The 57,671-nt window shown below is 46.7% G+C and carries 40 protein-coding genes (1 of these 40 running past the window's edge); 18 read left to right on the forward strand and 22 right to left on the reverse strand.

What is annotated here, in order from left to right:
• The first annotated feature begins 871 nt into the window (after window positions 1-871).
• From PHF32_01950 to PHF32_02005, 12 genes are read left to right on the forward strand one after another with little or no spacing between them, the layout of a single operon-like run.
• Complete coding sequence (locus PHF32_01950) at window positions 872-1,351, forward strand: ribosome maturation factor RimP (GenBank protein MDD4559492.1); 480 nt, start codon at window positions 872-874, stop codon at window positions 1,349-1,351.
• On the forward strand, window positions 1,341-2,579 hold the full coding sequence (nusA, locus tag PHF32_01955) for a transcription termination factor NusA (protein ID MDD4559493.1): 1,239 nt from the start codon (window positions 1,341-1,343) through the stop codon (window positions 2,577-2,579). Before PHF32_01950 ends, nusA begins: the two co-directional genes overlap by 11 nt.
• Window positions 2,579-2,812, forward strand: a complete 234-nt coding sequence (locus PHF32_01960; protein ID MDD4559494.1) for a DUF448 domain-containing protein — start codon at window positions 2,579-2,581, stop codon at window positions 2,810-2,812. Before nusA ends, PHF32_01960 begins: the two co-directional genes overlap by 1 nt.
• A complete protein-coding gene (locus PHF32_01965; GenBank protein MDD4559495.1) occupies window positions 2,809-3,126 on the forward strand; it encodes a ribosomal L7Ae/L30e/S12e/Gadd45 family protein in 318 nt (105 codons plus the stop codon). Before PHF32_01960 ends, PHF32_01965 begins: the two co-directional genes overlap by 4 nt.
• Window positions 3,127-3,137: 11 nt before the next feature.
• Window positions 3,138-5,768: a translation initiation factor IF-2 gene (gene infB, locus PHF32_01970; GenBank protein ID MDD4559496.1), complete on the forward strand. Its 2,631-nt coding sequence runs from the start codon at window positions 3,138-3,140 to the stop codon at window positions 5,766-5,768.
• Window positions 5,768-6,259, forward strand: coding sequence for a 30S ribosome-binding factor RbfA (gene rbfA, locus PHF32_01975; GenBank protein MDD4559497.1), 492 nt, complete (start codon window positions 5,768-5,770; stop codon window positions 6,257-6,259). The genes infB and rbfA overlap by 1 nt, the downstream gene beginning before the upstream one ends.
• A 39-nt stretch (window positions 6,260-6,298) precedes the next feature.
• Window positions 6,299-7,285 carry a bifunctional oligoribonuclease/PAP phosphatase NrnA gene (locus tag PHF32_01980; GenBank protein ID MDD4559498.1) on the forward strand — a complete coding sequence of 329 codons (987 nt, stop codon included), beginning with the start codon at window positions 6,299-6,301 and terminating at the stop codon, window positions 7,283-7,285.
• On the forward strand, window positions 7,282-8,154 hold the full coding sequence (gene truB / locus PHF32_01985) for a tRNA pseudouridine(55) synthase TruB (protein ID MDD4559499.1): 873 nt from the start codon (window positions 7,282-7,284) through the stop codon (window positions 8,152-8,154). Before PHF32_01980 ends, truB begins: the two co-directional genes overlap by 4 nt.
• Window positions 8,145-9,041, forward strand: a complete 897-nt coding sequence (locus PHF32_01990; protein ID MDD4559500.1) for a bifunctional riboflavin kinase/FAD synthetase — start codon at window positions 8,145-8,147, stop codon at window positions 9,039-9,041. The genes truB and PHF32_01990 overlap by 10 nt, the downstream gene beginning before the upstream one ends.
• Complete coding sequence (locus tag PHF32_01995; GenBank protein MDD4559501.1) at window positions 9,038-10,906, forward strand: T9SS type A sorting domain-containing protein; 1,869 nt, start codon at window positions 9,038-9,040, stop codon at window positions 10,904-10,906. Before PHF32_01990 ends, PHF32_01995 begins: the two co-directional genes overlap by 4 nt.
• 6 nt (window positions 10,907-10,912) lie before the next feature.
• Entirely contained in the window at window positions 10,913-11,863 is a 951-nt protein-coding gene (locus PHF32_02000) for an HD domain-containing protein (GenBank protein ID MDD4559502.1), read from the forward strand.
• 4 nt (window positions 11,864-11,867) lie between these two features.
• Window positions 11,868-12,644 (forward strand): MBL fold metallo-hydrolase, encoded by a 777-nt coding sequence (locus PHF32_02005; GenBank protein MDD4559503.1) that lies wholly within the window; start codon window positions 11,868-11,870, stop codon window positions 12,642-12,644.
• Between the two features lie 200 nt (window positions 12,645-12,844).
• Here PHF32_02005 and priA read toward each other — a convergent pair whose 3' ends face one another.
• The 8 genes from priA to PHF32_02045 all read right to left on the reverse strand — a co-directional run bounded on the left by priA (window position 12,845) and on the right by PHF32_02045 (window position 26,036).
• Window positions 12,845-15,199, reverse strand: a complete 2,355-nt coding sequence (gene priA, locus PHF32_02010) for a primosomal protein N' (protein ID MDD4559504.1) — start codon at window positions 15,197-15,199, stop codon at window positions 12,845-12,847.
• A 93-nt stretch (window positions 15,200-15,292) separates the two neighbouring features.
• Window positions 15,293-16,702 carry a hypothetical protein gene (locus PHF32_02015; GenBank protein MDD4559505.1) on the reverse strand — a complete coding sequence of 470 codons (1,410 nt, stop codon included), beginning with the start codon at window positions 16,700-16,702 and terminating at the stop codon, window positions 15,293-15,295.
• Between the two features lie 11 nt (window positions 16,703-16,713).
• Complete coding sequence (locus tag PHF32_02020; GenBank protein MDD4559506.1) at window positions 16,714-17,247, reverse strand: biopolymer transporter ExbD; 534 nt, start codon at window positions 17,245-17,247, stop codon at window positions 16,714-16,716.
• A 17-nt stretch (window positions 17,248-17,264) separates the two neighbouring features.
• Complete coding sequence (locus tag PHF32_02025; protein ID MDD4559507.1) at window positions 17,265-17,813, reverse strand: hypothetical protein; 549 nt, start codon at window positions 17,811-17,813, stop codon at window positions 17,265-17,267.
• 4 nt (window positions 17,814-17,817) lie between these two features.
• Window positions 17,818-18,591 (reverse strand): MotA/TolQ/ExbB proton channel family protein, encoded by a 774-nt coding sequence (locus PHF32_02030; GenBank protein ID MDD4559508.1) that lies wholly within the window; start codon window positions 18,589-18,591, stop codon window positions 17,818-17,820.
• Complete coding sequence (locus PHF32_02035) at window positions 18,588-18,881, reverse strand: hypothetical protein (protein MDD4559509.1); 294 nt, start codon at window positions 18,879-18,881, stop codon at window positions 18,588-18,590. Before PHF32_02035 ends, PHF32_02030 begins: the two co-directional genes overlap by 4 nt.
• A complete protein-coding gene (locus PHF32_02040; protein MDD4559510.1) occupies window positions 18,878-24,712 on the reverse strand; it encodes a tetratricopeptide repeat protein in 5,835 nt (1,944 codons plus the stop codon). The genes PHF32_02035 and PHF32_02040 overlap by 4 nt, the downstream gene beginning before the upstream one ends.
• Window positions 24,713-24,851: 139 nt before the next feature.
• Complete coding sequence (locus PHF32_02045; GenBank protein MDD4559511.1) at window positions 24,852-26,036, reverse strand: hypothetical protein; 1,185 nt, start codon at window positions 26,034-26,036, stop codon at window positions 24,852-24,854.
• Window positions 26,037-26,122: 86 nt separating this feature from the next.
• On the opposite strand from PHF32_02045, the gene PHF32_02050 reads away from it, so the two are divergent.
• The gene (locus tag PHF32_02050; protein MDD4559512.1) at window positions 26,123-26,509 is read left to right on the forward strand and encodes a YraN family protein; all 387 of its coding nucleotides are present in this window, start codon (window positions 26,123-26,125) and stop codon (window positions 26,507-26,509) included.
• Window positions 26,510-26,525: 16 nt separating this feature from the next.
• Here the strand turns inward: PHF32_02050 and PHF32_02055 are convergent, their stop codons facing one another.
• The 4 genes from PHF32_02055 to PHF32_02070 form a co-directional block, all read right to left on the reverse strand.
• Window positions 26,526-27,872 carry a GWxTD domain-containing protein gene (locus PHF32_02055; GenBank protein ID MDD4559513.1) on the reverse strand — a complete coding sequence of 449 codons (1,347 nt, stop codon included), beginning with the start codon at window positions 27,870-27,872 and terminating at the stop codon, window positions 26,526-26,528.
• On the reverse strand, window positions 27,853-28,974 hold the full coding sequence (locus PHF32_02060; protein ID MDD4559514.1) for a GWxTD domain-containing protein: 1,122 nt from the start codon (window positions 28,972-28,974) through the stop codon (window positions 27,853-27,855). The genes PHF32_02055 and PHF32_02060 overlap by 20 nt, the downstream gene beginning before the upstream one ends.
• On the reverse strand, window positions 28,952-32,395 hold the full coding sequence (locus PHF32_02065; GenBank protein MDD4559515.1) for a DNA polymerase III subunit alpha: 3,444 nt from the start codon (window positions 32,393-32,395) through the stop codon (window positions 28,952-28,954). Before PHF32_02065 ends, PHF32_02060 begins: the two co-directional genes overlap by 23 nt.
• A gap of 248 nt (window positions 32,396-32,643) precedes the next feature.
• A complete protein-coding gene (locus PHF32_02070) occupies window positions 32,644-33,108 on the reverse strand; it encodes a nuclear transport factor 2 family protein (GenBank protein MDD4559516.1) in 465 nt (154 codons plus the stop codon).
• A 160-nt stretch (window positions 33,109-33,268) separates the two neighbouring features.
• On the opposite strand from PHF32_02070, the gene PHF32_02075 reads away from it, so the two are divergent.
• Window positions 33,269-33,937 (forward strand): hypothetical protein, encoded by a 669-nt coding sequence (locus tag PHF32_02075; protein ID MDD4559517.1) that lies wholly within the window; start codon window positions 33,269-33,271, stop codon window positions 33,935-33,937.
• A 75-nt stretch (window positions 33,938-34,012) separates the two neighbouring features.
• Here PHF32_02075 and PHF32_02080 read toward each other — a convergent pair whose 3' ends face one another.
• The 3 genes from PHF32_02080 to PHF32_02090 all read right to left on the reverse strand — a co-directional run bounded on the left by PHF32_02080 (window position 34,013) and on the right by PHF32_02090 (window position 39,827).
• Window positions 34,013-36,004, reverse strand: coding sequence for a FlgD immunoglobulin-like domain containing protein (locus PHF32_02080; GenBank protein ID MDD4559518.1), 1,992 nt, complete (start codon window positions 36,002-36,004; stop codon window positions 34,013-34,015).
• Window positions 36,001-38,109, reverse strand: coding sequence for a hypothetical protein (locus PHF32_02085; GenBank protein MDD4559519.1), 2,109 nt, complete (start codon window positions 38,107-38,109; stop codon window positions 36,001-36,003). Before PHF32_02085 ends, PHF32_02080 begins: the two co-directional genes overlap by 4 nt.
• Window positions 38,110-38,621: 512 nt before the next feature.
• Entirely contained in the window at window positions 38,622-39,827 is a 1,206-nt protein-coding gene (locus tag PHF32_02090; protein ID MDD4559520.1) for a PDZ domain-containing protein, read from the reverse strand.
• A gap of 283 nt (window positions 39,828-40,110) precedes the next feature.
• On the opposite strand from PHF32_02090, the gene PHF32_02095 reads away from it, so the two are divergent.
• The 4 genes from PHF32_02095 to PHF32_02110 all read left to right on the forward strand — a co-directional run bounded on the left by PHF32_02095 (window position 40,111) and on the right by PHF32_02110 (window position 48,862).
• Window positions 40,111-42,969 carry a M20/M25/M40 family metallo-hydrolase gene (locus PHF32_02095; GenBank protein MDD4559521.1) on the forward strand — a complete coding sequence of 953 codons (2,859 nt, stop codon included), beginning with the start codon at window positions 40,111-40,113 and terminating at the stop codon, window positions 42,967-42,969.
• A gap of 823 nt (window positions 42,970-43,792) precedes the next feature.
• On the forward strand, window positions 43,793-45,691 hold the full coding sequence (gyrB, locus tag PHF32_02100; GenBank protein ID MDD4559522.1) for a DNA topoisomerase (ATP-hydrolyzing) subunit B: 1,899 nt from the start codon (window positions 43,793-43,795) through the stop codon (window positions 45,689-45,691).
• A gap of 11 nt (window positions 45,692-45,702) precedes the next feature.
• Window positions 45,703-48,324 (forward strand): DNA gyrase subunit A, encoded by a 2,622-nt coding sequence (gene gyrA, locus PHF32_02105; GenBank protein MDD4559523.1) that lies wholly within the window; start codon window positions 45,703-45,705, stop codon window positions 48,322-48,324.
• Between the two features lie 49 nt (window positions 48,325-48,373).
• On the forward strand, window positions 48,374-48,862 hold the full coding sequence (locus tag PHF32_02110; GenBank protein MDD4559524.1) for a hypothetical protein: 489 nt from the start codon (window positions 48,374-48,376) through the stop codon (window positions 48,860-48,862).
• A 270-nt stretch (window positions 48,863-49,132) separates the two neighbouring features.
• Here the strand turns inward: PHF32_02110 and PHF32_02115 are convergent, their stop codons facing one another.
• The 7 genes from PHF32_02115 to PHF32_02145 form a co-directional block, all read right to left on the reverse strand.
• A complete protein-coding gene (locus tag PHF32_02115; protein ID MDD4559525.1) occupies window positions 49,133-50,455 on the reverse strand; it encodes a UDP-glucose/GDP-mannose dehydrogenase family protein in 1,323 nt (440 codons plus the stop codon).
• Window positions 50,452-51,396 carry an NAD-dependent epimerase/dehydratase family protein gene (locus tag PHF32_02120; GenBank protein MDD4559526.1) on the reverse strand — a complete coding sequence of 315 codons (945 nt, stop codon included), beginning with the start codon at window positions 51,394-51,396 and terminating at the stop codon, window positions 50,452-50,454. Before PHF32_02120 ends, PHF32_02115 begins: the two co-directional genes overlap by 4 nt.
• Entirely contained in the window at window positions 51,393-51,968 is a 576-nt protein-coding gene (locus PHF32_02125; protein MDD4559527.1) for a transcription termination/antitermination NusG family protein, read from the reverse strand. Before PHF32_02125 ends, PHF32_02120 begins: the two co-directional genes overlap by 4 nt.
• Before the next feature lie 10 nt (window positions 51,969-51,978).
• Window positions 51,979-53,382: an adenosylhomocysteinase gene (gene ahcY / locus PHF32_02130; GenBank protein MDD4559528.1), complete on the reverse strand. Its 1,404-nt coding sequence runs from the start codon at window positions 53,380-53,382 to the stop codon at window positions 51,979-51,981.
• 69 nt (window positions 53,383-53,451) lie between these two features.
• Window positions 53,452-55,680 carry a polyribonucleotide nucleotidyltransferase gene (pnp, locus tag PHF32_02135; GenBank protein ID MDD4559529.1) on the reverse strand — a complete coding sequence of 743 codons (2,229 nt, stop codon included), beginning with the start codon at window positions 55,678-55,680 and terminating at the stop codon, window positions 53,452-53,454.
• 182 nt (window positions 55,681-55,862) lie between these two features.
• Entirely contained in the window at window positions 55,863-56,132 is a 270-nt protein-coding gene (gene rpsO, locus PHF32_02140; protein MDD4559530.1) for a 30S ribosomal protein S15, read from the reverse strand.
• Between the two features lie 599 nt (window positions 56,133-56,731).
• Window positions 56,732-57,671 carry the 3' portion of a T9SS type A sorting domain-containing protein gene (locus tag PHF32_02145; GenBank protein MDD4559531.1) on the reverse strand. 332 nt of this gene lie beyond the right edge of the window, so 940 of the gene's 1,272 nt are visible here — the last part of the coding sequence; its start codon lies beyond the right edge, outside the window; its stop codon occupies window positions 56,732-56,734.

Here is a 57,671-nt window from a genome sequence, read left to right on the forward strand (position 1 = left end):
CACTGCGAGCGTCCTTCGATTTCAGTCGCTGCACGCCATATCCTTGCTCTGACTTAATCTTGTCCATAAGAGTCTCCTTATTTCTGATAGCTTACTCCTATGGTCATATGATACAAACTTAAAATAACCTTAACAACAACCTAATACAGAACCCCGGATACTCTTCGGGGTTTTTTGTTAGAGGATTCGACAGGTCTCCTTCGGAAGGTTGAATGTTCCGCTTCGCGTCACTGTTGAAACGGCCTTCGGCCTGTTGAACGCTCAGGCTTCGCCTTCGCTGTTGAGCGGTACTGTAGTGCTGCAGTGTTGCAGTGCTGCGGTTCTGCAGTTGATGGTATTGCTGGAGTGTAGCTCATGCCTCCGGCACGTTCTCGTTATTGCAGCTCTCCTGAGGTGTCAAAGTGCAGAGATCAAATGTCAACCCTGAGGGGGTTTTGGGGACTCCGGCCAACCACCCTTCAAAAATCTGCGTGATCTGCGTAATCTGCGTGCTATTCCAAGCAGTGCCGAACTGGATATAAAGCCGTTATCAAGCAGTGGTCACTCGATGATAACCCGATGATATCTGCTTCATATCAAGAGGAAGCAAAAAGCATCAATGTGGAAACTTGCACATTTTGCTTGACACGATATCATCGCAATTTATGTTGTCTCAAATAGTAGATTCCGCCCAAGATGGCGGCTAAGTTGTTATGGTTCCCGCATTTGCGGTTTTGATAGCTACAAGGGTTAGCTATTTTTTTTGATGTGAAACAGATGTGTTTGCGCTCATGGGGACTTGCTCTCCGGGCACAGTCACAAGAGATTTACCGAGTATTTGCCGGTAGAATGGATATGAACAGCGGTTTTTCCGCAAAGATTAGAGGTTTATTTGCAATACTTTAGAACTCAGATTGAAGACATCGCCAAGAAGATCTGCGCAGAAATGCATCTTGCCCTGTACGACATTGATGAAAAGATGAGCGGCAAGGGGCGGATCATCATAGTGTACCTTACCAAGATCGGCGGAGTAACGCTGGATGAGTGTGCCCGTTTCAGCCGGGCTCTGAGTGATGAGTTGGAGACCTTTGATCTGATTCCGGAGCGCTATTTTCTGGAAGTGTCCTCTCCCGGTTTGGAGCGACCGCTAAAGCTGAAGAGTCACTGGGTGAGTGCCATCAATGAGAAAGTGGCGGTTCAATATAGCGAAGAGGAAGAGAAGCGCTCTGTGATGGGTACTTTGCTGGAGGTAAATCAGGATACCGTGGTTTTGGACGATCGCGGGGAGCGGATCGAGATTGCACTGAAATCGATCTCCAGAGCCAAAACAGTATATTTGGGAATAGTCCGAGGTGAGAACAATGAACGCTAATATTCTGGATGCGGTTATCAAGCTGGCCGCGATCAAACAGTTGGATGGAGCTTTGATCCAAGAGATCATCGTGGAATCCATCACAAATACTTTGTCCAAGAAATTGGGGCCTGAAAACGAACTGGAAGTATATATCGATGAAGCGGTGAGCGGCATAAAGGTTCGCTTTAAATGCCAGGTGGTGGAATTGGAAAATGAACTAGGCGAGATATCTTTGACCGATGCCCGGGCAGACTTTGATCCCCGCGCTCAGTTAGGCGATTACATCCAAAAAGAGATGTCGCTGTATGAGTTCGAGCCCAAATTGGTAAAAACAGCGCAAAAGATTATTCAAGATCGTATCCGCAATCTGGAAGATGAAAAGATACAGAACGACTTCAATAAACAGAAGCACACTATCGTCTCCGGAAAGATAAAATCCATCGACGAAAACAACGGCGGATACCGCATAGACTTCAGCTACACAGATGCGCTATTGCCGCTGGACGAACAGATTGAGAACGAATTTTACCGTGTGGGCGACAATATCAAAGCCTACGTGACCAATATCCGCAATGGAAATAAAGGTGTGACGGTGATCCTCTCCCGCACGAATCCTGAATTTGTGAAAAAGCTGTTCGAAGCGGAGATCCCCTCCATATTCAACGGTAAGATGCACATCCGCAAGATCGTGAGAGAGCCCGGAATCCGCACCAAAGTGGAATTGGAAAGCATGGATGAGAGCTTGGACCCCATCACAGAATGCGTGGGCCCAAAAGGTACCAGAATCGACAGTATCCGCAGAGAACTGCACGGCGAACAGATCGACATCGTGGTACATAGCGAAGACATGGAACAGATGGTTCAAAACGCCCTGGGCATCAGCAATGCCAAGCGCGTGGTGGTCGAACGCGGCCGCGCCGCTAGTGTGATCGTGGATGAAGCGGACAAAGTGGTGGCCATAGGCAAGCAAGGCAAGAACGTGCGTTTGGCTGCCAAGCTTACCGGACTCAAAATCGACATCTTTACCAGCGAAGAATATGAAGAAAAGATGTCCAAAGAACGTCGCACCGTAAGCCATATCACCGAACTGGACGGAGTAAGTCCCAAGATTGCCGAAGTGTTGCGCAATGCAGGATATACAAGTGTTCAGGATATCTTCCAGGCCTCTGTGAATGAACTGGCATCCCTGGAAGGCATGGGCCAGAAAACAGCGGAAAAGCTGAAGGAAGCTGCTAAGTATTTCTAATGACAAATATGAATAGTAAAGCCGGACACATCCCCATTCGCAGCTGTGTAATCTGCAAGACAAAGCGGGCACAGAAAGAGCTGCTGGGCTTCATGATGATGCCCTCGGGGATCGTGTATGACCTCGCTCGCCGGCTGCAAGGGCGCAAGCAGTATGTGTGCCCCTCCAGGGAATGCGTTGCCCTATTGCCCAAATGGCAGAAAAGACGCGCAAAAGGGAGGTCAGCGAAATGACAGAGCTGAATCCCAAGATATTGAATCTGATGCAGTTTGCCCGTAAGGCAGGGAAACTGGTGGCGGGAGTGGATGCCTGCATAAGAGGCATGCATCACAGGCATATACACTTGATTGTGATAGCCGGAGATACCTCGGAGCGTACCGCAGAACGGATTCGCTACGAGATCAAAGAAGACGGTAACAAGTTGCTGATTATCCGCGCAGGAGAACAGGCAGAGATAAGCGCTGCTTTGGGATTGCCCGTCACCGGAGTGTTTGGCATCAGCGACAAAAATTTTGCTGCCAAGATGATCGAATATTGGCAGGCGTGAGTGGAGGAACCTTGCAGATACGAGTACATGAATTAGCCAAGGAACTCAAGATCAGTACAATGGCTCTAAAAAAGCATCTTACAGATCTGGGTGTGGTAACTAAAAGCCACATGAGCTTTATCGAAGAAGAAGTCGCGGATAAAATCCGTGCAAAATACAACGAACAGGTTGATGCCGAAAAAAGAGCGGAAAAAGACCGTAAAAAACTGATTGAACTGCGCCAGCAGGCAAGGAAAAGCGAAGCTAAGGCCGCTGCCAAGGCAGAAGAAATAGTACCTACCGAACCGGAACCGGTACCTGAAGTAGAAGAGCCTAAAACGGAAAAAGCCAAACGAACCAAGAAAGCTGCCAAGTCAGATGAGCCCGAAGCAGAAGCAGAAGATACCGCTATAGCGGAAGAAAGTTCCGAAGCTCCTATGGTACCTGCAGAAAGCATTACTCCGGAAGAAGCCAAACCATCGTATCAGGAATTGCAGGAACAGAAAGCCCGCGAAGAAGTAAAAAAGAAGCGTGAATCCCTGGATATCCGCGTGCCTTATAAGCAGGCTACTCCGCCTCCAAAGGCCAGAGAGAGCAAGAGTAAAGCGGTGGAGAAACCCCGCAAAAGCCGTGCAACAGCCACCCACACTCCCCCTCCCTCTCCACCCGTGGTGATTCCGGAGAAAAAGGAGATCGAAAAGAAGTTTGGCAAGGCTAAACCCGTTCACGATGAACTGGGCGAAAAGAGTAAGCACAAAAAAGCTCTGCTCTCCAGTAAAAAGGGTAAAATCAAGGTTTTGGAACCCACAGAAGTTGACGAAGCCGTAATCTCCAGAAACATCAAGAAAGTGATGCAGAAAACCACGAAGCGCAAAAAGTATCATCGAGAAGCGCAAGTAGTGGAAGACAACAGCAGTGAGATCATCATTCGCGAATTCACTTCGGTGTCCGAGCTGGCCAAGATCATGAATGTATCTCCCAGCGAGATTATCTCAAAGTTCTTTATGATGGGGCAGCTTGTTACCATGAACCAGCGTTTGGATCGGGATTCATTGGAGATGATTTGCGATGAGTTCAAGGTAGATTTCCGCTTTGAAGATGAGTATGGCTCAGAGCTTATTGAACAAGAAATGGACAAATATGCTGATGTTCCCGAAGTGCCCAGGCCTCCTGTGGTTACTATTATGGGTCACGTGGACCACGGTAAGACCTCGATTCTGGATTATATCCGCAATGAAAACATCGTAGCCGGAGAATCCGGAGGCATCACTCAGCACATCGGTGCCTATCAGATAGAAATAAACAACTATAAAATAACTTTCCTGGATACCCCCGGTCACGAAGCATTCACCGCTATGCGTGCCCGTGGCGCCAATGTTACAGATATCGCCGTGATCGTGGTTGCCGCTTCCGAAGGGGTGAAACCTCAGACCCGCGAAGCTATCGACCATGCCCGTGCAGCAGGAGTCTCGCTCATTATTGCGATTAATAAAATTGATTTGCCTGAAGCGAATGTAGATAAAACCATCGCTGATCTGCTGGAAGCTGGCGTTTATCTGGAACAATACGGCGGTGATGTACCATGGTGCAAAACTTCCACCGTGACCGGAGAAGGCATCCTGAATCTGATAGAATTGATCCTTTTGACAGCGGAGATGCTGGATCTGAAAGCGAAAGAGAACATTCCGGCAGAAGCTATTGTAGTGGAAGCGCAGAAAGACTCCCGCATGGGATCAGTAGCTACCATCCTGATGCAACAGGGAACCCTAAGACGAGGTGATATAATCGTTTGCGGCGCAGTTAGCGGTAGAGTTCGGCGTATGGAGAATGCGAGCGGTCTGGAAATGAAAACGCTATACCCCAGCGATGTGGCACGAATCTACGGTTTATCCGATACACCCAAGGCTGGTGACGTCCTGAACCAGGTGGATAGTGAGAGAACTGCGCGGGCAATTTCGACCGAGCGTCAGCAAATCCGCATGGAACGAGAGAAATACCAGAACAAATCCAGTCTGCAAAACATCTTTGCCCGCATCAAAGAAGAGCAGGTAAACACATTGAACATAATCCTGAAGACAGATACGGACGGCTCGGCTGAGGCAATAGCGGATAGCTTGCAAAAACTTGCTAATGAGGAAGTATCGGTTAAAATTATTCACAAGAGCGTGGGTGGTATCTCCGAAACTGACGTATCACTAGCTTCGGCTTCGGATGCCATCATCTTGGGATTCCATGTTCGTGCTACTCAACAAGCTCGTCGCCTGGCGGAAGATGAAGGAGTTCAAATACAGCTCTATCAGGTAATCTACGATGCCATAGACGATATCACGGCAGCTCTGGAAGGAATGCTGGCTCCCACGATTGAAGAACAAAATATAGGCAGCGCCACAGTAAAACAAGTGTATAAGATCAAAAAGCTTGGTACCATCGCCGGTTGTCAGGTGGATCGCGGAGTGATCCAAAGCAATTGTCTGGTACGTATATATCGCAACGATGTGCTGATTAACGAAGCCAAGCTAAGCTCTTTGAGGCATTATAGCAACGATGTGAAAGAAGTCCGTGCGGGTTCCGATTGCGGCATCACTCTGGAAAACTTCTCCGACATCAAAGAAGGCGACGTTTTTGAAGCATACATCGAACAAGAGGTAGCCAAGAAACTCTGATGAAGAACTATCGCATACCCAGATTGCAGGAAGAACTGAAGAAGATCTTCAACATCACACTCAGCAAGAAACTGGGGGATCCCATGTTGGCTTGGGTAAACATCACGGATGTAGTGATCTCCAAAGATCTGCGCTATGCAAAGATATACTTTTCCCATTACAACAATCCCGCCTCGCACAACGAGATCCGGGAGCACCTGATGAAGACAAGCGGATTCTTTAAGAAACAAATTGCAGGAGCACAAATTATGAGAACAATACCTGAACTCTCATTCTTCTACGATGATACCGAAGACCGCGCCGCGAAAGTGGAAGCCCTTTTGGCTGGTATCAAAGACGATTATGACGATGCTGACGATTACGATCCGGACATCGATATCGACGATTATCTTGATGATGATGAATACTATGAGTATGATGACGAAGACCTCGACGAAGATGATTATGAAGACTTTGACGATGACGACGACGATGATGATGAGGATGATTGAGCTACCCTGTTGAATCACAACGATCACGACATACAATTGATGAATAAAGACATATCGAGCGACTTCTTTGCCTTGGTGAAAGAGGCTGAGAGCATCGCGTTGACTACTCATATCCATTCGGACGGCGACGGCATGGTGACCTGCTTTGCCTTGCAGGAGATCATGAAAGCTTCCGGTTTCGACTCTACCATCGTTACCGACGGGGAAGAGCTGGATCGCTATGCTTTCCTGATGCGATACACAAAGGTGCAAGCTTTTCACGAAGACATGGACTTTGGGCTGGTGATTGTGCTGGATTGCAATAGCTACGACCGCATCGGTAACCGGCATACACTTCTGGACAAAGCCCGGAAAGTGGCAGTATTGGATCACCATATGATAGAGCATAATCACATCCCTGCAGATCTGCAACTGGTGGATTACAGCTATCCTTCGGTGGGAGCGTTGATCTGGCGCAGTATGCGAGAGACAATTCAAAAGCTGAATCCCGCTGTTCGGAAATATGTGGCAGATTGTGTGTATGTAAGCATTCTGAACGATAGCAACAACTTTAGTAATGCCAATACCAATGCCACCATGTTCGAGATCTCCGCAGAGCTTGCCCAGGAAGGCATCAAAGCCCACGAGCTGCACATGGCTTATCTGCAAAATCACAGTGCCAAAGAAATGCTCTATGTGGGCAGAAGTCTATCCACAATCCGCCTGTTCGAGGATGGCAAGTACCTGTTTCTGCACTCCGACAAAGCTTTGGCGGAAGAATTGGATGTGGATCCCTCTGCATATATGAGCGTAACTCGTTGGGTACAGGGCATATCTGGCCTCAGTGCCATCGCTTATTTTCGTGAAGATGAACCCGGAATGTGGAAAATATCGCTACGTTCTTTAATCCTGGATATGCACGAAGTAGCAGCTCGGCACGGAGGCGGTGGGCATCGCCAAGCATCCGGATTGACCTTGATGGGCAGTCTTCAGGAAGTGCAGGAAGTCATTTTGCACGATCTGAAGCAGGCCAATTCCTTATCATGAATTCGTTCTTCCTGATCGACAAGGAGGCGGGTATCTCCTCCTTCAAAGTGATTAGTTCCCTACGCAAGATATTGGGCATCCGCAAGATAGGGCATAGCGGCACCCTTGATCCATTTGCCACTGGACTCCTAATCTGCGCTACCGGTCAATATAGCCGATTGTTAAAATACGCTTTATCCCAAGACAAGGTCTATGAAGTGGAGTTACTGCTAGGCAGCAAGAGCAGTACCGGCGATCCTGAAGGAGAGATCATAGAGGAAACGGAGCTTCCGGAGAGCCTCAGCATTCCTGCCAATCTCGAAACGAAAGTTAGGGCTCTGCAAGAACTGCCCATTCCGAGATACTCCGCTGTGAAGATTGCAGGTAAGAGGGCATACAGACTTGCCCGGCAGGGGATTGAGGTGGACATGCCCATGCGTGAGGTGAAGATACTGGATTTTGAACTCTTGAGCGGAATCGAAGATAAACGCTTGTGCTATCGAGCTAAAGTATCCAAAGGCACTTATATCCGCGCCCTAAGTGAATACATCGCCGGTGAATTGGGATGTGTGGGAATGACTACTCAGCTTCGCAGATCCGCAATCGCAGACATCAGTGTGGATGAAGCATGCATTGTGGAAGATCTGGCAAAGGACATACACTCCAAAACGTTTGATGTGCACAGGATACTCCATCATCTACCTGCAATCGAGCTTTCCGAATCGCAGTCAAAGAGCTTTTTGCATGGTATGAGACTGCCGACAGATGCTGCTGATGCCCCGGATACAGCGATATATTCTGCAAATGGACTCTTTCTGGGTATAGCGAAGGTAGAATCCCTTGAGATTATCCCACAATTGGTGATGGACGGAGGCAAGACATGTGCGTAATCAGTCTGGGTACTTTCGATGGCCTTCATTTGGGTCACCGCAAGCTTCTGGATAGAGTTCGCGAACTTGCTTCTACCGAATGCTTGAAATCCGTGATCATCACATACAAAGATCACCCGGCCTTTATCCTGAATCAAAGAGCTCTGCCCAAATTGCTCTGTCCCTCGGAAGTGAAAGAGCAGGAATTGAAGCGATTGGGCATTGACCAGGTGGAAATGCTCGATTTCTCCCAGGACTTAGCTGAAACCTCTGCACTAGATTTCCTGCAGAATGTGCTCATTCCGCGTTGGCGGCCAAAAATCATCGTAGTAGGTCACGATAGCCATTTCGGCAAAAACCGGGAAGGCGATCGCAGCTTTCTGGAGCGATTTGCATCGCGTTTCAATTTCCGGGTGGAGTATGTAGAACCGCAGTTATTTGAGGGCAAACCGATCAGTAGCAGTATGATCCGAGACTTTCTGAGCCGGGGACAGATCGAAGAAGCCAACCATCTCTTGGGCAGGAGTTACCGTCTTTCAGGCAAAGTGGGGAAGGGTTTGGCCAGGGGCAGGGAGTTTGGTTTCCCCACCGCAAATCTGATCCTGAGCAATCCGCACCAGCTTATCCCCGCGGAAGGGATATATCTCAGCAAAGCACATTTGGAGCAAGCGTCTTTTTTTAGCTTGACCAATATCGGGAAGTCTCCTACAGTGAAACACACAGGAATCGTGGAGATAGAAACTTTTCTGATCGATTTTACCGGCGATATCTACGACGATAATATGCAGGTGGAATTGTTACATTATCTCAGGGAGGAAAGGATGTTTGCAAATACTGACGACTTGGTCGCAGCCATGAATCGCGATCTGGAACGTGCCATCGCTCTGGTAGCGGAGTTGCAAGCTTGAAACGCAGCCTTATCATCCTGGCATTGCTCTTCAGCTATCTGTATGGGATAGTATGCATATCTGCAGACGGAGAGCAGATCCCGCAGGACCGCGAGTATCACTATTATCTGCATAATAATGCACATGACTACAGCTTTTACGGTGCCAATAAATGGGCGGTGAGATTCGATTTTAGCCAGGCATATCCTCTTATGAGCAACGTGAACTTCACCGCTAGCGGAGCCAGACTGTGGTTTCCGAATCCTGGAGGACAAGTAACGGTAGAACTTTGTACGGACAATGTATCTCAACCTGGTAGCGTAGTATCCGTGCAAACGGTGGAAGTATCATCCCAGCAGATTGACATCGCCTTTCCCTCCACCAGCACACATGATATTGCCTGGCTGGTGGTTACATACGAGACAAACATGCAATCCCGCTATGTAGCGGCTAGTGCGGGAGGCGGTGATAATAGCTTTTACATGACAACCGTGGGCGATCAGTTTTACCTGTCTTCACTTAGCAATGCCGGTTTTAACTGTGAACTGCTGTTTGGTTTGTTAGGCGACTTCACTCACACAGAGGTGGATCTGGAATTATGTGATTTTTACCTTGAGGGAGATCTGTTGCCAGGTAGCAGAGTGTATCCCAGATTCACAGGTTACAATCACAGCAATCAGACACTGGATGAGGTGGGCTTGAGCATCACGATGAACCGGCCGGGAGAACCCCGGTTTGACAGTCTCTATATTGCCTTGCCTCAGAGCCTTGCCCCACTTAGCAGCTTTGACTATACCAGTGATCTGCAGTTTATAGAGCTGCCCTCAGATCCATTGCAACTACGTCTTGATATGAAGCTGATTAGTGAAATTGCCGAGAGTGATTCTCTCTCCGGCAATAACAGCTTCAACTGCTTTTTCAATATATTTGCAGATCCCATGCCAGGTCAAGTGGTGGAGAACTTTCTGCGTACTAGCGGTGACAATGCTATTTCCACGATCCAGTCTCCATATTTGAACCGTGATTTTCATGTGCTGGACTACTATCCTCTGTTATCTGACCCATTATCAAATCTGGGAGCAATGCAACGCTTCAATTGGTATGGTTTCAATGCGTTACCTCAAACTATCGGTAATGGACACAGCCGCATTATCGGGCTTACGCAAGCTTACGAAAGCAGTTTTGCCGAGCTATTGGACGACATCTCTGCCGATCGCACCTTTATCTCTGAATCCTCTTGCCGGTTGGATTCCATTCCGGAGTCCGCAAACATGTATCTTAGCGTCAGTTTGCTGAATCAGAACACGAGCTTGTATGAGTCCAATCTGGAAAACATCACACTGGATTCCCGTTTGTTTGTGGGTCTTTTTGCCAAACCAAGCGCAGAAAGTACACAGAAATACAGTTTATTACAGTGGATTTGTTTTGCCGATACCATAAATACGGCCCTCCAACCGGAAGTAACTGTGGAAAAGACTTACAGTGTAAGTTTTAGCAATCTGTTCAATGACAGTGCAGAGACAGATTACCGCATCTACTATTGGTTGCAGGATCAGTACGGCGGCAGAATTCATTTTATGAATTTCTACGATTTTGACCCCCAGCAGTATACTTCAAATGCGGATTTATATACACCAAGCCTGAGCTTTAGCGCTTATCCCAATCCGCTGAGGCAGGATGAATATCTGCATCTCAGCATAAAAGACGCTACTGCAGCGAAGATAAGCATTTACAACCTGAAAGGTCAGCGGATCCACAGGCAAAACGACATCACGGGGAAACTGGATCTATGCGGAAAGCTCTTCCCAGCATCAGGCATTTACTTTATCCGTGTGGAACAAAGCGGTAAGGCCCCTCAAACGAAGAAAATAAGCATTATTAAGTGATATAGTATGGAAGAACACATTTTTGTAGCAGACATGCATCAGCATGAGAACAAAGAGATTAGCGGGTTCTATCTGGCTCAGGAGAAAGAACTGCGAGAGGGTAAGGGCGGCAGCTTTATCCGCATAAAGATTCAGGATAGAAGCGGTTATGTCACGGCTAATGTATGGAAAGACGCTGCTAAGACCAGTGAACTTTTCGATGCCGGAGATGTGGTTCACATCAAAGCTCAAGTGGTGAATTACAAAGGCCAGATTCAACTGAGTATCCAACAATTGCGTTTTGCGGATAAAAGCGAATTTGATATTGGTTTGTTTGTGGCAAAAAGCAGATTTACTCCGGATTTTCTGGCAGAACGCTTTTGGGAATTTGTGGATAAAGTAGAACATGAATATCTCAATCGACTTTTACACGAGATCTTCGATGATAAACCGTTTTTCCAGCGTTTTTTGGAAGCCCCCGCCGCTAAAAGCTGGCACCACAATTATGTTCACGGGCTCATCGAACATACCGTAGCCGTAGCTGCCCTGTGCGAGTTTACCTCTACCCAGTATCCGGTATCCATGGATCTCATGCTCTGCGGAGCCTTACTGCATGACGCCGCCAAACAGAGAGAATACCATGGAAAGGCCAGTATAGATTTTACCGATGAGGGACGCCTATTGGGGCATCTCAGTATGGGTGATCAGATGGTGGTCGAGGCTGCATCCCGGATCCCAGGATTTCCTGAAGAAGTGTTGTTAAATCTGCGTCATCTCATCCTTTCCCATCATGGCGAATACGAGAAAGCATCTGTGCGCCTGCCGCAAACTCTGGAAGCACTTCTGCTGCACCATTGTGACAATCTGGACGCCCAAAGCGCCGGAGTGTGTCAATTGCTCGCCGCCGCTCCTCCCGATGCAGTCTGGAGTGAGTACGACAAGCTGAACAACCGCTATTATCGCATTGTAAGAATTTAGGCTTATGTTCCAAACCTCCGTACTTGCCAGCGGCAGCAAAGGTAATTCGATCCTCGTGCGTAGCCGGGATACAGGGATTATTTTGGATGCAGGGATCAGCATGAAGCGGATTTGGGAAGCTCTAGACACACTTAGAATCCAGCGCAGCATCATCAAAGCCGTAATAGTGTCCCACGAGCATTCCGATCATACCCGTAGCGCCGGAGCGCTGTGCCGCAGCCTGAAAATCCCGCTCTACATTTCTCCAGATACTTTTGCCTATAGCTCGCACAGACTGGGTAGCGTGGATGAGCGTCTGTGCTATTTTGACGCTGGAACAGAGTTTCTGATTGGAGACATCCTGATACAGCCTTTCCGCTCTTCACACGATGCGGTGGACAGCTGCAACTTTACCTTTGAACATGATGACCGGAAGCTGGGTGTAGCCATCGATCTGGGGTACTTTTCCAAACTGACCGTAACCAAACTGAGTGATGTGCATACTTTGGTACTGGAAAGCAATCACGACCTGCAGATGCTGATGGACGGCCCTTACGACTGGAATCTGAAGAAACGTGTGAAAAGCGAACACGGACACCTTTCCAACGAACAAGCGGTGGGACTTCTCTCCCAAGTGCTGCATCCGGGATTGAAAAACCTGGTGCTGGCTCACCTTTCAGAAACCAACAACCGCCCCGATCTGGCATATCAGACGATGAACGAGTATCTGCAAACCATCCGTAGCGACATCAACCTCATGGTGGCAGATCAGTATTGTCATACTCCACTGGTGGATATCTGAGCAGGCTCTGAGCCCAAGCCGCTCCTCCATTTACAGCATCCGTCGTTCAGTCTCAATCTTCCCCCTCTGAGCTTACTATATATGAAGCAGATATCATCGGGTTATCATCGAGTGACCACTGCATTATAACGCGTTTATATCTAGTTCGGCACTGCCGGATATATAGGGGGAATATCCAGGATATATAGTCTGAAACTCTGCTACATCAACATCGAAGGATCAATGTCGATCTGAAAATAGAGCTTGGTTTTAAAGGAATTGCAGATATTGTCTATGGCTTGTTTTAATACTGCCGGATTGTAGCCCTTCAAGATGAGATGATGGCGGTACATGTTGTTAATCTTGGTAAAGGGAGCGGGGGCAGGGCCCAGAATAAGCAAGTGCTCATCGGTCTTGGGCAGGTGATCCCGGCTCAAGCGTGCCATTTCGGAAACGATTTCCTGTTCATCTGCGCTTTGATAGAGGATGCGCGCCAAACGGTAGTAGGGAGGGTAATACAGCCTTTTACGCAATGCTGTTTCCACGCGGGCAAAGCCTTCAAAATCCTGATGGCTGGCATATTGAATGGCGTAGTGCTCGGGATTGTAGGTCTGGATGATTACTTCTCCTTTCTTCTCTGCTCTGCCGCTGCGTCCCGCTACTTGCGTAAGGAGCTGAAAGGTTCGTTCCGCAGAGCGAAAATCCGGGATGTTCAAGCTGATATCCGCGTTCACGATGCCAACCAGGGTTACATTGGGAAAGTCGAGTCCCTTGGTGATCATCTGCGTGCCCAACAGAATGTCCAGCTCATGCTTTTTCATGCGTTGATACATGCTTTTCAGGTTGATGCGGCTGCTGTCGCTATCCAATCTGAGAATCCGCGCCATGGGAAAAAGAATCTTCAGGCTTTGTTCTACCTTCTGAGTTCCAGGATATCCATAGGAAAAAGTAAAAGAATTGCAGGAGGGGCATCGTCGGGGTACGGGGTAGAAGGATCCGCAATAATGACATTGCATTTCTTCACGGTCGCGATGGTAATACATGCTAATTTCGCAGTTTGGACAGGTAATCAGTTTACCGCATTTCAAGCATTGCACAAAGGATGAATATCCGCGGCGGTTTTGGAAGAGGATTACTTGTTCTTTACGATCCAGCCGTTGTGCTATCGCCTTGGCCAAGTCGTCCGAAATCAGTTCTGTGCTGTCACAATCGCAGAGATCCAGGATTCTAACTTCCGGCAATTTGTAGTTCATCGGGCGTTGAAGCAATTTGTGCAGTTTATACTTTCCGGTCATACTGTTGTTCCAGCTTTCCAGAGATGGCGTGGCAGAACCCAATATAACTTGCGCACCTTGCTGTTGCGCTCGTACTATTGCTACATCCCGTCCATTGTAGCGGGGTTGGCTATCCTGTTTATAACTTTGTTCATGCTCTTCATCTACGATGATCAGTCCCAGGTTTTGCACGGGAGCAAAGATCGCACTACGGGCTCCAAGAGCGATGCGGCATTCGCCATTCTGCAGCTTTTGCCACTGGGCAAAGCGTTGGGTGTCGGTTAACTGACTATGTAGTATGGCGAGTTGTTCACCAAAGCTTGCATCAAATTTGTCCAGCATTTGGGGAGTGAGGGCGATCTCCGGGATTAGAAAGATCACGGATTTTCCGGCATTCAGATACTTCCGGATTATCTCGATGTATACCTCGGTCTTGCCACTACCGGTGATGCCATAGAGTAAGTGAACCTGAAAGCTGCCAAAATCTGAGGATATTTCTGAGATGGCAGAAATCTGTGCATCATTCAACACGATGTTCTTGGCTTTTGCGCCTGTATCCCTGAGTAATTGAGCGCTCTGCACTTCTCTGGGGAAGATCTTGATAATTCCCTTTTTCACTAATGCCTTGAGGCTGCTGTAGGAAACTACATTGCTGATGTCCGCCATGGGGAAGGGCTTGGTCTGAGTTTTGATGAGTTCCCAAGCTTCTCTTTGCCTGAGTGGAAGAGTGTCCGGATCAAAATCACTACTTATTATCTGAATAAAATTTAGGATCTTGGGCTTATCTTTGTGCCGCAATTTGTTATCTATCTTTAGTAAACCTGCAGTTGCAGCGGCTTCGCAGAGACGGTATATGGGAAGATTGGGGAAGCTTTTACGCAGATCGCATATTCGGCTTTTTCCACTGTGGATCAAAGCTCTGTAGAGTGCTTCAAACTGAGGGGGGATATCTTCTTCGGGGCCAATCCAGATCAGTTCGGCATCCACATCACTTTGCAGCTTTGCAGGAAGCATGGCAAATAGTGCTTTTCCCATGCTGCAATGATAGTATTCGGACATCCATCTTGCAAGCTTGATCAACTCAAGTGGCAGGATGGCAGTGTCGTCCAAAACCTCGGCAACGGACTTGTAGTTTAGCTTTCCAGCAGTATGGCTTTCCAGACATATACCCAGCATCAGTTTGGCTTTGAGAGGTACCAACACCCGGGCACCCAGAGGTATGGGATCCTGGCTGCTATAGCTGAAATCACGGTTTATTCCAAGAGGGAGTGCGATTTTGTAGTAATGCATGGTTATAGGCAATGGAAAGCCTGATTTTTGTCAATACAAAGCTCACAAAAAAAGGCCTCGTACAATAACGAGGCCATTATTAAGTATATGATTGATTAACTTACATTATCCTGCTCTTACGCGGAACTGGTATGCTTCTTCCTGGCTTACATTGAATCTCCAGCTGTTTACGATGGATTTTACACGTGCCACAAAGGATTCTGGATAAGCTCCTGCAGGAACCACCATTGATTCTCTAACCGTACCATTGGCGTTTATAAACAGGGTGATGGTAAAGCTTACGCTTTGGCGTAATTGAGCTTCGCGATAGGCTTGGTCAATCTGAGCCTTACGAGCTTCCACCTGATCACGCAGATTTGTAACGCGGGCTATTCCGGCTTCATCCAATCCGGTTACACTACCTTCTTTGAGGGTCTGAATGCCTCTGCGTTTGTAATCTGCAGCAATTCTTTGCTGTTCCACAATGTCGCCCCAAGCTTTGCCGCTGGGAGCAAGAGCGCTGGCATCACCAACGATGTGCGTGCCTGCAACACCAGCAGGACGTTCGGAATGTCCGGCAGTTGCCGGTCCGCGGGTCACAACGGATCCTACGTCACCGAAATTCGGAGTGCTGGTTGCGCTGAAAGAGGATCCTGCTCCGGTTCCGGCTCCGCCGAAAGCTCCGCTGCCACCACCGGTACCACCTCCACCTCCACCTCCGCCGGGACGACGGGCAGAAAAGCCTTCCTGTACTGTGACGATTTTAAGAGTAGGTGCTACACCGGTTGCACTTGCATCGAATCCGCCGGCAAAAGCAGCATCCAGGGCAGAAGAGCCGTAGGCTCCGGGTACGCCTTGTTGGGCAGTTTGGCCGGTCTCAGCTTCTCCAGTCTCTTCCGGAGGAGTCTCTTGTGCGAAGCTTTGAGTCATAGGAGTGAGATCTGCTTCAACCCGCTGAGCTTCGCTCTTGATGTTTTCAAGGCGTTGTGCCACGGTTTCTTCTTCCATCACATAGTCAGGTTTCAGGGCAAGATCAAACAGGATAGCAAACACAACGGCAAGCAAGATTATCATCCACATCATCATCCGGTTGAAGCGGGTAGTAGAGTCAGGTTTTGCTCTGCGAGCATATTGTGCTACAATTTGTTTTTCTTCAGCAGTAAGCACAGCCACCCATGGTTCGCGGTATTCGAAATGGACGTCCCAATCTGGAGCAAGAGTAACAGTACCTTTCAGGTCTTTCTTCAAAACCAATTGGTTTCCTGAAAGCAGTTTGTTCTGTTTCAGATAGTTACCGTCCAAGACATTGCCGTCTTTCTCAATGGTCAATTGAGATCCGGGTAGCACTTGCATTACGTATTCGCCGCCTTGTTGTTTTACAAAGAGGTGTTTATCCGGAAAAGAAGGGGCTAATATCTGCCATTGCAGGAATTTGTTTGAGCCAATTGTGAAGCTTCTTTTGATTTCTCTGCCTTCTTTGGCGTAATCCAGAAACTTCCCTTTATAGTTCAATCTAAGACTTAGTATTTTAGCCATACTACCTCCCCTTACATTCTAGAGGCAGTTCGGTATGATTGTAACCAATCTGCTTCTTCCAAAGTTGCGAAATAAATGTTTGCGTAACCCACTGAGGTGCCAACACTCACTATCTGAGTTACATATCCACAAGGCAGATCTGCATCGGCCTGAACTATTAGACAGGCATCACCAAGTTTGTCTTCCGGGATCACACTGATCTCAGTTTTGAAGAAATCCTGCATGACTTGGCGAACTTCAGCACTTTCCACCATTTCCTGGGGAGTCCCAAGATATTGGCTGCCAATACCCAGTAGTACTCTGTCCATGTACAATTTGACAGGAGTCACCATGGCGTTTTCCATCAGTTTCTCTTTGGTGATGGAGGTGGGATACTTCATATCCGGTAACTGGTTAATCTTCACTGCATCCATCGACACGTTTTTGATGAGAAAAACCAGGATGATAGTTAATGCGTCAAGAAGAGAAGTGATCGACAAGCTCTTTACGTCTTCTACTTTACGACGTACTTGTCTGGTTCCCTTACGACTACGATTCGAAATCATAATATCCTCCCCCAGCCTTAATAAATGTATGTAGTTTTGGGGTTACGATAATGTACTGTTACAAAACCGTTATCTTTGCAGAGGTCAATGGTGCGGATCAGGGTGTCATACAGAACATCAGGATGTACGATTACGGCAATCTCAGTAGTATCAGAATACTTTTCTTTCAGATCCACCAGCAAGGTGTTCAATCCGTCAAAATCGTAAACATCTTCTCTAAGCCACGGTATTTTGTGAATGGTTTTTTTGTCCGGTTCTCGTATTTCCATTCCAGGGAACAGTTGGGCCTGTGCATGTTCCTTCATCATCAGATGAATTTCGACGATTTCCGCTTGAGCACCGCCACCTTCTCCAGTTCCGCCACCACCTCCGTCTGAGGTAAAACTAAGCGCAATCAGAGCTACCTGTGAGATCGAAATCATCATGATCAAAAAAGGTATGATCGAGACGAAAAGATTCATAATAGGAATCAAGTTTGGTTCCTCAGGTGCAGTCTGACTGTTTTGCTGCCTTGCCTCAGAAGGGCGATATACCTTTCTCGCCCCTGAAGGATTTAGTCCTGCCATGATCTTATTCCTTGATCTGGTTGTTAATGTGGTTCACCAATTTCACACTGTATTCGTCGATATCGCTAATCAAATTCTGAGCGCGGGTGTAGAGACCACCTTTGATCAGAGTAAGCGGAATAGCACCCATTAGACCGAGAGCAGTAGTTCCGATAGCCATATAGATACCTTCGGTAAGAGCGTTCTGAGCTGCAACACCGGTTAAGAAACGCAAAGAGTTGAAAGCTTGGATGAGGCCAAAGATGGTTCCCAGAAGTCCAAGGTAGGTGGAGATTTGGGCCAGAGTATCAAACCAGAATAATCCGCCATCCAGTAGGTGTACTTTCTGCAACACAGCTTCATCAAATGCGTTTTGAACAGCGATGCGGGCTTCTTCGCCCTTCTTGCCGGTTTTACGCACATCTTTGAAAACAGACAATCCACTCCAGAAAATGAAGCCCATTGTGGTGCCCTTGAATTGGTCAGCAATCTTTGTTGCTTCGTCAATTTGATCGTTTTTCACGAAGTTCTTCAGTTTGAAGAAGAATTTCTCGGCATCAATCTTCTCTCGTACATACAGTTTAACGTAGCGCATGACCGCCAAAGTCAAACCAATCAGTAAATTGATCAGGATGAGGTGAGCCCAAAATCCGCTGGTGCTGTAAACTTCAATCAGGTTTACGCCGCTACCGGATGCTGCTGCGGTTTCGGGTACTGCTTCGGTAGCTTCCTGTGCAAAGAGGAAACCAACACTCAATAACAGGGCAATTACAACGAGTATGTTAAGCTTGCTTTTCATTTTGACTCCTTAAGCCATTTATTTAGTAGTATTTCACTGTTCTCTTGAACGATTCTGTCGTCTATTACAAAACGGTACTTACCGGTTGCTTGGAAAGTGTCGGACTTTGACTTGTAGATACCGGATACCGGTGCCATGGCTTCAACTCGAATTTCAATGACTTCTGTATCAACCAATATCCCTTCTGCATTGCGGATGGGACCGGTCGTGGGTTGAGGATTCGCCTGTTGTGCCAGTAGCACTCCTGCCAGGAGGCTAAGCACAATTACCATCAACAGGTGTTTCTTCATCGGATTTCCTCCTTTCCTGCTTGTGAATATGTGATCTTTGCCAAAAAGCCCCGGTAAACCGAGCTATTGGATACCTCGAAACGTAACACATTTCGACCATTTACTACGTGACTTGCGTTTATGAGGACCTCGCCTTTGTATATCTCGAGGGGGTCCGGATCGTAATCGAAAATTGCACTACCAATCTCTGATCCGTTCAGATATACTGTCACGGCTTCAGGAGCAATAAATTCTATGATACCTTCTTTGAATTCCGAATCCAGCATAAAATCTGTTTCAAACACCAGATCGTTTACCGGACCTTCAAGTTCGGAAACCCAAATTGGGCGGGCTGCATTTGGTTCCATGTTTACCAGATTGTCCCAGGTTATATTCCATTCTGAGGCATCTGCCGCATAACTGGAGCTTTCTTCGCCAGTATCCGGATCGCTGGTGATTATTCTCCATCCGGAGTTTGTGAAGATGTTTTTCACTACAGGTGGGATGTTTTCCCGGATTCGTTGCAGACTGGTCATGGTCTGCAAGGCAAGGGCAGCTTGTTGTTCATCGGCGCTGCTGTTTTCCAAGGACAGTTCAAACACATTGCTACCGCGGGCAAACATCTCTCCGGGAATAATGAAGCTATAGAGCGTGCTGGCGGGTTTGCCTGCTTCCAGAGTGTCTATTACCACCCAGGAAGAATTTACCACACTTCCATTCAGCTTTACTTGGATACCCAAGGGGAATGATATGTGCAGATAGGCGAAGTTTGGTTCCAGATCCATATTGAAACTGCGTGTCACATTCAAAGTGTTGTTTGAAGGAATTGTGGTGCGTCCAAGGCTTTGCCCCTTCGGACTCTGGATTCTGCTGAAATTAACAGTAGTTGCGGCTGGATCCAGATTCTGTTGCCATTGGTTGTCCAGCACGTAATCCTGACTGCGGTATTCAACACTCTGATTGTATTTCAAGAGGGCGTCTTTAGCTGCTTGTGTGATTGCATTTTGGTAGCCTGCCAGATGGAATTGAGTATATATCTGGTTGTTGTAGGTAAGTGAGTTTATGATGTACTCTTGAATATTTTGCATCTTGAAACCTTGGATTTGTGCTTCTGCATTTTCACCCCATTGTTCGCGGTAATATCTGCCCTGGGTGGTGATGCGGAAGAAGGTCTCTATCTGGGTGCCCACTACCTCTGCACCACGGTCATAGATTCTTGCGATCAAAGCAAGCGCCTTGATCTGACGATCGTTGTCCATGTCGATCTCACTCTCCGCAGTTTGGCGAATAAGGGTTCTAACCTTGTTCACTTCTGCTTCGATAGTGCTCATATACTTCTTGATGCGATTGTCGCCGCCACCAAGGTTACTATCCCAGGTTGTAATAGCAACCACTCTGATTTGTTGAGCGGGACTCTGAGTAAAGATGGAGGATCTTCCCAAGGCCTCAAGGCGTGAATCATAGTTTGCCAGGAAGGCTTTGCGTTCTTGGATCTTGTCGTATTCACGTTGAACGGCAGCGAATATCTCGTGGATGTCTTCCGGGAAACTGAGACCTTCTTTCTTGTATGCGTTCTCCAGGCTGCGGTAACGATCGCGAGCAGCAAAGGCACCTTCAAAATCCTGATTCAGGTATGCAGCGTCGAATTCCTGGGCAATGGTTCGCAATTCCGTAGTGGCTACGTCCATATAATATGAGTTTTTGCTGGGGTCTTTGGCATATATCGCCTTGGCCATTCGCTTGTAATCTTCGTTTTCTTTTCGATCATAATAACCCTTGGCCATGTATTCCATATAAGGTACTGTGTCTGAGTGATTGGGATAGGTCTCGATAAAGCGATTCATCAAGGCATAACCGGTCGGGATGTTTCCTTCCAGGTTGTAAAGGCGAATAGCGTCTGCCAATAGGCTGCTTTCGGGCACATCTTCGGTGTCAATACTTCCGGCATGTGCTTCTTCGTAAAGAGCTAAATAAGCTTCGGCAGCTTCGGTTCTGCGGGATGCATTTTCTGCTTTTGCGGAAATGGCGGCAAGGCGTAGGAAGAAGGCGTAACTGCTGCCGGGATGAGCATCTATAAACTCCTGTTCCAAGCTCGCTGCCAGGGTGGGATTGTTCATCATGGTCTCAGATTCGGCAATGTCTATGGCTTGGCTGTAGCGAGTGTAGATGGCGTCCAACTCTGTATCCGAGGCGGCCAGCTCCATCAAGAGGTCGATGGCTTGCTGATATGCACCGGCTTTCTTGAAGGCTTCCACGGCTTCGTTCTTCTGCCCCAGGATCTCCAATCTGCGGCTGGGATCCATCTCTGCTGCCAGTCTCAGGCGTTCATTGGCTTCAGTAAGAAAATCACCGGAGCCAGAGGCAGTCTCGAAGCTGTTTTGAATTTGAACCAAAATATCCTGGTTGATATTGGCTCTGTCTTCATCACTCTCAGCCAGCGGTAGAGCTTTGCGGAACCAGCTTTCAGCATCTGCAAAACGTTCCTGGCGAATACTCATTTCGGCAAGTTTCAGGTAGGTGTCACGTTTGTCGGAGTCCGTCGTCAAATCTTCGTATTCCAAGGCTTGCTGGTATAGAGCAATGGCGTCAGGATACTTTTCACGGCCAAATTGAATGTCTCCCAAGAGCAGGATAACATCCAGAGCGTTCGTCATTCTTTCGGGAGTTTTGAAGCGATCCTGATTGCTAACCTTCAAATATCTGTCCGCGCAGTTCTTCAAAACTGCAAAAGCTTCGTCTTCATTTGCCGGAGCACCTTCCTCTACAGTATATTCATTGCTTGCCATCAAATCCATAGTTGTGGCATAAGCATTGCGGGCATATATCATAGCCAATTCTTCATTTTCGTAGAATTGGCTGTTTTGAGGATGCTTATCGTTATAATCATAGAGCTTCTTTATGGCTGAATTGATGTCATGAATATCCTGAGTACGATCCGCCAGCACAGAATATGCTGTTACAATCAGACTATCTGATGATGCACTGTCGGCTTCATAATCGGGATTGTGCAATTGAGCGAATTCCTTGTAAACACGCAAATGGTTTTCGTAAGCAGTGAGGTTCTCGCGGTTAATTGAATTCACGAAGTTATTGTACAATCTGAAACCGCGTTGAGTGTAAGCATTATCTACTATGCTCATTTGGCGGCTGATGTCTTTATCTTTATTTTGGCTGTACCATTGAGAATCATGGCTGTAGTTGTTGATGATTTTTTGATAGATGTTCTGAGTAATCTGATCCAGGTCTTCGCCTTCACGCAGATTCTGGCCGGAGTTGTGGTACAGGAAGAGGATAGAGTCCTGCAGGACGGGGTTTATCAGTGCCATTGGTGCAGTATCGATCCTGAACTGTAAGAAGTCTATCGCTTGCAGTGAAGCGTTCATGTTCAGTTTCAGTTGAGTAGAACGATCCAAAACTTTTTGAACTATTTGCTCGTTGCTATAACCGTCAAAAACGCGCTGCAATTCGGCAATACCCCGCGAGAGCGAGCTGAAATCAGTTCCGTCCAGAGCGATCAGGCAGTAGGCGATGTTGTCCACGGCATCAGAACAGTAGTCTGCGGCAAGCTGCTTATCGGTGATCAAACCGGATTCGGAAGCTTTCAACAATTCCATAAAGTCGTTCATAGCCATACGCAGGTCTTGCTCGGCAAAGCTATTGAGGCGTACCCATCCTCTTTGATATAGGGCATCGTAGTAGAGAGGGCTCTTGGAGTTTGCTACGATCTGATCGAAGTATCCGATGGCTCTGTCGCGATAGAGCTCGGGATTATCAGAGTCGGTGGAAAAACTGAAATTGAGCAAGCCTAGGCGATATACGGATTCCTCATAGACTTTGGAATCCGGGAAATCTCGGACAATCTCTTGTAAAGCAGCTAGAGCTTCGCTGAAATTGGCTTCACTATACAGCGAATTGGCTGGTGCAACATCATCAAATCCAGCGGTATTACGGAAGGTGATCTTGTTGTTGCTTACTTCCATACGTTTCAATTCGCTGGTAATAAAAGCGATATTGTATAAGGCTAAATCCCGGTTCGGCAGATTGGGATCCAACTCCAGGGCCTTGCGATAACTGACCAATGCGGGATTCAGATCCTCGGGAATGGCGTAGTACTGCAACTCTGCTAAATAGTAATAAAGATCGGCAGTACCTACTAATTGATTGCCACCGGGCTGGTCAATCGAACTAAAATCAGGATTGTTTGCCAGGAAAGTATTGATCTCGCCGATCAGTTTCAGCTGTTCGGAGCGCCAATATGCTTTGTGTTCTTCCTGTTCTTCCTCAGTAAGATAGATCTGAGCTTCCAGGTACTTCTGGTAAACCGCCATCAAGCTGCGGTAAGACATCTGCAGGGTGATGAAATCCATTGCAGTAAGAGTCTCATCCCAGCCTTCATTATAAACCGCATCCCGTTGTGTAGATAAAGCTACGTCACTGATCTGGGAGGCGATCATGGGGCGGATACTGTTGCGGAAATCCTCATCATACATAGTATTGGAGAGGCTTAATACATAGTTTTCATAATCAGTGGCAGTGTCATCCAACTGCTTCTTTTCCGCTAATAGAGCATAGTATTCATCCAGGATTTCCAACAGGGCTTCACCTTCCTGAGCATCCAGGTTGTGTACATCACTCACATATTTCTGATGTAATACTTCAGCTTCAGCTTTACTTCTCATGGCCTCATTTCTTTCCATCATGAGGCGATCGTGGCTTTCCGGGAACTCTCCGCTGGCTAATAGCTCGTCGATCTCTTTGATTATCTCATCGTAGGATGTAATTATCATCTGGATTTGGAATATGCGATCCAGATACAAATCGCCGGTATAAACTTCGGTATCTGAGGTCGCTTCGGTGCTAAGCTTCAGGAAGTTCTGCGATAACACCAGGTCAAACTGTTTTAATACCCGATCATAGAAAGCCAGACTTTGCTTTGAAGCTTCAATGTACTTCATGGCGGGTATAAGAAATTCTTCAGAACCGATGGAGGCATTGGCATAATCTGTCATCAAGTGCTTTAACTCATCCAAACCGCTCATTTCTATGTCATAGTTTTCAATAATGGTATCCAGGAAGAGAATTCCTTCCATGCCGATTATTTCGTTGTAGATGGCTGTAATATCCAATTTGATCTGATCAATCTGCCCTGACAAGTCTTTTAATGCTGCTTTGCTGGGTGATTGATAAAACGTGTCTATGTCCAATGAGTTTAAACGGTTCAGAACGTTCTGTTTTAGCGGCAGAAGCGCGTTCAAGACGATCTCCCGGTTTCCGTTGTAGCGCATTATAAGATTTGATACGTCATCAAAATGTTTACTATCTGTGCCTAGATCCGAGTAGAGATAAAGATAAGCAGGGAAATACTGCTCTGTATTGTAGTTATCAAAAACGATGGCGCTCAAATAGTCTCTGGCTGTCTGACGCTCTCCGGCTTGCAGGAGTTCGGTCAGTTTGCGGTACAACACAATATTGAGCATTTTGCGTGCACCATAATTCAGATCTGTCTTCAGGAGTGAGTCGAATATGGAAATAGCTCTGTCATTCTCACCTGCTCTGGCATACATATGCCCCAAAAGATACAAGACATCGTTGTCACCCAGCAAGCTTAATGTACTGCTGAATTCTTGTAACTCTGCATTTGCTTGCGCAGGGTTCAATTCAATGACACTCGGAAGCGCGTCAACCAAGAATTCTTTGGCGACTTTTCGCAATTCCTGCCTCTGAATGCGGATTTCTTCTTGTAGCTGCTCAACAGTCACATTCTCGTCGTACTCAATGGTCTGGGCAGATAAATAAGAAAAGCAAGTCAACCCAAACATAAGGAGCAAAAACACAATAAAATTCTTTTTCATAACCCCGCTCACTTTAGACTCTCATTAAGTTAATTTGCAGTGAATAAAAGCACGCCAGGATACAGCTTGCACCCTGGCGTACTGCTTCAACATAGGAAAGTATGAATCCTACGTTCCACCGCTATGTTATATGTATGCTTTAATCCCGTTCAGCTTTCAGCTCTTGAATCCAAGAACGAAGATCATCAAGAGACTTCTGGGCTTTCTCGCGTTCAGCACGCAACTGCTTCAACTCTTCCAGCAGATCCCGAACTTCGGGAGAGAGCTGAGAATAGGATGTGCTTCCGCCACTACCGGTAAGACCAGGTGTCTCCAGAGTGGTTCCGGAGCTGGATGTACCCAGAGCTACTTCTCCAGTGCCAGTTTTGGGTTTGGTCTCTTGCGGAGGAATGATAACTACTTCGCGATCTGTGGGATCAGTGGTTGTACCAGTCGGAGGAATAATGATACCTTCCTGAGGAGGCAGAGTACCAGAATCCACAAGGTAGGGTTCTTCCAGATCGCTATCCACGGCATAACGCTTCAGATCAGGACGACGCTGTGCTTCGGCATATTTGTCGAAGAGGTAAGAGAGAGCAAATGCAATTCTCAGGTTGTCTTCGTAACCATTGTCCTTAGTGAGGTCTTCCAGAGCTTGTGCTCCAACCTTGACGCCCCAGTTCTTCCAGCTGTATTTGACGCCAGCGTTGAATTCATGACCGTCGAATTCACCTTGCAGGGCAAGGTTTCTGATCGGAGACAATTCAGCAGACATAAACAGACCATTGAACCTACGGGCACGTCCTGCTTGACCTACGAAACGGTTTGAACCGATCCCGAGGTTGAACATCCATGGGATACCGAAAAGTACTGCCTGCTTTGATGCAACTGCATAAGGCGAATAGTTCTCGTATCCTGCTTTGTCCGGGTGAGTATAGAAGTCATCACCAGGAACCATGTCCTGAACTCTGTGATTAGTCATCGGAGACAGGATATTGTCCATACCTACAGAAATCTGCGGAATACGCGGAGTCTCCTGCAGTACCTTAAATTTTAAATTCAAAAAATATACCAAGGGTTCATCTTCAACTTTGTCGCCCACGAACAAACCTAGTTCCAAGCGGTTAAAGAGACCTACTCCGGCCATCATGTAGGGGACAAAGCCGTCGTATTCCACAGGCATTGCAATGTCACGATAATAACCGGCCAACATAAACTCTGCTGCCTTATGTGGTAATACATAGGCATCCGGAGTACGCAACATGCCAAGCGTCTGAAAAGGCGCTGCCTGCAAGAGGCCAAACATCGTCGCGATAACGATTACACTCAATATAACTTTTTTCATACTTCCCTCCACCTTTCGGTGATTAGTCTATTCATGTATCCTTCAATATCATTGACAATTTATACGTCAAGCTTTTTCTTGAGTCCATGAAACAAAGTTTAAACCAGGAACTGGCCCGAACAGGAGAAACCCTAGCCGTTGATTATCTCGTAACAAACGGCTACAATGTGCTTTGCAGAAACTTTCGAGTTAAACAAGGCGAGATTGATATCATCGTAGAAAAAAATCAACACCTCATATTTGTCGAAGTAAAAACACGTTCCTATCACTCTATTCAAACCGCTCTGGACAATGTCTCATATACCAAACAGAAGCATATTTCCAGAGTTGCACAAGTATATTGTAAGCAAAATCCTCAATATGACAAGTTCAATACTCGGTTTGATGTAATTGTCTTGCTCTTTAATGCCAGAAATGAGGAGTTTAGTATCCATCACTTCCCTGATGCATTTCTTCCGATTGCAGACCAGTAACTCATCAAGTCACTACTTAGTTTCTCAGGAGACTGGTATCGAAGTCTTCGCCAAGAAATCTCAGCCAATCCGGATTGGATACTTCCATATCATCTCCGGAAACATATATCAGGCGGTAGTTGTTGTTCATTTGAATATCTATGAATACGTAAACGGCACGGTTTCCGCTGGAGTACTTCCAGATCTGGTAATCCTTGCGGACAAAGCGGCTTTCATCCGAGCTGGTACCTTTTTCGATGTCTGAAGGGGCTCCGTTGCGAATATAGATTCTGCCCATATCGGAGGTCCAACCGGGTTTGAGGGATGAGTAGTATGTATTTGCATGGTCCACGCGTTCATGCACCAGATCGATGACATTCTGTTCGCTCATTCCGGTGCTAGTGGCCATGGTCTTCCAAAAGTTCGTAATGTGTCTGCGCTTTGCCTCCTCGTTCATGGCATCCCAGTTTGAAGGCAATTTGCTGGCCATAAAATAGCGCATCAGTCCATATTCATCCTCGGTATCGGGGAAGAGGCTCAGCATCAATTCCACTTCCTCGGAGATCACAAAGTCGAAGCTTCGGCTGATTGTGGATTCTCCAGCTTGCAAGCTGATAGTACCCTCATATATCCCGGCTTTTAGGTCTTCCAGCGGGATCTTCAGGCTAATCCCTTCACTGGGATTGTGGGGAACAATATCCATATACTCATCCATCACCAGCTCGTCTTTATGCTCTAAACTTAATATCAATAGTTGTGCCATTCCCATTTCTTCTTCTGGAGTATATATCTCAAAATAGATGTGAGCGTTATCGTGGTATTCCCGGTTTAGAATTATTGATGGCAGGGATTCGAAGACTTTGCCATTGCGCCGAAACTTCTGCAGAAAGGAGCTGCTATCGGCATATACCCGGCTGTTTAGTTCCACATCGCTGATGCGGGTATCGGTGGGTAGAGCGTCGATTTCAAAGCTGTAGATGAAGCTTTTGTTGCTGTTTACGTCCACAGCCTTGAAACTGAGGGTATAACTATGCGGATCCAGCATGAAGCTCATGCGGTTCAGATACGATTTTTGTGTGGATAGTGCGTCGTGTTTGCTGCTGATGCCGATATTGTCGGTAATACTCTGAGTATAGACCACTGAGTCCTGGTTTGATATCTGTACTTCCACATCCACTTCAGCAAAATAGGCGTTATTCTTTGCTATAAATATCAGGGAGCGGTAGGGGATTTGATAATCGAGTAGCAGAACAGTGTTCTTATCCGTACCGAGAAAACGACTATAATCAATATGCATGTGCAAGCGTTCTTGTGCTGCGACTCCCATGCATAGCAGCAGTATCGTCAGGCATAGCGAGATTCTTTTAATTATCGATGTACTCATCTTCTTTATTCCTCAATGTGTATTGCCCGAAACCACGCTCATCAACAAAGACGAAACTGCGGTTCAGGTGAAAATAATGCCAGGTTATACTGGGTGGTCGTCCGATCGGGAATGTGTCACTGGCAATCTGGTCTGGTTGTCCATACTTGATAAAAATCCTTCCCCGGTCGGATTTCCAGCCTTGCATGCGTTTATGAATGCTAAATTGTTCATCGGCTTGCAGCACACGCTGATAAAAGAACTCTCGGTTCTCATTGCGCAGAGTACCGGGGGTGGGGTCGTTGGCTTGCCAGAAGCTCTCAATTGCTTCTGAGCGTTTATTGGCTGCAACTCTGCGCAGGGTTTGCCATTGGTTTTGATTTGCCACATAGCGCAGTTGAGCGATCTGGTCTTTCAGAGAATAACGGAGATTGAAGGAAAACCATGGTTTATACAGCAAAGGTTCCAATTGATAACGGATGTTCATCTCATCCACTGATATCTGCAGATTCTGAATGCTATCTTTTTCAGTGATGCTCTTCAGATCCAGCTCAAAGGGGCTGATTGGATTCTCATAGACATGTTCTTCTCCATCCAGATCCAAACGCAATTGACTGGCGCCGACCGCGAAACTATGTCTCAAGGTCAGGCTATCCAGACTTTTCACACTCATGTTATCCGGGAGATAGGAGAAGTCCTCTCGCTTGGCGATCAAGTAGGCCTGACCCAATTCGGTGGCTTGGCTGCCAACGCTGAAATTACGGCTGAAGCTTTGTTTATCTCCCAATTTACGATTCCTCAAGCTTACGTTTAACTGATGATTTCCCGTTGTCAGATTATAACTCTTGTAGAAAGGGATGGCGGTGCCTATCAGCCAATCTCGTCTGGGAATCTGCAAGCGGGATTCATCCACTGCTACTTGTTTTCCGCGGGAATTTGTGATCTGAGTGGATACCTGATACTCGGAGTAATCGGCATCTTTGGCAAAGATGAAAATATCGTATGGGAAGAGTATCCAGATATCCACTCCGCTCGCGTAGTTTTCTATCATTATTTCCTGACCAAATACAGGCAGGCATGACATGGACAGTATTGCCAGGCTAAGCAGGATTCTGCGAAACACTGAAAATCTCCAGTTTGTAATTTATCTTTTGTGCATCCAGCCAAGCTAATACGCTGTTATCCGGAAAAACGCTGTGCTTGGTTTGCAGGGAATAATACTCATTATCTTTAGTTTCTACTTCTACAAATAGGGAGACTTGCCCCGGTTTGCGTTTTATCCAGCTGGCCACTTCCACCAAAACACCTTTCTTGATCTGAGCTTGATTGAGTCTCAGCTTCAGGTTGCCACCCAGTTTTTGCGGTAGTTCATCAAACAATATCAACTCCGCTGGTAGCACCCTCAATATGCCGTCATCATTACCGTTGAAGCCGCTTTTGTTGCCCAAGACATAATACACTTTTCCCACCTGTATCAAAGGGAAAAACTTCACAAAATCTTTGTTGAAGAGTGGTACTTCAAACTTACCGTTAAGGTCTTCCATTTCCACAAAAGCTATGGGATCGCCCTTGGAATCCTTTTTTCTGCTGATGTTTGAGACGATTCCTACCATTTGCAGTTCGCTGTTCTTGGTCTTACCGCTGATGGAATTGGCATTGCAGATGTTTTTAACCAAGCTGCGGTATTCGAAAAGGGGATGTCCGCTCATATAGAATCCCAGTACTGCTTTCTCCTGATCCAGTTGATACAGATATGTCCAATCCTCTACACTGGGCAGGGGCGGGAAATAATCGCTATCGTCTTCTTTATCTGCGAAAAGGTCAAACAAGGTGGTTTGTCCTCTTCTGCGGTCGCGTTGATCTCCGCTGGATAGCGCCAGGGCTTGTTCTATTACTGCCCATTTCTGTGCTCTGCTACCTTCCAGTTCGTCCATTGCACCGCTGGCGATCAGGCTTTCCAGCACAGTTTTGTTTACTGAGGAGCTATCCAGTCGCGAGCAGAAATTGAAGATACTGCTAAAGGGGCCGTTGTGAGCACGCTCTTCTATGATCGCGCGCATTGCAGCATCTCCCAGGTTCTTGATGGCTCTCAAACCAAAAAGCACATCGCAATCGTGAACGCTAAATTCTGCATTACTGCGATTGATATTAGGCGGGATAATGTTGATGCCCATGCTTTTGCATACTTCGATCTTGATCGGGACAGCGCTGGGATCATCTTCCAGGGAGAGCAGAGCGGCCATAAACTCTACCGGGTAATGAGCCTTAAGCCATGCCGTTTGATATGCCACCAATGCATAGCATGTGGCATGACTCTTGTTAAAAGCGTATTCGGCAAAATGAAGCCAATCCTGCCAGATCTTTTCGATGGTGCTGGATGGGACCTGGTTTTTTGCCGCTCCTTCGATGATCTTTTCTCGGAATTTCATCATCAATTCGGAGTTTTTCTTGCCCATGGCTTTGCGCAGAGTATCTGCCTCACCACCAGTAAGCCCGCCCAATTCCCGCGATATCTGCATCACCTGTTCCTGATATATCGTTACGCCATAAGTACCTTTCAGGGCATTTTCGACCAAGGGGTGATCGTAAATAACCTTCTCTTTTCCGTGTTTACGAGCGATGTAGCTATCGATGAACTGCATGGGACCTGGTCTATACAGCGCTACCATCGCAATGAGATCTTCAAACATATTGGGTTTCAATTCGATCAGGTATTTGCGCATACCATCGCTTTCAAACTGAAATACACCGTCGGTTTCGCCTTTACTGAGCATGGAATACACTTTTTTGTCATCAAGGGGGATGCTATCGATATCAATACTTTCATTGTGGCTTTCTTGCACCAGATCGATGGTTTTCTTGATCAGTGTAAGGGTTTTCAATCCCAGGATGTCCATCTTCAGCATTTTCAGCTCATCCAGCCATTTGCCTTCATACTGAACTAGGATAACCTTTTCTCCGTCTTTTTGGATGCTGCAGGCCAGAGGAACATACTCAGTCAGATCTCCAGGGGCAATCACTACTCCGGCGGCATGAATACCGGTTTGACGCACCAGACCTTCCAATACCATGGAATGTTTCAAGATGCTTTGATACAATTCATTCTGATTGATCAGATGTACAAATTCCGGGAATTGCTTTTGTGCTTCTTCCAGGCTTTTTACCAGACCGGGGATGGTCTTAGTGATGGTGTTGGCATCTGCTGCAGGTACAGAAAGCACTCGCGCCACGTCCTTGATTACGCTTTTCGCGCCCAGAGTGCCGAAGGTAATGATCTGGGTTACGCTTTCCCGTTTATATTTCTGTACTATATAATCAATGACTTTTCCCCGTTTATGCGCGCAGAAATCTATGTCGATATCCGGCATGCTGACGCGGTCTGGATTCAAAAAGCGCTCGAAGAGCAAACCGTACTTGATGGGGTCAATTTTGGTGATGTTCAATAGATAGGCAATAATGCTGCCTGCTGCCGATCCGCGACCAGGACCCACCGGAACATCCTGCTTGCGGGCATTGTCGATGATGTCCTTCACCACCAGGAAGTAGCCCTCGAAGCCCATACGCTTGATCACGCCCAGCTCATATTCTATTCGATCGCGAACCTCCTCATTAAGCTGGGGATACTTGATCCGAGCTTCTTGATAACACAGATGGCGCAGATATTCTCCCATTTCGCTAAATTCTGGAGGTGTCTCCACCTTGGGTAAAAGAAATTTGTCGTATCGCAATTCCAGATCTATGCGGTCAGCAATTTTAACTGTGTTCTCGAAGGCTTCAGGCAGATCAGGAAATATTTCCTGCATTTCCTGAGGAGATTTAAAGTATAGTTGAGTAGTATTATAGCGCATTCTGCCGGGGTCGTTCAGCAGTTTCCCAGTCTGTATGCAGAGCAGGATATCGTGAGCTTCATGGTCTTCCTGATGCAAGTAGTGGCAGTCGTTGGTCAGTACCAGCGGGATGTTCAGCTCTTTTGCCAGATCGATCACCTGGGGCATCACCGTCTTTTCCATTTCGAGGTTGTGGTTTTGGATCTCCAGATAGTAGCGATCTCCAAAGAGCTCTTTATACCACAATGCCGCTTCCCGCGCTTCCCGAACCCTGTTATTGCTGAGTAGGGAGGGAATCTCGCCTTTTATACAGGCAGAAAGGCAGATCAAACCTTCGCTGTGTTTCTGGAGCAAACTCTTGGAAATGCGTGGTTTATAATAAAAACCCTTGATATAAGACATCGAGGATAGCTTCATTAGATTCTGATAGCCTTGATAGTTTTGAGCCAGCAGAACCAGGTGATTGCGGGGATCATTCTTGCTTAGTTCGTCTTCCAATTCGCCACTGATAATGTATGCTTCAATGCCGATGATTGGTTTGATATCCGCCTTTTTGGCCGTTTTGTAAAAGTCTATTACTCCAAACAGATTACCATGATCCGTGATTGCCACCGCAGGCATACCCATGTCTTTGGCCAGTTTTACCATCCGGTCAACCCGGCAGGCACCATCTAAAAGACTATATTGGGTGTGGTTGTGTAAATGTACAAAAGACATGATCTACTCCATCTCGCTCTTATGATTCATTGTTTGGGACGATGCCTTATATGTCAATTGAAATCCTTTGTCTTTAGTGACTCGTCAAGGCATGAATGTCGTTTTGCTACTGGGCTGCCAAATTCCCAAAAGGCAGATACTTCTGCCGAATGAATCAAAAGCTCCCTTCGGTACGAGCTTTCTAATGGGCACAATTCCACCATGAGGCTGGATTGCCTCAAAGCATGGAAGAATGGACGCTTAGTTTGTTACTCCCAGGATTCGTGTAAATGGCTAACCTGCCACCGTCCGTCCTGCTTTTCCCAAAGCCATGTTTCAGTGTAGTTCATCGATTCCTGATAGCCCTGATTGTCAGTGCTGTCACCCTTCATCTGTGCAGTATACAGTACGGTGGTAGGCTGGATGAAGCGGATGTTGTGTTCTACGATGCTCAGGTTTTGGGAAGTGAAGCCAGAAAACTCCTCTTTGGTGATGTCAATCAGATCCTGTTTACTATAGGCTGCGCCGGACATATAGAAATTTGCTTCAGGACCGTCGGTCAAATACTCTTCCAAGGCTGATGTACTTAGGTTGTTTGCTGCTTGGACGACTCTGTCCACATTTGCTTCAACTTCAGAGAGAATGGCGTCAATTTCTTGCTGAGAAAGCTCAGGGGCTTTTTGGCTACAAGCAAATAGACTGAGTAAAATCACGATTGTACACAGTATTCTCATATGTATCTCCTACTTAGCACATTGTGCAGATGCTTTTTTCCATCATATTCCGAAAATAAAATCAGTCAAGCGATATCTGTGTTCTGTGCACATTCAGATTCCGGGCTTGACAGCATAGAGCATTTAATTATATTGCCATCATCAAACTAAAGGACAAAAAATGGATTACAAAGATCAAGAAACGGGTCTTGCCCCCGAAAACCCGGATTATACCAGCTACGAAAGCGAAGAGCTGGAGCGTTTGTTTGAAAGTGCCGAAACTGATAGTGAAGTGTATAAGGCTATCATGGATGAATTAAGCAACAGAGGTTACGACTTCACCCCCGCGGACACATTGATTGATATCTCCGATGATGCAACTCTACCGAAATTAGAACCATTGCGTTACAGCATCGGTGGCACACGCATCTGGAATATTGTAGCGCTTATTGTCGGCATAGTTGGAGCATTTTTCTTTCTAAGGGTTCAATCCTCATTTAGCGAAGTAGATGCTTCTCTCCGTATTATGGTATATTCAATGGTGCTTCTATTGATAAGCCTTAGTTATCTGATCTCAGGGATCAGGCTTCTGGCAAATCATAAGGATCCCAATAACCCATTGCGCGCGGTATTCACTTTTGAATACTGGTTTCTGGCTATGCTCTGGTTCGCCTTTGGCGCATACGAGATCTTTGTCGCAGTAAAGGGTTTTATAATGTATTGGAACATGCAGCTGGGTTTAAGCATTTCTATGTATGCTGTGATTCCGTCCATTGCTATGACCTTGTTCAGCTTTATGTTGGGAATGGCCATGCTGTACCTGGCGCTGGAGCTGAAAGTAAAACAGTAGATAAGCCGGATTATCGGCTCTTTAGAACACTATGGAAAAGGGGGCGGATAGCATTACCCGCCCCGGTTGTTGAGCTTATTTTATCAATAGTAGCTTGTGCTTGGATATCTTGTCTCCGCTCTTCATCCTTAGGTAATATACTCCGCTGGCGCAGCTCCTACCTTTATCATCTTTTGTATCCCAAGCAAATTCATTGAGTCCGCCTGCACATATCCCATTGCTGAGATTGCGCACTTTCTGCCCCTTGCTGTTATACACATCCAGCTTCACATGAGCGCTTTTATCCAGTTCAAAGTTGATCCGGGTCTGTCCCGAGAAGGGATTGGGATAATTTGTTAGTTTGGGTACTGCAGTAATCAGTTCGTCCTCAACTGCGATGTAGGTGAGATTAGCCAGTAAAGTGCGGCTTTCCAGATACACTTCATCGGGGTTGTAGTAAACCGCTCCCACTTTGATCTCATAATAGGTAATGGGATTCATCCCGCTCAGGTTATAGTTGCGACTGTCTCCCGGAATTTCAATGATGTTCCATTGCGAAGCCGGTTGTCCGTACTCTTTCCATGCTACTTCAAAGTGATGGGGATTGGTCATGGAAAACCAGTTCAATACAAAGGTATCCGGGGCCTGATTTTGGATGGCTTTCAGATAAGGGATTGAGGTGAGATCACCTTCTGGATCTACATAGAAATCATTATCAATGAAGGATTCTATCGCTTGAGACTGAGTCTTCAGATCATCCAGGGAGTCTCCTACAAATTGAATCACATAGAAAGTGATGGATTCATGAGGTTCCAGAGAGAGACGATACAGGTAGTTACCCTCGTTATCTGTTTCATCGTATTCAACCATCCCCGGTTGAGCCCCATACAAGGTGTTCAGCACTCTGGTATCGTTGGGACTGGGCTGCTCATACTCGTCCACGTTAGGATTTTCCGGTCGCAGGGGAGTATATTTCGATGGATCGGGATTTCTGCCGGTCGCCAGCCAATACTTCTGATTTGCTGTTATAGTATATGGGATGTAGTTCAGGGGATTATAATCATCCGGTCCGTCACCTACCCGCCAGTACCATGCGTGATTCTTCGAGAAGGGCAGATTTGGTATATAGACTTTGGATGCTATATAATACGGTATCTGCCCGAAGCCTGTATTGGCATCCCTACTATAGGCAAATTCATAGCCCTCACCTTTCACAAATCCGCTTTTATCATCTGAGGCAATTACAATGCTCCCGGAAGCCGGGCCCATATCTGCATCAAAGTAGTGAGAGATGGCCAAGTCTTCGATCTTGGCTTCTGCGTTGGTATTGTATATCACATGCTTCTGAACCAAGTACTTATAATAATCCTGAACGGGCCAGCTATATGTTTCCTGATGTACTGCCAGACCCAGGGGATAATGGGTGTTTACGCTAGAAGAGGAACCATAATCCCGATCACCTTCAGTGCCAAAGGGACAATAGTCGTAGAAATAAGCGCTGTGAGTAATGAAGCCTGGAGTTTCGAATGAGCCTTCCTGGGCTATGGAAAAACAGAAGGTCTCGCTATTGAAGGGATCGAAGGGGATCGGAGCGGGAACTCCCATAAGGCTTTCCAATACTCTATCATTCTCATAATAGTACGCGGCATTCGGTAGTATGGAAGGTAATTCATACTCATTCAAGGGATTGTATGCCGGTAGTAGTTCATGAAGATCATCATCACCATCCACTCCTATGGAACTAAGTGTGTCTTGAACTGCGACCAGATCTGGATTCCAGAGCTCATGCCCCTCGTACACCAAATCATTGGCATCCTGAGGTGGATAGTGTAGCCAATACAATTGGCGGCCCAGATCATCTTTGCGGTATCTCTTGCCCGAGATCCAGATGCCGGATTGATACAATAGGCGATAATCCTGTAGATAGTTCAAAGAGGATATTATGCCATAATTGCTTAAAGTGAAGTCAAAAATTCCGTTGTCCACATAATAATCATTCATCATTCGATCCGGGTTTCTCTCTTCAAGGGGCAAAGCCCATGCAGCGATAGCCAGCAACATCAGGGTAATCAACATTAGACGTTTCATTGTTTCCTCCCTTGAGCATAATCTTCAGCCAGAAAATATTCTGCCACCAATTCCAGCATGTTGGCTACGGCTTCCTCCTGCATGTAGGACAGAGGGAATGTGAATACTGCAACCTTGGATTGGCCGCTGTTGTGGCGATATCCCACATATTTCGAGGAATAATATTCATACTGTTCCTGTGTGGGTGGGAAGACTTCGTGGTCTACTGGTTTACAACCGACCGAATAAATCCAATCCAGATCAAGCGCTGGGTCAAGGAGCAGAACAGCCGATAGACCTTGTCCGAGTTCCACAATGGGATTGAAGGGATCTCCCAGATTGAGTGGAATATCCCCATACTGCTGCAGTCCAATACCCTTAATAAAGAATGGATTCAAATGTAGCCCCGTACCCATTACTTCCAGTAAGCCAGGATCGCTGATCCCAAACTTATCACTGATGATATGCTCAGTATAATAATGCATGCTCGTTTCTGTGATGAAGTTCATCAGTTTGTGTGTACCACTTAGAATCAGGTTTCCATTATTACTCAGATAGATATTCAAAGCATCCAGATGATTCCTAAGATCGACTGATGACACAGGATTATCTGCGTGGAACAATACAGCCTTGCGATTCATCATTGCAGCCGCTGATACTGTTTGACCAAATTCCATGGAATATACCGGCGCCAATGTACTCGGTACCACATTGGAGTAGAACGAATCGACATAATAATCAGGAGACATATTTGCATTGTCCGAATCGCCATCGATAATCAACAATCCATCTCGTGCAGAAGGAGCGTCATAATGCGCCAGGTTGAACTCATATCGGCATACATCACTCAATTCACCCTGAAGATCTTCCGCCATCACCTCAAACAAATGAATCCCATCATTCATGTTTTCAAATACATGATATCGGCTCATATGGTTCAGGTTATGAATTCTCAGCCAGGGGTTTCCATTAGTATCATTAACTATTTCAGAGCCTGCATAATAATCCTGATTAGGGAAGGGGTCACTATCAAAACGCAACCAGAAAGCGACTATGTTGCTGGAGTAATCTACCCCGTTTTCGTCCAGGACAACATTGGTTTCCCAAGTGTTTATGGGGTTATTATCGTTGTATTGTCCACTGTATCCCCATTGGATGTGCAGCTTGAAATCCACGGAGTTGATGGCTTCCCATACTCCTTCATTATTCCACAGAGACCTGAAATAACCGTTGTTGTTAGTAGGTAAGGGTGGATCCCATCCGGGATCTTGCATTGTATAATGATAGGCTCCGATACCTACGGCGGTTTGGGGGTAGATCATAGCTACTGGCCGGAATCCAGATATAGCCCGGAATACAAATGATCCCGGATCCTGTTGGATGACCCCGGTTCTGCTTACCACATAATATTCGAACTCTGTGAAACTATCGCCTTCATTGCTCAGTATTGCCGGCTCGGAGTGTTGAGACAGATGAATCCTGCGGATGTCTGGGCAGTCTATGGAATTGTACCAGGTTCCCTCCGAGACTACATTGTGGTCGGAATCAAGTTGATTGATGCGATACATGAAATGATGAGCGTAATTGCCGTCCACATATACATCACCAATCTCCTCCGTCAAAATGAATTCGATCCCCAGAGTATAAGTGCCCCCATACTCTGAGGGGCTAATCAATCTGCTACCGAAAATCCGATTGCTCTTGAACGGTGAGGACAGCTCTTCTATATGTCCATCCGGAAACCTGATCCTGGCGCTTACGGAATTTACCAGGTTAGTCAGACTTCCATTTACAGATTCAAAATCGAAACTCAATTCGTCTTTATCTGTCCAAATGGTAGCACCGGGCCATAATATCCAGCCGGAATCATCTGTTTCAATACCCGGCAGGGAAAGATTTTGAAGAGTCTCCACTTTGTAGGCATAGGTGAAATTCTCCGGATTATGAGATTGTACTGCGATAATCTGCCTGAATCTATACTCTCCATTTTCCAGATCAATCTTCTCCTCAGCGAAATTGAGTGTGGGATACCCCGATACTTCCGGAGCCACAGTCTTACGACTTTCGCATGAAATTAATAAAACCAAAAGCACAATATAAAGAAATGGTTTCATTAGCCTGTTCATAATACCTCCTTATAGAACCAAAGAATTTTCTAATATTCAAATGTCGTCTTGGCTGTCAAGCAATATTTTTGTTTTGGCGCATCAATACGATCGGGGCCTCCAAAGCTGAGCGCAGCAAAGGTTTGGGGTAAAGGAGACGTATCGTAGCTTTCCGAAGCTACGTCTCTCTCTCGGAGCTACGGATCTACAAGTCGCCTTCTACTCAAACCTACACTATAATGAGATCACATGAAGTAGAAAGAGCCACACCATAAGAGTACAATTCACTATCTGCAAGGGCTCTTTCATCCCCATGCTTCAAGCAGTGCTGAAGTAGATATAATCGGGGGATAGTCGAGTGCTCACTCGATGATAACGGGATAATATCTGCTTCGCCAATAGATGAAATACTGGGAAAGATTAAGGATGAAGTAGGGGAGAACATCTGTGCTAGCTTATTATGCAGAATATAAAAAAGGCCCCTTCCGGAAAGAAGGAGCCAGGATGTTTAGGGAGTGCTTTTGTTTATAGCTTTAGAAACCGAACCAAGGGCCGATACTAATGGTCATGCCTTGGAAGGGAGTGTCCGGAGAACCGTGAACTTCAAAGGTTTCATCATCCAGACCGTGCACGCGCCAATCTCTTGTGAGAGAGTAGCCATAAGTATAGCCCACTTCAGCACGGAGGCCCATCCATGAAAGCACGCGATACATAATCTCGGCTCTGGGTTGAACGTTCAGATAACCTTTATGCAGCAGGAAATGAGTGTTGTTTGATCCGGTGATGGTATCTGGTAATTCTCCCCAGTTGTAATTTCCGTCGGTATTTATGAATTCTAAATCGTGGTAGGATCCGCCAACCATCAAGCCCATGCCCACCAAGAGGTTCTTGGTGATGGGGATGCGTTTATCTAAAGTGACGCCACCCAGCAAGTTCTTGTATCTCATATATATCTGATAGTTGCTCATGCCCACTCTGTTGTTCTGAGTCTTTTTGGTATCCTCAAACCACGTGATCTGACCGCCCAGAAAGTATCCTTTACCGATGCTGAGCTTTCCGCCCAAACCTTGTTGCAAGAGGCCGTCTTCACGGAATTTGTTGAAGCCCAGGGAATCATGAGTCACGATGGAGTTGATGTCTTCCATATCCAGATCTATCCACATAGGTATCCAGGTACCACCGCCATAACCAGCACTCAGTTTCTTCTTGCCGGGAACTTTTGGATCCGTTACATCTACCAGGTCTTTATTACGGCTGCCAACCGTCATATCCATGCTTTCGGTTTTACCGTCACGAAACAGGCGGAGGCTGATTTGATCACCGGCGCGAAGGCTATTACGAATCTTTTCGAAAGTAGCGTAATTCGTAACTTCCTTTCCGTTAATATGAGTGATCACGTCGTCTTCACGTAAACGGAAATGCCATGCGGGAGAATCCTCGACTACCCCTGTGATCAGTACTCCAATCGTGCCATTGTAATGCAGCTCTTGAGCTTTGGGGAAAGTGAGATCCTCCAGATACAAACCAAAATAAGCGGCATCCTTTGCTTCTCTATCCACATTCATTCTAAATTGGAAAATTGAATCCGTGTTCTCCACATCTTTCAGATCATTCAGCTTCATGATGATGAGTTGATCTTCCTTTTCCTCTGTGTCCTTTGTTGTTTCTTCGGCTTCCTGAGCCAATAAGGGTAGTGCAGTCAGCAATACTAACAGGGTTAGCATAAATAGCTTCTTCATTGGTTGTCTCCTATTAATTTTGTCATTATCTACCGCATCTAATAAGCAAGACTTGTGCCAATTAAGTGCTGAGTGATAATATACTGTAGAGTAATGACTTGCCTGATCTGGATTAATCCAGAACCAGCTAACGTATATCGATATGATATGGAAATATATCCAATTGATTATCACGAATGGCTTGGCCTTGTTATCGATACCACCGAGGGGTTCAAAAAAACGCCCTAGCTGGAATGTAAATTGCAACAATTTTAGTTTAGCAAATCTTCAAAAGGAAGAGCAAATGAAACGAACCATAATTCTGGCTATTCTGGTGAATATAGCAGCGCTTCTGAGTGCGTCGGGCTTACAATTGTCTGTTTTGACTGCAGAGAAAGGTATTGATCCGCTGAAGTGGGTGAAAAGTCCCCAAAGAACAGACGCTACAATATATTATTACAATGACGAGTATATAATAGCTGCCTTGGATCCTGCAGTGTATCCGGACTTTGAATACCTGGGTATGCCTGCAGGCAGAGAGAAGCTATATCTGATTGAATCGCCAGATTCTCTGGAGCGTATAAAGATTCAGACTCTGGGCAGTATCCACCAGCTACCAAATGGCGATATGTTGCTGTTCTCAGAAGTCGGGGAAGTGAAATTACGCTCTGAATGTAGCTCTCAGTTTATCAATCTGCTCCTCAATCCGATAACGGTTCAGGACAGTGATTTTGGCTATCCTGAGGTGCTGGAATATAGAACTGAGCTTGCGCAATTGTCCCAGATGGTATCGGCAGACAGTGTGGAAGCATTTATCCAGTCTCTGCAAGATATGCAGACACGCTATGCTTTGGCAGACAACCGCTTGGAAGTGGCGAACTGGATCAAGAACACCTTTCAACGCTTTGGTATCAGCAATGCTCATCTGCAGGAATTTACCTGGAATGATACTCAGCAATACAATGTGGTCGCTACCATAGAAGGCACCATGTTTCCGGATGAATACGTGGTAGTAGGCGGACATCACGATTCCATAACTTATACGAATCCCTTAGCTTTTGCCCCGGGAGCAGACGACAACGCTTCGGGAGTGGCAGCCGCCTTGGAGACAGCCAGGGTATTGGTGCAGGCAAATTATCAGCCAAAATGCAGCATCCGCTTTGTTACTTTTGCTGCTGAAGAATTCGGTTTGTATGGATCGCACTTCAGCGCTCAGAACAGTGTGGATATGGGCGAGAACATTCGACTGATGGTAAATCATGATATGATTGCGAATAACCCCGACAACCTTGATACAGTGCGGTTGATGCCCTACGACGGCAATTTGGCACAAAGCGAGTATGCAAGTATGTTGGTGAGTGAGTATAGCTCGTTGAGCGCAAATTTTGGCAACCTGAATAGCTCCAGCAGCGACAGCTTTTCCTATTGGAGCAGGGGTTATCCGGTAATATATTTCTATGAACAGGATTTTAGCCCCGTGTATCACAGTAATGAGGATGTGGTTGCCAATCTGAATCCAGCTTATTGTGCGGAAGTGATAAAAGGCTCTCTAGTGAGCACCGTAAGCTTTGCGAATATGCCGAAAGTAGTATCCGGATTGGAAGTACGGGACTATGGTGACGGAAATTCTCTGCTGGTATCCTGGCAGGAACCCCTTGATTCCGATATCGATCATGTGATGCTGCATGTCAGCACGGGGGATCCGGAACAAAGCGAAGCGATAGCCGTGTATGATGCTGACAGTTATGTGGTTACAGGTCTGGTGGAAGGGCAAATGTATAATGTGATGGTATATACGGTAGATACCTCGGGAAACGATAGCTATCGCCAATATTCATCCGGAGTGCCCTTCAGTAGTCCAATGGCACCGCAGGATTTTACCGCCAGCCCAATCCCAGATGCAGTAAGGTTGAACTGGAGAACAAATCAGGAATGCGATCTGGCGGGGTATAGTATCTATCGTAGCACGGATTTCGGCGCATCCTTCTCTCTACTTACCACAGCAGATGCAAGCGACAGTACATATATAGATACTGATGTCTTTGGCAGTGTGGAACAGTATTATTACTATCAAATGCAAGCCATCGATAATGATGGTAATACAAGCGAATATGGAAGCCAGAGTATATCACGTCCGGTAAGCCTAGATCAAGGAATTCTGATAGTGGACGAGAGCTCCGATGGTAGCGGCTCAAATCCCTTTCAACCCACAGATGAAATGGTGGATCAGTATTATGCCAATGCTATGGATGGCTTTGATCATGATACTCTGGATATAATAACGCTTGACCGGGATCTGAGCTTATACGATATTTGCGTATACTCCACAGTAGTGTGGCACAATACGGATCTCTATGACGCAAGCTCCCCCTATTACATCAGGGAGGTGATTCGGGATTATATTGCTTTTGGAGGCAAGCTGCTTTATACCGGCTACAATCCCACCAAAGCATTTGAACTCAATGCCGGATATCCTGTATATTTTGATGCGGACTCATATATAAACAGTGTTTTGGGAATTTCCGGGGCAAACTTCAGTACTCTGGCACGCTTTTCTGGGGCGATCTCCCAAGTGGATCAATTTGGAGACTTTACGATCGATCCGGATAAAACCTTTGAATTCCTGGAAGACCATATTACCAGGGTGGAAGCTCTGTATCCGGCCCCCGGAGCGCAAGTGTGGTACACTTATGCAACAGAGTATGAGCAGAATTCAGCTTACGGAGAATATGAAGGCTTGGCTGTAGCGGTTTACCATGAGTATGGCGAGGGAAAAAGCGCAGTATTCAGTTTTCCCATCTACGCAGCTAATCAGGGGGATCAACTGCAACAAATATTAACTGTTGGTTTCGGGGAATCGGTAAGCAATGATGATGCCCTGGCTCCGGTTTCACCAGCATTGCAGATTGCAGCAATATATCCCAATCCCTTCACAAAAAGTACCAGACTGGTAGTAAAGGGAAGTGATGAAAAGCAAATATCGGATATGAAGATTTACAACCTGCGGGGACAGCTGGTGCGCAGCCTTGGCGCAACGAAAAGCGGAGAATACGATTGGGATGGAAAGGACGACAATGGGCAGACTATAGGTAGCGGAATCTATTTCGCACGAATCCGCCAGCAGGGCAGGACGGCTCAACGGAAGCTGCTAAGATTGAAGTAGGGCAGAGCTGCCAGACTGAGACGCCTGGATGAACACGCAGAAATCATCATGTCTGAGTGTGGAAGTTATAGAACTCATTGTTCAACATACTGTTGATGGGACTCTTAAGCTTTGTTGCCTGAAGGCTGGCTATCCCGGAAAACAGAGAGCGTGATCCCTGAAGCATAATGATCAGCATCAGATACATCATGTACTGAATCGGATATCTCTTATCTTTTCCAATGCCATGTCGCCGGAGAACACTCACTAACTTGAACCGCCTAAATAGGAAACTGGTATTGCTTTCTACCAGATTTGAAGTTTTGACTTGACTGATTTGGGCTATTCTTAGATAATTCACTTTAACACCTCGTTGTTATTCATTGCCTAAAGCATAAAGCAACAATAATATACGAGGTGTTTTTATCAAGAAGTATTTTAAGCTATTTTACTGCCTCTCAATCACTTGGGCTACTAGGAAAGATTAGTTAGTTAGTGACTAAAGCGGTACCAATGCAGATATAATCCCGTTATGATGCAATGACCACAAGATGATAGCGGGATTATGTCTCGTTTGGCAGCTATCTAAGCAAGGGGCAAGAGGAGTGTAGGGCAGCTTGGAAACGGAGCACTTTGTATCCGGATTTCCGGGTGAAATATATGGCTCTGTAATTGATTGATATACAAGCAAATAAAAGCCATGATTATTTCAAGAAAGTTCTTGACAGATTCGGTATATCATTTTATATGGCAACAAGATAAGGATGCTTGCACGAGCTTTGAAATGCGAGCTAATCCCCACAGCTTATCTAAAATGGCTTAAACATATAGGAGACAATAGATTATGCCAGAAAGAACTTACACTGCGAGTAACATCAAGGTGCTCAAAGGCTTGGAAGCCGTACGCAAACGCCCAGCCATGTATATTGGCGGCACGGGTGAACGCGGTTTGCATCACCTTGTTTACGAAGTAGTTGATAACTCAATTGACGAAGCGCTGGCCGGTTATTGTGACCTCATCCGGGTCACCATCACCGTGGACGGAAATGTGGAAGTGGACGATAATGGCCGCGGTATCCCGGTGGATACCCAGGATGATATGGGCGTGCCCGCATTGCAGGTGGTGCTTACTGTGCTGCATGCCGGTGGCAAATTCGACCAGAATTCCTACAAGGTATCGGGTGGATTGCATGGCGTTGGCGTATCTGTGGTGAATGCGCTGTCCGAATGGCTGGAAGCCAGAGTGCATATCAACGGGAAGGAATATAGCATGCGTTTCGAGCGTGGCAAGCCGGTTACCGATTTGCAGGTATTAGGCAGCTCGAACCGTAAGGGGACAATAATTACCTTCCGTCCGGATGCACAGATCTTTGAAACTACGGAATTCAGCTTTGATTATCTTACCACCAGATTGCGGGAACTGGCGTTCTTGAACCGTGGAGTACGCATTATCCTGAAGGATGAGCGTAGCGATCGTTTGCACGATTTTAAGTACGACGGTGGTATCAACAGCTTTGTGGAATACTTGAACCAGAACAAAAAACCCCTGTTTCCCAAGCCGATTCATATAGAATCCATCAAAGACAGCATGGAGTTTGAAGTATCAATTCAGTACAACGAGGGATATCAGGAAAACATATTCAGTTTTGCAAACAACATCAACACCATCGAGGGCGGTACGCACCTTTCCGGATTCAAGCGCGGTCTCACTTCAGCGGTGAATGCATATATCAAAAGCAACGATCTTCTAAAGAACGAGAAAGTAAACCCCAGCGGGGAAGACATCCGGGAAGGGCTCACCGCAGTGATATCCGTGAAGCTGTCCAATCCGCAGTTTGAAGGGCAGACGAAGACCAAGCTGCAAAATACCGATGTCGAAGGCTTAGTGGGTTCAGCCGTATATGAGAAGCTAATGGTGTATTTTGAAGAGCATCCCGCAGAAGCCAGAAACATCACGATGAAGAGTGTAATGGCGGCCCGTAGCCGTGAGGCAGCCCGTAAAGCCAGAGAGCTCACCCGGCGCAAATCGGTACTGGAAAGCGGTTCATTACCGGGGAAACTGGCAGACTGCACTATCAACGATCCTGCAAAGACAGAACTATTCCTGGTGGAGGGAGATTCTGCAGGCGGTTCTGCAAAGCAGGGCAGGGATCGCAGCTTTCAAGCCATCCTGGCCTTGTGGGGTAAGATGTTGAACACCGAAAAAGCCCGTGTGGACAAGGTTTTGAACAATGAAAAGATCCAGCCCATCATTCTGGCGCTAGGTGCGGGAATTGGACAGGAATTTGATGTTGCTAAACTGCGTTATCACAAAATCATCATTATGGCTGACGCAGATGTGGACGGAGCTCACATCAGTACTCTGCTGATGACGTTTTTCTATCGGTATATGCGCCCCGTGATAGAGAATGGACACTTGTACATTGCGATGCCTCCGCTCTTCCTGGTACGCAAGGGTAAACAAAAGCGCTATGTATATACTGAAGCGGAAAGGGATGAAGTCCTGGCAGAGTTTGGCGACAAAGGGGTGTTTGTTCAACGTTACAAAGGTTTGGGTGAAATGAATGCCGAGCAGTTGTGGGAGACCACAATGGATCCTGATTACCGACAGATGGTGAGTGTAAGGATGGATGATGCCATCGAGGCAGACCGGATGTTTACCATCCTGATGGGTGACGAAGTAGAGCCGCGTAGAGAATTTATCCAGTCAAATGCCCGCTACGTGAAAAACCTTGATATTTAATGGAGCTATAAATGTCTGATAATACAAAGATTATACCCACTCAAATAGAAGAATACCTGAAACAAGCTTATCTGGATTATTCCATGAGCGTGATCGTGTCCCGCGCTCTGCCGGATATCAGGGACGGCTTGAAACCTTCGCAACGGCGTATTATTTATGCCATGCACGAACTGAATCTGAGTCCCGGCGGACACTTCCGTAAATGCGCCAAGATCGCCGGTGACACCTCAGGAAACTATCATCCTCATGGCGAGCAAGTGGTGTATCCCACCCTGGTGCGTATGGCACAACCGTGGATAATGCGCTATCCCCTGGTTGATGGTCAGGGTAACTTCGGTTCCATCGACGGTGATCCTCCTGCGGCGATGCGTTATACCGAAGCGCGCTTGCATAAAGTAAGTATCGAGCTGTTATCCGAATTGGATAAAGAGACGGTGGATTTTAAGAGCAACTACGACGATACCCGTAAGGAACCGGAAGTATTTCCCAGCCGTATGCCAAATCTGCTTCTGAATGGTTCTTCCGGTATCGCTGTAGGTATGGCAACCAATATGCCGCCTCACAATGCCGGCGAGATCTGTGATGCCATTGTGGCTTTGATCGACAATCCCGAACTGGAACCGCTGGACATGCTTCAATACATCAAGGGTCCGGATTTTCCGATGGGCGGCATCATACTGGGCACAGACGGCATCAGAGAGTACTTTGAAACTGGTCGCGGACGTCTGCTGGTGCGGGGTGAGGTGGATGTGGAAACCTTGCCCAACGACAGCGAGCGCCTGATCATTCGCTCCATTCCTTATCAGGTCACCACTTCGTTACTCATTGAGCGTATGGTTCAACTGGTGAAGGACAAGAAGTTGGATGGAATCAGCGATATTCGCGATGAATCCGGCAGAGACGGTATGCGCGTTGTGATACAGATAAAGCGCAATCACGATGCACAGGTAGTAAAGAATCTGCTCTACAAACACACTCAGCTACAGAGCACATTTGGCGTGATCAATCTCTGCCTGGTGGATGGTGTTCCGAAAGTAGTGAACATGAAGGACATGGTGGCCAATTTCATCGAATTCCGGCATGATGTGGTTCTGCGGCGGACTCAGTTTGAGCTGCGCAATGCCGAAGCCAGAATGCATATCCTGGAAGGTTTCCGCATTGCTCTGGATCATCTGGATGAAGTGATTGCCACCATTCGCGCTTCCAAGACTCCTCCCGATGCCAATCTGGCACTGCAAGAGAATTTCGGGCTTTCCGAGCTTCAAGCCAAAGCTATTTTAGATATGCGTTTACAGCGCCTAACCGGAATGGAACTGGAGAAGATTGAGGAAGAATACAGTGAACTATTGGTCATCATTACACGCTTGCGTGAATTGGTAGAACACCGCGAACTCCGCATGGATCTGATCAAGCAGGAAACCCTGGAAATGAGCGAGAAATACACGGATCCGCGTAGAACCTCCATCATTGAGGGGCATGGCGGCAGCTTCAATATGGAAGACCTCATTGCGGACGATATGATGGTGGTAACTATCACTCACGACGGTTATGTGAAACGCTTGCCGGTGGATACCTATAAAGTACAAGGCCGAGGCGGCAAGGGCTTGAGCGCTTCAAACCTAAAGGAACAGGATTTTATCCAGTATCTCTTTGTGGCCAGTGCGCATTCCTACATTCTGCTCTTCACCGATCATGGCATGTGTCATTGGTTGAAGGTTTATGAGATTCCCGAGGCCAGCCGTACAGCCAGGGGTAAAGCCATAGTGAACTTGGTAAAATTTAGTGAGGGAGAGAAGATCAAGGCTTTTGTGACACTGAAGACCTTCCATCCCAAGCAGACCATAGTTATGTGCACCAGAAACGGGCTGATCAAAAAGACCTCTCTGACAGCCTATTCCCATCCTCGCAGCAACGGAATCAGGGCTATCAGACTGATGGACGGCGATGAACTGATCGATGCCAGAATCTCAGAGGAAGGCGACGACATCTTGTTGGCAACTCGAAACGGCTATTGCAATCGCTTCAGCGAGAAAGACATTCGTGCCATGGGCAGAATTACCAAAGGAGTACGCGGTATTCGCTTGAGAGACGAGGATTATGTGATCTCCATGACTCTGGTAAGTGCAGAACAGATCCTGGAAAACGGCAAAGGCGGAGCTACGATCCTAACCGTTAGCGAAAACGGCTATGGAAAGCGCACCTCGATTTCCAGCTATACCGCTACAAAACGTGGCTCAAAGGGAGTAATCACGCTGAAGACAACCACCAGGAACGGACATCTGGCTTCTCTGATGATGGTGAGCGATGAAGATGAACTGATGATCATTACCCACGATGGCATGATCATCCGCCAAAGCGTGAAAGAGATATCTTCGATCGGAAGAAACACTCAAGGCGTAAGGCTGATCAACCTGACCAAGGGCGACAAAGTTCACGACATCACTCGCGTACCTCCGGAAGACACCGATGATGAGAGCTTGGACAAAGAAATTGAGAAGTTGAAACAAGTACCCAAGATGAACTTGACTGATCTGGCGGAAGAAGCTGATGATCTGATGGAAGCCGATGATGTGGATATCGAAGACGACACGGACATCGACGATAACGATGATTCCGAAGATACTGACGACTAGTATCCTTCTTGCGGTTTTGACGGGATGCGCAATCAGCGGATACCAACCGATGCCGGGAGACTATCAAATAGAAGAAGGATTTGCGATAATCAGGACGGATAGCTTGCAATTGGCTATCCGTCCCCAATCTTACCGGGGATCTTATCGGGATCTGAACAACAACTTCTTCTCAATGTATGTAATGGTACGCAATGTGTCTTCAAGCAAGCTGAAATTGCCGCAGGAAAGCTTCAGTCTGGTATCCGGAGGCAGACAGTACGACTACATAGATCTGGAATTCATTTTGAGCAGCTACCGGCAGCAATATGTGTTTGAGCAATGGCAGGATCCTTTCAATGCGGATCCCTTGCAGCCGGTGAACAATGAGCAGAATATCGAAGGCTATTATGAGCTGATGGCCTCCTCTTTCACTTTTGGGGACTTACAGGCGGGAGCTAGCAAGGAAGGCTATCTGTTTTACGATCGGAACCTTCATCGAGCCTCAGAGCTGGTTTTTGATGCTTTGGGTGTTCCGGTCACTTTTGTTCGGGGGAAATAAAAAAAGGACCTGCTGAGGTCCTTTTGCGCGTCTGCCTATATGTAGGTATTATCTATACTGTCATAACTCTATTGCTATACTTTCGCTTAGCTTTATGAGGAGCCTTGGGAAATGAACTTCCTCAAGACTTTTTTCTCCCGTTTGCATCTTTTTTCACGAAAACCACGTTTTTGTCCTAGTTTTGTCCGCCATATATTTTATGAGAGACCCCTCTGTTCGCAAGCTGGTGCATAAGCGACGAGGCGAAGCGCACTCAAGCAAAAGATATAATCAGGGGCGTCCGATACCGTAGTAGGTGAATCCCATTTCTCGCAGGGCTTTTGGATCATACTGGTTGCGGCCGTCAAAGATCACCGCTTCTTTTAACTCGGCTTTGATGCGATTGTAATCCGGATAGCGGAATTGGTGCCACTCTGTGATCAGTAGCATTGCACTGGCTCCCTTGAGAGCGTCATATTCATCGTTGCACAGAGTAAGGCCTTCCAAGTCTGCAAAGATGTGCTTGGCTTCTGTCATTGCTACGGGATCATAAGCTCTTACCTTGGCTCCTGCTGCAATGAGAGTGCGGATAATCACGATTGCGGGAGCTTCACGCATGTCATCAGTTTGGGGTTTGAAGGACAAGCCCCATACGGCAAAGGTCATCCCCTTCAAGTTTTGACCAAAGTGAGCATTCAGTTTCTGCACCAGAAGGAGTTTCTGATCCTGATTCACCGCTTCCACTGCTTTCAGGATGCGGCTGTCGTAACCTACTTCGGAAGACATGTGGATAAGGGCTTTGATGTCTTTGGGAAAGCAACTGCCACCATATCCCACTCCGGGGTAGATGAATTTGTAGCCAATGCGGCTGTCGCTGCCGATGCCATTGCGAACTTCTTCCACATCAGCTCTGTAAGCTTCGCATAATCTGGAGATTTCGTTTATAAAAGATATTTTGGTAGCCAGCATAGCATTAGCCGCATATTTGGTCATTTCAGCGGAACGGATGCTCATGACGATCACGCGATCGTGAGTGCGGTTGAAGGGAGCGTATAAAGTACGCATGGCTTGTGCTGCTTGTTCACTGTCTGTTCCTATCACTACACGGTCAGGGCGCATAAAGTCTTCGATGGCAGCGCCTTCTTTCAGAAACTCCGGATTGGACACCACATCGAAGGGGACCTTGCTGCCTCTTCTATCCAGCACTTCCTGGATTCTGGCTTTCACCCTATCTGCGGTGCCGACCGGTACAGTGGATTTGTCCACTATGATCTTGTATTCGTTCATGTATTCAGCTATCTCGCCTGCTGATGCCAGTACATGAGAAAGATCAGCACTACCGTCTTCTTCGGGAGGAGTGCCCACTGCGATGAACAGGATGAGGGAATCCTCGACAGCGGTTTTGATGTCTGTGCTAAAGCTTATTCTGCCTTCGGTTACATTGCGCTTGATCATACTGTCCAAACCGGGCTCGAAGATGGGGATGTCTCCCTGTTTTAACATTTCGATCTTGCGGTTGTTGTTATCCACGCAGATCACGTTGTTGCCCATATCGGCAAAGCAAGCGCCACTGGTGAGCCCTACATAACCGGATCCTATCACTGCAAGCTTCATTGTTCGACTCCCAATAAGTCTTTGTAATAGCTTATCACTTGTGCAATACCCTGGCTAAGGTCGTACTCTGGTTGCCAGTTCAGTATGCGTTTGGCTTTATTGTAATCCAGCATCGAACGATGCAGATCCCCCTTGCGTGCGTCCGCTTTCCGTGGTTCGATGCAAAGTTTCAACTGGCGGGAAATCTCATCGTATAGCTGCCTGGTTGTAGTGGGTGTGCAGGTACCGATGTTGAAGGCTTCACCGCTTCCTTTCTCAAAGGCGATCAGATTGGCTTTTACTACATCTGTTACAAAAACATAGTCTCGGATCATCCCATCCGGTTCATTGGGGTACGTATTCAGAGTGGGGGTTTCGCCTTTCAGAAGCTTTTCCACAAAGATCGATACCACACCTGCTTCACCGTGTGAGACCTGGCGGGGGCCAAAGACATTGGCATAACGTAGTACGGTGTAATCCAGACCATATTGTTGATTGTAGAAATACAGGTAGTTTTCACCCACCATTTTGTTGATGGCGTAAACAGAAAGAGGACGGGGAATGTATGTTTCGGTAGTGGGATATTCTTCGGCTTCTCCGTACATGGCACCACCGGAGGAGATGTAAACGATTTTCTTTACAGAGTGTTTAACTGCTGCTTGGAGGAGGTTAATCAGACCTTTTACATTGATCTCGGCATCAGTAAGAGGATCTTCAATTGAAAGCGGGACGGAGATTTGAGCGGCATGATGATCTATGATATCCGGTTTTTCTGCTGCAATCACATTATCGATTGCGGGATCGCAAATATCCATTTCGATAAATTTCGCGAGGGGATTTAGATTGCGTTTGTAGCCACTACGCAAGTTGTCTACTATCACTACTTCATATCCTGCATTAATACAAGCATCTGCTATATGGGATGCGATAAATCCGGCAGCTCCAGTAATCAGAATCTTCATTCTTCGATCTCCTCTATTTCGTATTCACCAATAATTTTGATGTTCTCAGGATCGATTTTTACCATTACAGCTTGCCGGAGAAGATCAACCTGCAAGCGTACTTCTGATATTTTGTCGTGACTTTCCACGATGCCTCTCATGCCTTTAAGCGCACCTTCCGTGATCTCTACTTCCAAACCTTTGAAGAGCCACAATGCGCGTTTCATGGGTACTTCTTTTTTCCCTGTGAAGCAGATGCGAGAAAGATCGTTCAATAGTTCCTGTTCATTTACCACGCGGATGTAATTGACGATCAGCCCAGATTGAGATACAAGCTCCTTGTTTGCTACCGAGAGCACTAAAAAAATGTAACCGGGAAACATCGGTTGAGTGGAAACTACTTTGCGGCGTTGGTATATCTTTGATGTCTTTAACTGGGGCAGGTAGTAGTGAATCAGGTTTTTGGCGGCAAACTCTGCCACACGCTTCTCTCTACGAGGTTTGCAATAAGCTACGTTCCAGTGCTCTCCTTCGGGAGGGAGGCACAGTTCGCCGAAGAGTTCGTTGATAATTACCGGTTTGTGAGTGGCCACTATTTATCCTTTAGTATCTGTAAAGATCGGGTTTATATGGTCCTTCGATGGGCACTCCGATATACTCGGCCTGCTTTACACTAAGGCGAGTGAGGTCCACGCCCAGTTTTGCCAGATGCAAACGCGCTACTTCTTCATCCAAATGTTTGGGCAAGGTGTAAACTCCAATCTCGTGCTTGGTTTGCCACAGTTGTATCTGTGCCAGCACTTGATTTGTAAAAGAGCAGCTCATTACGAAAGAGGGGTGACCAGTGGCATTGCCGAGGTTTACCAATCTGCCCTCAGAGAGCAGGATGATGGCTTTGTCGTTTGGTAGTCTGATCAAATCCACCTGGGGCTTAATGCACTCTCGGTTTACTCCGTCCATCTCATAGAGTTTGCTTACTTGAATCTCGTTGTCGAAGTGTCCAATATTGCAGACAATGGCATTGTTCTTCATTTTTAATATATGATCTACTCGGATCACATCGCAATTTCCGGTTGCAGTAACGAAGATGTCGGCATATTCAACCGTGTCGTCCAGATTACGCACTTCAAATCCTTCCATAGCTGCTTGGAGGGCACAGATGGGATCGATTTCGCTGATGATTACTCTTGCACCAAAACCGCGCATGCTCTGAGCGCATCCTTTGCCTACATCACCATATCCGCAGATCATGACGGTCTTTCCCGCTACCATTATGTCGGTACCTCGCTTGATGCCATCAGCCAGGCTTTCTCTGCAACCATAAAGGTTATCGAACTTGCTTTTGGTGACGCTGTCGTTCACATTTATGGCGGGGAAGAGTAAATTGCCCTGTTGCATCATCTGATACAAGCGATTGACTCCAGTAGTGGTTTCCTCGCTAACTCCCTTGATGTGATGGGCGATTTTGTGCCAGCGCTGGGGATCTTCTTCCAAGTGTGAGATGAGCAATTCCTGCACCAGGCGATATTCAGGATTGTCGCTATCGGGCAAAGGGGAAATACCGGTTTCCGAATAGAGTTCTTCCAGTCGGTACCCTTCATGAACCATCAGAGTAGCATCACCACCATCGTCCACGATCATATCGCAAGTAGCTTCAGGCCAGACCAGGGCTTGGTATGTGCACCGCCAGTAATCCTGAAGGCTTTCGCCTTTCCAGGCAAACACGGGGATGCCACGTTGTGCTATTGCTGCTGCAGCGTGGTCTTGAGTACTAAAGATGTTGCAACTAGCCCAGCGCACTTTGGCACCCAGTTCCACCAGAGTCTCGATGAGCACGGCAGTCTGAATGGTCATGTGCAAGCTGCCGGTAATCCGAGCTCCTTGTAAGGGTTTGCTGTCGGCGTAACGCTCTCTGAGCGCTATTAGGCCTGGCATTTCGACTTCTGCCAGGGCAATTTCTTTGCGGCCAAATTCAGCCAATTCTATGTTTGCGATTTTGTAATCCATCTCTACCTCTCAAGACCTGGGCGCGACACTAATCAAGAATCGCGCCCAGTAGATGTTCAATGCATTTATCTATCTGCGGTTACGGTCTCTACCGCCACCGCCTCTGCGATCACGGTCTCCACCGCCACGACGGAAATCATCCCGTCTGGGAGCAGCGGGTCTGTCTTTGGGAGCATTGGGATCGGGTTCAGGATTTCCGGGGATTCCTTTCATGGTAAGGGATAGTTTGCCTTTATCCATACCCAGGGCTTTTACCTTCACTATATCGCCAAGCTTTACCATATCTTCGGGATGGCCAATGCGGGAGGTGTGCATCTGAGACACGTGAACCATCCCTTCCTTGGCTCCGCCCAATACCTTCACAAATACTCCGTAAGGTTCGATGCGGGTTACAGGGCCTTCATACTCTTCGCCTGGTTCAGGATCGATAGCAATACCTTTGATGATAGCTTTTGCTTTGTCGATGGAAGCTTTGTCCGGAGAAAGGATTCTCACTGTGCCGTCATCTTGGATATCTATGCCTACCTGGCAGCTTTCGATGATGGATTTGATCATCTTTCCAGCAGGGCCTATGATCTCGCCGATTTTGTCAGTTGGAACCTTAAAGCTTTCAATTCTGGGAGCTGTGGGAGAGAGGTCTTCTCTGGGTTTCTCAATGCAAGCTTCCATCAGGTCCAGGATGTGGAAGCGGGCTTTTTTTGCTTTATCCAGAGCGATGCGCATAATATCTTTGGTGATGCCTTCGATCTTGATATCCATCTGCATGGCAGTGATGCCTTCGCGCGTTCCGGCACACTTGAAATCCATGTCACCCAAGTGATCTTCCAGACCCATTATGTCTGTGAGAACCACATATTTATCGCCTTCCATAATCAGACCATTTGCGATGCCAGCTACTGGGGATTTTATGGGCACTCCAGCAGCCATCAAGGCCAGGCATCCGCTACAGATCGAAGCCATGGATGAGGAACCATTGGATTCCAATGTGTCGGCTACGATGCGAATAGTGTAAGGGAAACGTTCGGAATCCGGCAATACTGCTTTCAATGCTCGTTCAGCCAAGTTTCCATGACCCAGTTCGCGGCGTCCGGTGGGACCCATTCTACCCGCTTCGCCTACGCTGAAAGGCGGGAAGTTGTAGTGCAGATAAAAGTTCTTTTTGTATTCTTCTTCCAAGCTATCGATTACTTGTTCATCGCTGCCGCCACCTAAGGTGACAGTGCCCAAAGATTGGGTTTCGCCTCTGGTAAATAGGGCAGACCCATGTACGCGGGGTAGAATATCGATTTCGCAAGTGATGTCACGGATTTCGTCCAAACCTCGACCATCTACGCGGAAGTGTTTGTCCAGAATCGATGCGCGCACATAACGGCGAATGATCTCATGGAAGGCCTCTTTGTATTGCTTTTCATTGTCAGCATAAAGTTCTTCACCATCTTCAGCCAGGTGTTTCTCCAACATCTCGGCTTCAAGGGCATCAAAAGCGTCCTGACGTTCCTGCTTACCCAAGATTGTGGCAGATTCAGCAATGCGAGAGCCATAGTTGTCTTCCATCTTTTGCAGTAGTTCCGAAGGAAGCTCGAGCATAGTGACTTCCACTTTCTCTTTACCACAGGCAGCCACGAATTCCTCTTGCAGGGCGCATAAGGTTTTTATGGCTTCATGACCGGTATATACTCCGTCCAGCATGATGTCCTCAGACAGCTCACTGGCTGCGGATTCAATCATTACTACTGATGTGGCACTACCTGCAACAGTCAAGTTCAATTTGGATTCTTCGCGTAGTTGTTTTACGTCCGGATTGATCACATAATCTCCGTTGATATAGCCTACTGTGAGACCGGCAATGGGTCCGTGGAAGGGAATATCCGAAATGGATAGCGCCAAAGAAGCACCCAATACGCCAAGATTGGCGGGGTCTACTTCGCCATCGTAAGCCAGGACATTCAATACCACATGGACTTGATTGCGAAATCCTTCCGGAAATAACGGACGGATAGAACGATCGATCACGCGGGCCTGCAGAGTGGCATCGGTGGAGGGCTTGGCTTCACGTTTGAAAAAACCTCCGGGTATCTTGCCGGCAGCGTACATCTTTTCGATAAAATCGACTGTGAGCGGGAAAAAGTCCTGGTTTTCCGAGGCTTCTTTGCTCATGGTAGCTGTTACTAAAACGGCGGTCTCACCCAATTGCAGATATATGCTGCCATTGGCTTGCTTGGCCATCTTGCCGGTTTCGGCAATGAGTTTACGGCCGAAAAAATCGATTTCCCGCCTGGTAATGTTAAAATTGTGCATTTGTTCTCCTTGATTTATGTGCCCGGGGAGAATAAGCAATAGGCAAAGAGGTGCATCCAACAACCCATTTGCTTATTGCTGATTGCTCCCAGGTACATTAGTTTGTGTTGCTAAAAAAGAAAGTGGTGCCTTGCATGCGCCGGCATCCACTTTCCATGATTCTAATTATCTTGGCTGAGTAATTACTTTCTGATGCCAAGCGCTTTGATCAGTTCACGGTAACGGTTGATGTCCTTCCGTTTCAGATAATCAAGTAAGCGCCTGCGCTGCCCGATCAGCTTCAGCAGTCCCCGACGGGTCGAGAAATCTTTTGAGTGCACTTTCAGGTGCTCAGTGATATCTTGGATGCGTTTGGAAAGCATCGCGACCTGTACTTCAGGGGAACCGGTGTCTGATTCATGGAGTTTAAACTCTGCCATGATAGCCGTTTTGGCCTCAGGTGTTAAAGGCATTCATCCTCCCAGATGATATGGTTAACTCAGGCTCTAGCCTGATGATTGGCAATTACATGCCGACTAATGATGCCAGCATTTTCTATCCCCATAATCTGTCCAGCTTTTTTATCTTGGCAAAGTACTAATGTCATGTCAAGCATGGGGTGGCAATCTACGACTTGCCACAACGACCGAAGGGAGCCTTTGAATCCATTATTATCTTTCCCTTTGTTCGATCCAGTGCTGAACCTGATATCAAGGTGTTATCATCCTGTGCTCACTCGATGATAACCCGATGATATCTACTTCTCTACACGTTGAGACACAGAGTGTGAACCGCAGCTCTGAATCATTCGGCAGAAGTATCTGGGAGATTGGAGTTTGGCAGCGCAATATCAAAACAACATTCATGCCTGTACGAGTCACTAGTAAGGTAGCGCTTATGATGAGCAATGTAGAAAGAATTCCTAATTTCGAAAGCACTGTTCTTTCTATTAAGATGGATACTCCATGGAAGACAGGTTTTTGCGGGAGTTGATTGCCATTTTCTGCATTCCATATCGTAAGTTGGTTTTCTTACTGTTTTTTTATGTAAATTATTCCAGCTGTCTGGTAGCCTATTTGCCCACAATCAACTTCTTGGTATAGCAGGAGCCATTGGCTTCCAGACGGACGAAATAGATGCCATTGCAAAGAGATCTGCCCTGTGCATCCGTAGGACTCCAGAGGATTTCGCCGTTTTGTGCTGAAGTGCTGTATGTTTCTTTTTTCAGCAGCTGGCCTTTGATGTTGTAGGTGCTTATTGATAGGGTAGCTGCTTTAGCCAGAGAGTAATGTAGACTGGCTATCTGTTTGACTGGATTGGGCCATATATTCATTGTTATTTGTGGTATCTGGGGTGAATGAGGAATGGATGTGTCCGTGGAATGCTGGTAACTCAAATAGAACGAGGGTAATTCGTCATATTCCATAACTCCAGTTTCCAACAGAAGTCCATTGTTATCGTAACGATTCTGATAACCATGATAAGTGTCCGAAATATAGATTTCTTCTTCCTCAGGGATCTGAGAGTAGCTGATATAGTTTGTTTCGGGATTATACCATTGCCCTTGGGCATCGCTCATCTGAATGGTGGTGGAATAGATTGGATAATCGTTGTTCAAATAGATGAAATCGGAGTAACCGCATTGTTGCATGAGATAATCTGGGGTATATAAAGCGTGCTTTTCAAAATCCCGGCTTTCCCCAAACGGTTCGGTACCATATTCAAAAGTGATACGTTTTGTAGCTTGCCAATCCAGTGAATCTGGGGAGCTATAGTGCATCTCCTCAATTCTGCGTCCTTGCAGATCCACAATGTATTCTTTTCTTTGGTAGGAGAGAGGCTCGCTATACTTTATCACCGAAGCCAGTAACCGCATATTATCATCATAGTAGTGCCAGGCTTTTAGATAATAATCTTCAGGATCCAACGAATTCGAAAGACAATCCTCCAGATAGTAGCCCTGATAGTTTATCTTGCTGATGCGGTACATTGTCATGGATGGGTGATATCTG

It is taken from the genome of Candidatus Cloacimonadota bacterium (assembly GCA_028706475.1).
In the GTDB taxonomy this organism is placed as follows: domain Bacteria; phylum Cloacimonadota; class Cloacimonadia; order Cloacimonadales; family Cloacimonadaceae; genus UBA5456.

Bases quoted from the DNA above. Each gene is read 5' to 3' on its own strand.
- truB (MDD4559499.1), top strand. From the start codon at position 7,282: ATGAATTCGTTCTTCCTGATCGACAAGGAGGCGGGTATCTCCTCCTTC.
- PHF32_01980 (MDD4559498.1), top strand. From the start codon at position 6,299: ATGAATAAAGACATATCGAGCGACTTCTTTGCCTTGGTGAAAGAGGCT.
- PHF32_02030 (MDD4559508.1), bottom strand. From the start codon at position 18,591: ATGAAAAGCAAGCTTAACATACTCGTTGTAATTGCCCTGTTATTGAGT.
- gyrB (MDD4559522.1), top strand. From the start codon at position 43,793: ATGCCAGAAAGAACTTACACTGCGAGTAACATCAAGGTGCTCAAAGGC.
- PHF32_02015 (MDD4559505.1), bottom strand. From the start codon at position 16,702: ATGGCTAAAATACTAAGTCTTAGATTGAACTATAAAGGGAAGTTTCTG.
- PHF32_01965 (MDD4559495.1), top strand. From the start codon at position 2,809: ATGACAGAGCTGAATCCCAAGATATTGAATCTGATGCAGTTTGCCCGT.
- PHF32_02115 (MDD4559525.1), bottom strand. From the start codon at position 50,455: ATGAAGCTTGCAGTGATAGGATCCGGTTATGTAGGGCTCACCAGTGGC.
- PHF32_02005 (MDD4559503.1), top strand. From the start codon at position 11,868: ATGTTCCAAACCTCCGTACTTGCCAGCGGCAGCAAAGGTAATTCGATC.
- PHF32_02070 (MDD4559516.1), bottom strand. From the start codon at position 33,108: ATGAGAATACTGTGTACAATCGTGATTTTACTCAGTCTATTTGCTTGT.
- rpsO (MDD4559530.1), bottom strand. From the start codon at position 56,132: ATGCCTTTAACACCTGAGGCCAAAACGGCTATCATGGCAGAGTTTAAA.
- PHF32_02055 (MDD4559513.1), bottom strand. From the start codon at position 27,872: ATGAGTACATCGATAATTAAAAGAATCTCGCTATGCCTGACGATACTG.
- PHF32_01990 (MDD4559500.1), top strand. From the start codon at position 8,145: ATGTGCGTAATCAGTCTGGGTACTTTCGATGGCCTTCATTTGGGTCAC.
- PHF32_02090 (MDD4559520.1), bottom strand. From the start codon at position 39,827: ATGAAGAAGCTATTTATGCTAACCCTGTTAGTATTGCTGACTGCACTA.
- PHF32_02085 (MDD4559519.1), bottom strand. From the start codon at position 38,109: ATGAACAGGCTAATGAAACCATTTCTTTATATTGTGCTTTTGGTTTTA.
- PHF32_01960 (MDD4559494.1), top strand. From the start codon at position 2,579: ATGACAAATATGAATAGTAAAGCCGGACACATCCCCATTCGCAGCTGT.
- PHF32_02035 (MDD4559509.1), bottom strand. From the start codon at position 18,881: ATGAAGAAACACCTGTTGATGGTAATTGTGCTTAGCCTCCTGGCAGGA.
- PHF32_02000 (MDD4559502.1), top strand. From the start codon at position 10,913: ATGGAAGAACACATTTTTGTAGCAGACATGCATCAGCATGAGAACAAA.
- rbfA (MDD4559497.1), top strand. From the start codon at position 5,768: ATGAAGAACTATCGCATACCCAGATTGCAGGAAGAACTGAAGAAGATC.
- PHF32_02120 (MDD4559526.1), bottom strand. From the start codon at position 51,396: ATGAAGATTCTGATTACTGGAGCTGCCGGATTTATCGCATCCCATATA.
- PHF32_02110 (MDD4559524.1), top strand. From the start codon at position 48,374: ATGCCGGGAGACTATCAAATAGAAGAAGGATTTGCGATAATCAGGACG.
- PHF32_02020 (MDD4559506.1), bottom strand. From the start codon at position 17,247: ATGATTTCGAATCGTAGTCGTAAGGGAACCAGACAAGTACGTCGTAAA.
- PHF32_02065 (MDD4559515.1), bottom strand. From the start codon at position 32,395: ATGTCTTTTGTACATTTACACAACCACACCCAATATAGTCTTTTAGAT.
- ahcY (MDD4559528.1), bottom strand. From the start codon at position 53,382: ATGGATTACAAAATCGCAAACATAGAATTGGCTGAATTTGGCCGCAAA.
- pnp (MDD4559529.1), bottom strand. From the start codon at position 55,680: ATGCACAATTTTAACATTACCAGGCGGGAAATCGATTTTTTCGGCCGT.
- PHF32_02050 (MDD4559512.1), top strand. From the start codon at position 26,123: ATGAAACAAAGTTTAAACCAGGAACTGGCCCGAACAGGAGAAACCCTA.
- PHF32_02040 (MDD4559510.1), bottom strand. From the start codon at position 24,712: ATGAAAAAGAATTTTATTGTGTTTTTGCTCCTTATGTTTGGGTTGACT.
- nusA (MDD4559493.1), top strand. From the start codon at position 1,341: ATGAACGCTAATATTCTGGATGCGGTTATCAAGCTGGCCGCGATCAAA.
- PHF32_02045 (MDD4559511.1), bottom strand. From the start codon at position 26,036: ATGAAAAAAGTTATATTGAGTGTAATCGTTATCGCGACGATGTTTGGC.
- PHF32_02075 (MDD4559517.1), top strand. From the start codon at position 33,269: ATGGATTACAAAGATCAAGAAACGGGTCTTGCCCCCGAAAACCCGGAT.
- gyrA (MDD4559523.1), top strand. From the start codon at position 45,703: ATGTCTGATAATACAAAGATTATACCCACTCAAATAGAAGAATACCTG.
- PHF32_02025 (MDD4559507.1), bottom strand. From the start codon at position 17,813: ATGGCAGGACTAAATCCTTCAGGGGCGAGAAAGGTATATCGCCCTTCT.
- PHF32_02080 (MDD4559518.1), bottom strand. From the start codon at position 36,004: ATGAAACGTCTAATGTTGATTACCCTGATGTTGCTGGCTATCGCTGCA.
- PHF32_02095 (MDD4559521.1), top strand. From the start codon at position 40,111: ATGAAACGAACCATAATTCTGGCTATTCTGGTGAATATAGCAGCGCTT.